Consider the following 50,433-nt stretch of genomic DNA (forward strand, 5'->3'; position numbering starts at 1 on the left):
ATCAGCGATATGGAATTGAGGCTGAATATGACACCAAGAAAGATTTTAAATGGGCTGACGCCAATGGAAGCCTATACCGGTCGCATGTTGCACTTATTGCGTTAATCCAGCTATACTTCTAGTTTTTTCTCTTAAAAGTTCTTATCCATCGATAGATCGTATGTATGTTAGGTATCGTTTTGAAGTTCTTGAAGAAGGTGAGTTATGGAAAACCTATGAAAGATTATTAAATGAAGGAAAATTAGCAGAGGATGAAAAAGGGAAAACAATTAAAGGGCCAAATTGGAAAGAACCTGAGTTTTCCAGAGTAAAAAAATATAGTTCTTTGATAGAAGACTATCAAAAAAATAATATTTAAAATGAATTATCAAAAGCTATTTGTTTTAATGTGTAAATACCAAAGCATTGGAGTAACCAATGAATAATAAATATCATTGCCCATGTTGTAATCATATGACCCTTGATTCACTTGGCGAATATCTTATTTGTGATATTTGTGGCTGGGAAGATGACCCTATTCAAGCTGATGATATCTATTTCCAAGGAGGAGCTAACTATATGAGCTTAAACGAAGCTAGAAAAATATTCTTGGAAGGTAAAAAATAATATATCTTTTATTGAACGCGTTAAAAATAAGGCAAAGTATTAAACATACGCCCCTATCATAAATAGAGGCGTAATCAACAACAAACCAATATCACTCACCCAACAACGATAGCGCGAATTTCACCGCTTCGATCAATCTATCTGCATCTTGTTGGTTGTTATAAGGCATAAACGAAGCTCGCAAGCAGCCGCTGATCCCAAGAGTATCCAGCAATGGCTGTGCGCAATGTTGCCCTGAACGCAGAGAGATATTTTGTTCTGCAATCAGCGTTGCTAAGTCACTGTGATGTATTCCGGCGAAATTGAAAGCCAGTAAACTGGAACCACCTACACGGTAGCTTATAAAACCCGGTAGCAGGCTGAGTTGCTGCTCGGCGTAATCCGTCAGGGAAATTGCATGGGATTCAGCGAGCTGGATATCAATGGCTTTCAGCCATTCCAGAGTTGCGGCAAAGCCGACCACGCCAGCAACGTTAGGTGTACCTGCTTCAAAACGATAGGGTACGGCTTCCGGTGTGAAACCGTCAAATGAGACTTGAGTCAGCATTTTGCCGCCGCCATGCCATGGAGACATTGCATTCAGCAATTCAGTTTTACCATACAACACACCCAACCCATTCGGGCCATACAGTTTATGGGCTGAGAAGGCATAAAAATCGATATCCAGTTGCTGAACATCAACAGGTGCGTGAACGATGCCCTGAGCACCATCAACCAGCACTTTGCAGTGATATTGATGGGCGAGGGCTGTGACCTGTGCTAAATCTACGGCAGCGCCAGTCACGTTCGACATTTGGCTGATGGCGACTAATCGGCTTTTCTCATTCAGCAATTCTGCCAGTCTCTCTATTTCAGGTTGGCGTTGTTTGCCAATCGGCCATTTTATGACTTTGGCGCCTGTCTGTCCTGCCAGAATCAGCCACGGCAGCAGGTTAGAGTGGTGTTCCTGTTCGCTGACAATGATTTCATCACCCACGTTCAGGCGGGAGCGAAAGTAACTCTGTGCTACCAGATTAATGGACTCAGTAGTGCCTTTCGTCCAGATGATATCCATGGGTAATGGCGCATTGATCAATTCCGCCACCAGTGACCTCGCTTGCTCATAACGTGCGGTCATGGCTTGTGCTGTCGCGTGTTGGCTGCGATGTACCGTCGCACTGTGGTTCTGGTAATAGTGTTCGGTCGCCTCAATCATACATCCCGGCTTTAATGCGGTGGCGGCACTATCCAGAAATGTGGTCGATGGTTGTGTGATCGACGGTTGCAGGGCAGGAAATTGTTGGCGGAATTGTTCTGAGTCAAAGGCTTTCATAAACGGTGTAATTTAATCATTGTGTGATAAAGAATAAGTTTTTCTTTAACCAGGAGAAGGGGAATTCTACAGGAAAGTTGAGAAAAAAAGCACCGCAATTGCGGTGCATTAAAAAAATCACTATGGACAGACAGGGTAAATGTACAGGAAGTGAAAAAAAACAGTAGCTTACGCTACAAAGTCTGGAGTTCCAGACAACTTGCAAACACAACATCACAACCACAAAGCCAAAAGTATCAATGTATTAATACAAAGAGACTTTTCGTTCCGGCTTAGGAAGTGCGCACACTATAGGGATTTGCTGGTATATCATCAATGGACAAATTATAATGATTCGGATTATAAAAACTAATACCTGAACGAAAAGAGTTACCGGTATCGTTACCACCACATAAGAAACCAACATGTCTAAACGTTTGCCTCCACTCAATGCCTTACGAGTTTTTGATGCCGCCGCCCGTCATTTAAGTTTTACTAAGGCGGCAGAAGAATTATTTGTGACTCAGGCCGCAGTTAGTCATCAAATGAAAAGCCTGGAAGATTTTCTGGGATTAAAACTTTTTCGTCGTCGTAATCGTTCACTGTTGTTAACTGAAGATGGGCAGAGTTATTATCTTGATATCAAAGAAATTTTCACTGCTATTAATGATGCAACCCGCAAGCTTCAGGCACGTAGCGCTAAAGGGGCGTTAACAGTGAGTTTGTCCCCCAGTTTTGCTATTCAATGGCTGGTGCCACGGCTTTCTGGCTTTAATCAGAGCTTTCCGGGGATTGATGTCAGGATTCAGGCGATAGACCGGGAAGAAGATAAATTGACTGATGATGTTGATGTCGCCATTTTTTATGGCAGGGGCAATTGGCCGGGGTTGCGAACTGATCGCCTTTATCCTGAATATTTACTGCCTGTCTGTTCTCCGGCTTTGTTGGCGGGTGACCGACCCTTGAAAACCCCCTCAGATCTTGCCAGGCATACCTTATTGCACGATTCATCCCGGAGGGATTGGCAAGCTTATATTCGTCAGCTTGATATGCAGCAACAAATCAATGTCCAGCAGGGACCGATATTCAGTCATAGTGCGATGGTGATTCAGGCGGCTGTGCATGGTCAGGGGGTTGCCCTTGCCAATAATGTTATGGCACAAAATGAAATTGATGCGGGGCGTTTGGTCTGTCCATTCAATGATGTTTTGGTCAGTAAGAACGCATTTTATTTGGTTTGTCACGATAATCAGGCAGAATTGGGCAAGATTGCCGCTTTTCGGAAATGGATATTGACGCAAGCTGCGTCTGAACAAGAAAGGTTGGGGTATATCACGCAATATACCCAATAGATGCCAGTCTGAAACAGGAGCTGTGTGATGAGCAGTAGGGTCATGCTTATTTTTGTCGGGATCAGTGGTTTTTTCTACGTGGCATTGGGAGCGATGGGGGCACATATGTTGGCGCCTGTCCTGACTTCACGTCAGATGGAATGGATTCATACCGGCCTGCAATATCAAGGGCTGCATACACTCGCCATGATGGCGCTGGCTGCTTTTTTGATGCGTCAGCCAGTACCCCAATTCGGGTGGAGTGGTATTTTTTTCGCAGTGGGAGTTGTGCTGTTTAGTGGCAGTCTTTATTGTCTGGCCTTTTTACCGCTAAAATTTCTGGTGTATTTGACACCAATCGGTGGGCTGAGTTTTCTCATTGGTTGGTTATGTGTATTAATTGGCGCTCTGCGTCTAAGGAAATCGGCGCTCAGCCATGAATAAAGTTGCTTTATATTGCCGCCCGGGTTTTGAAAAAGAGTGTGCGGCAGAAATTACCGATAAGGCGGGTAAAAAAGAAATTTACGGTTTCGCCCGTGTGAAAGAAAACAGCGGATATGTGCTGTTTGAGTGTTATCAGCCTGATGATGCCGATCGTCTGATTCGTGAAATTCCGTTTAAGGAATTGATTTTTGCCCGCCAAATGTTGGTTGTGGGTGAGTTGTTGAAAGATCTGCCGCAGGAAGATCGCATTACACCGATTATGGGTATGTTGATGGGTGTGATTGAGCGAGCCGGTGATCTGCGTGTAGAAGTCCCGGATACCAATGAAAGCAAAGAGTTGATGAAATTCTGCCGTAAGTTTACGGTTCCATTACGTAATGCGATGCGTCAGGAAAAGCTCTTGCTGGCGAAGGAGAACAGCAACCGTCCCGTGATCCATGTTTTTTTCATTGCCTCGGGTTGCTGCTATGTGGGGTATTCCTACAGTAACAATAATTCCCGTTTCTATATGGGGATACCTCGTCTGAAATTCCCATCTGATGCACCAAGCCGTTCCACGTTGAAACTGGAAGAAGCCTTTCATGTTTTTGTTCCTTATGACGAGTGGGAAGAACGCCTAAGCAGCGGTCTTCATGCTGTGGATCTCGGTGCCTGTCCGGGAGGATGGACTTACCAGCTTGTAAAACGCAGCATGCTGGTTCATGCGGTAGATAATGGCACGATGGCTGAAAGCTTAATGGAAACCGGTCAGGTGAAACATCACCGTGTGGATGGTTTTAGATTTGAGCCGTCAGTAAAAAATATTTACTGGCTGGTTTGTGACATGGTTGAAAAACCTGCCAAAGTTGCACACTTGATGACAGATTGGCTGGTAAAAAGCTGGTGTCGTGAGGCTATCTTCAATCTCAAATTGCCGATGAAAAAGCGTTATGAGGAAGTGGATCACATATTACAGAAAATTGAGTCGCAACTGAAAGAGAATGGCGTCAATGCTCAAATTCAGGCGAAACATCTGTATCACGATCGTGAAGAGATTACAGTACATGTTCGCCGCGTCTGGTCTGTTTATGCAACTGAACGGGATTATTGAGGGTGATGGATATGGAATAAATTTCAGGTTGCGGTGAAAATACCGCAATTTGAAAAAAGAAAGGGTAAATAGATAATTCTTTCTTAGGGCTAATTTCCAGTAGATAAAAACAGTATTATTTTATAGTGAATAATACTGTTTTTTTGTTATCAAAAAAATTTAATTGAAAAATGAATAATTAAATACATAAACTAAATTTGTTTAATATGTATTCTAAAAAGATATATTAATTATTTTTACACGGACAGGAACTAACGCTATTTTACTCTGGAGTTTTATTTCTAAGAGGATCTTAGAAAGAATTTAAAACTCTTACTCCCGTTATTGAAAATATTTCGGGTTTTAGAATATTAATCTTGTTCTTACAGGAGATGTACATGACCTCAAAGAAAAAATATACCTATTCGGGGTTATCTGATTCTAATTCTGTTCAGGATGTAAAAGCACTTCTCACAGCCTACGTTCCGAATTACGATTCTTCTATTCGTGTTGATCATAATCCATTGGGCGATAACGCGCCTGATGAGCTTGTGAGGGGCCAGTATCACTGGTCCAATAAATATGTTAATTCCTCTGGAACATTGGAATTATCATATCATTTCCTAACAAAGAAACCGGCTGTCATGCCGCTGTTTAAAGTTTCTGGCTTCAGTGCGTTTAATGAAGATCAGAAAGATGCAGCGAGACTTTCTTTACAGTCTTGGTCTGATGTTGCCAATATTAAATTTACCGAAGTAAGTAATGTTAATAAAGCAAATATCACGTTTGGTTTCTTTGATTATAGTGCAGCGAAAGATTACGCATTCGCAAATCTGCCACAGGGACAAAGAACCGCTTATTCATGGTATAACTCTAAGAGCCATACTTTTGTAGACAATGACATTGATGTGAATGGCTATGCCCGTCAGACTTTCACTCATGAAATTGGACATACTTTAGGATTGGATCACCCTGCTGAGTATGATGCTTCTGATAAAGTGCGTCCAAGCTATATCACTAAAGCAGAATATTTCGAAGATTCTCGTGCCTATACGGTCATGAGTTATTTCAGTGAGAAATATACGGGTCAGGATTTCAAAGGTGAATATTCCTCAGCACCTTTGCTGAATGATATCTCTGCGATTCAGGATTTGTATGGCGCTAATATGGAAACTCGTACAGACGATACCATATACGGCTTCAATTCCAATACCGGCCGTGATTTCATGACCGCTACTGATGCGAGCAGTAAACTGGTGTTCAGCGTTTGGGATGCGGGCGGTGAAGATACATTTGATTTCTCCGGCTTTACCCAAAATCAGCGTATTAACCTGAATGAAGGGGCTTTCTCTGATGTTGGAGGCTTGAAAGGCAACGTTTCTATCGCTCGTGGTGTTGTTATTGAGAATGCGATTGGCGGTAGCGGTGACGACATTCTGGTCGGTAACAGCGCAGATAACATCCTTAAAGGTGGTGCAGGCGACGACATCATTTATGGCGGGCTTGGCGGTGACCATCTGTGGGGTGGCGAAGGCAAGGATACCTTTGTTTATCTGGATGGCAAAGAATCATTGAAAGATAACCCGGATTGGATTCATGATTTTACTTCTGGTGAAGATAAGATCGATCTGTCTTTCTTCAACTTCGGTAGTCGTGGCGATATCAAATTTGTGGATTCATTCTCAGGTAAGGCGGGTGAAGTGAAATTCACTTATGACCAAGTGAATGAAGTCACAGATTTAGAGGTCAGTCTTGGTGGTGATCTGGCGGGCAACGATTTTCTGGTGAAAGTTGTTGGTCAGCCGCTGACTGAGGCAGATTTCATCGTTTGATGATGTTATCGCGATAACTGAATGCTGCCGTATGCTTCTTGGTGTACGGCAGTATTAAGGAGTCCGCCGTGTTATATAGTCATCTGAAGATAATATCGGTTTTCTTTCGTCCCCTGTTTCATCAGTATAAATTTTGTGGGACTCCGTTTTATAGGTTGAAGGCGTGTTTGCGGAGCGCTTTTTTATCAGTAATTTTCTCTCTTTTTTTTGCAGGAGGATGTATGGCGAGTAGTTTGAGGCTTCCACCCGCTGATGAGTTGAAAGGGCTATGGCAACTCTCTGATGGGCATCAGGTATGTCGTATTGAATTGACCGATACCCGTTTACCTGAAGGGGCAATTTGGGCGCTAAAAAGTGACACCTGTGCGACAGAGCTGTTTGGTCAGCCTGTTGAGGGATGGCGTCCGGCTCCCGATGGAATCACATTGACGGATGATGACGGCAATAGTCTGGCCTTTTTTGGTCATGAGTCTGAAGAACAATGGGTCGCCTACCTTGTTGATGGCAGGGAATTGGTCATGACATTTAGTGGCACAGCGAATGCAGTGACAAAATAAAAAATCACGCATGATTTGATAATTAATTCGTTTTGCTTCAGTTAATGATAAAGGGATTGCAGTGAAATTACGCTTTCCGAAGGATGAAATCACGGATGTTATCCGTGCACGCAGCAAAGTATTCTGGACTATTGGCTTATTTACAGCGTTTATCAATCTGTTGATGCTGGTTCCCTCGATTTATATGCTTCAGGTATATGATCGGGTACTGCCATCCGGTAATGAAATGACCCTGTTGATGCTGACGCTTATCACACTGGGTATGTTTGCCATTATGGGCGGGCTGGAATATATCCGCAGTCAGGTGGTAATCCGCATTGGCAACCAGTTTGATATGAGCCTGAACCAGCGGGTTTACACCGCTTCGTATGAGTCCAATCTAAAAAGCGGATCAACAGATGCGGGGCAAATGCTCAATGATTTGGCGACCATTCGCCAGTTTCTGACGGGGAATGCACTGTTTGCTTTTTTTGATGCTCCTTGGTTCCCCGTCTACCTTTGTGTCATTTTCCTGTTCAGCCCGTATCTGGGATTGTTGGCACTGGCTGGGGCCATCATTCTTATCACGCTGGCAGTATTGAACCAGTGGCTATCCCAGGCACCGTTAGCCGAAGCAAGCAACCTCTCTTTACGATCAGCCCATCTTGCCAGCACCAACCTGCGCAATGCAGAAGTGATCGAAGCGCTCGGAATGTTGCCGGTATTGCGTCACCGCTGGTTTGGCTTGCATAAGCGCTTTCTCCATTTCCAGTGCATTGCCAGTGAACGGGCGGCATTCATTGCTGGGTTGACTAAAACAGTACGCATCGCCTTGCAATCTTTGATTCTGGGTTTGGGCGGCTGGCTGGCGATTGAAGGGAATATCACGCCGGGAATGATGATTGCAGGTTCCATTTTGATGGGACGGGCGTTGTCCCCGATTGAGCAGTTGATACAGGCATGGAAGAGCTGGAGCGCGGCTCGTTTGTCATGGCAGCGATTGGACAAGCTCCTGAAAGCTCAGCCAGAGCGCAAAAGTGGCATGTCATTGCCCGTTCCCAAGGGCGTATTGCTGTTGGAGAAAGTCTCTGCAATACCCCCCGGTAAAACACGTGCGGCTCAGGCATCACAAAGCCAGACATCACAAAACAAGCAATATGTTTTGCAGGATATCAACCTTGCCTTAAACCCCGGTGATGTTCTGGGTGTGATTGGCCCCAGTGCGTCAGGGAAATCCACGTTAGCCCGTTTGCTGGTGGGGATCTGGCCGGCACAGGAAGGCGTTGTACGGCTTGATAGTGCCGATATTTACCAGTGGAACAAAGATGAGTTGGGGGCGTCCATTGGTTATTTGCCGCAGGACATTGAACTGTTTGGTGGCACGATTGCTGAGAATATCGCGCGTTTTAATGATGTTGATCCTGAAAAAGTGATCGAGGCGGCACAAAAAGCTGGCGTCCATGAATTGGTGCTCAATCTTGAACAGGGTTATGACACGGTCATTGGTGCCGGAGGGACGGGGCTGTCTGGTGGGCAAAAACAGCGGATTGGACTGGCTCGCGCTTTGTATGGTAATCCGTCGCTGGTGGTATTGGATGAACCTAATTCGAATCTGGATGATACCGGAGAAAAAGCGCTGAGTAATGCCATTGTTCAATTACGGGAACAAGGTAAAACGGTGGTGGTGATTACCCATCGCCCTTCATTGCTCTCGCAAACAACCAAGGTTTTGCTGTTAGTGCAGGGTAAAATGAAAATGTTTGGCCCTTCCCAGCAAGTTATGGCGGCGCTCTCTCCGTCACAGCCACAACCACAACCAAAAGCGGTCGAACGTGCCTCGTAACATGATTCAGCCATATTTAAATTCTTGGGATATTGCTATCTGGGAGTAAAGATGTCCTATCAGACCAATGCAAAGGATGCCCAAAATGAGGCGTCAGAATTATTGCCGCTGGATGCGAATCGTTACCTGCGAATAGGCTGGTTGGTTATTGGCATTGGCATTCTGGGCTTTTTAATCTGGGCAGCGTTTGCGCCACTCGATAAAGGGGTGGCTTCTTCAGGGACTGTTGTCGTGGATGGAAACCGAAAAACGGTACAGTCCCCTGTGAACGGTATTATCAGGCAAATTCAGGTGAAAGAGGGTGAGCAAGTCAGGGCCGGGCAGGTTTTGGTTCAGCTCAGCCAAGTGCAGGTTAATGCGCAGATTGATTCTCTGAAACAGCAACTTTATACCACATTGGCAACGGAAGCCCGGCTGTTGGCCGAGCAACAAGGACAGGATGCCATTGTCTTTCCGTCCACATTATTGAATCAGCAATCGGAGCCGCGCGTTCAGGATATTCTGGTGTTGCAGAAACAGCTCTTTCTGTCACGCCGTGAGATGTTGCGAAGTGATCTGGCAGGCATGCAACAGACTGAGGAAGGGCTGAATTTCCAAATCAAAGGATTACGAGAAGCCTTAATAAGCAAGCGACAACAACAGGCTTCGATTAAGGAGCAAGTGACTAACCTGCAACCTTTAACAGAGGAAGGCTATTTTCCCCGTAACCAGTATCTGGAATTACTGCGTAACCAAAGTGAGTTAAGTGGCAGTATGGCCGAGATGGCGGGACGAACTGGTCAGCTTGAAAAGCAGCGGCAGGAAACGCAACAGCGAATTATTCAGCGTCAGGCTGATTACCAACGTGAAGTACGCAGCCAATTGTCGGATGTGCAGGTATTAGCTAATGAATTAGGCAATAAGCTGGAAACGGCCCAATTTGATCGGTCTCACACGTCAATTACGGCTCCGGTTGATGGCTCCGTGGTGGGGTTGAACGTATTTACCCAAGGCGGTGTGGTTGCTTCCGGTGAGAAATTGATGGAGCTCCTCCCTGCCCAGAGTACCTTGGAAGTGGAAGCGCGTTTGATGGTGCATCTGATTGATAAGGTGACTGTCGGTCAGGATGTTGATTTGATGTTTACTGCGTTCAACCAAAACCGGACGCCGAAAGTGACGGCTAAGGTGGCAGTGGTTTCTGCTGACCGGTTAGTGGATGGAGTAACAAGGGAACCTTATTACCAGATGCGATTGAAAGTGACCCCTGAGGGGATGGAAAAATTGGCAGGACTGAATATCAAGCCGGGGATGCCGGTTGAGGTGTTCGTCAAAACGGGATCGCGCTCTCTGCTGAGCTATCTGTTCAAGCCATTGGTGGATAGAGCGTCTACATCGCTGATTGAGGAGTAATGGAGATGTTGAGGTATTGCGGTTTTGCCAATAAACGTACTTTGCTATCGCCTCTGTTTTTAAGGGTAATGTTTTTAACGGTATTGTTGGTGATGTTAGTTTCCGGTTCCGCGAGAGCCCTTTCTTTGACGGAGGCTTATGCTCTGGCATTGCAGCATGATCCAACATTTCAGGCCGCCATCAAAGAGCAGGAAGCGGGGCAGGAAGAGAAAAATCTTGGGCTGGCAGAATTGCTACCCAAGGTGTTGATTAGCTATCAGAATTCACCGCAAAACTGGCAAAAAATGGAATCTCACTCAGTGGATATGCGTGGTCGGAAGGTTAGCGAAAGCCGTGACCGGAAGTATAACAGCTACAGTGGTGCAGTTATTTTGACCCAGCCGCTGATTGATTTTGAAGCGTGGGCGCGTTATCGAACCCGTCAGGCTTATACCTTGATGAGTGATGCCCGCTTTCGGGCGGATAGCCAGCAATTGGCGGTCAGGGTAGTGAACAGCTATGTGGCTGTAGCCTATGCGCAGGATCGGCTGGATCAAGTCGCCCGGCAGAGGGCTGCCTATGAAGAGCAGCTGGAGCGTAATCAGAAATTGTTTTCCTCCGGCGAGGGTACTCGCACCGATGTGGCAGAAACTCAAACACGTTACAGTCAGGTACTGGCTGATGAATTGATGGTGCAGGATGAGCTGGATGCCGCAATCCGTGACTTGCAGTTATTAGTTGGTGTACCGTTGCCAGCCGGTTTACCGGTTAATCGCCTGTCCAACGCACCACAGTTCAACGCCATCAAACGGGATATCGGGGGTTATGCTGACTGGGAACAGCAGGCATTAAGCCAGAACCCTCAATTGGCGGCTGCCCGGCAGAAAGTTGATGTGGCGTATCATGACATTAATCGCAATCGTGCGGGATACCTGCCAAAACTTGAGCTGTATGCTTCTCATAGCGAAAATAAATCCAGCAGCGATAACAGTATTGACCAAAAATACCGGACAGATTCTATTGGATTGCGTGTTTCCATGAATCTCTATAATGGCGGCGGAACGGCGGCGGCAGTACGTCAATCGGCAGCAAATTATGGCAAGACTAAATATGAGATGGATGCACAGGCAGGTGAAACTCTGAATGCAGTGCGCCGCAATTATAATGCTTATGTTAATGGTGAGAAACGGATACGGGCCTATGAAACAGCGGTAGAAGCGGCTGAATTACAGGTGAAGGCGACGCAAAAAAGTGTTGCTTTGGGGCAGCGAGTGAATGTTGATGTGCTCAATGCTGAGCAACAACTCTATACTGTGCGTCGTGAACTGTCTCAGGCCAAATATGACTATATGAAAGCGTGGATTGGGTTGCTGAATGAGTCGGGGCAATTGAATGGTGAACATATTAAGTTAATTGCTGATTATTTTGGTTGAGTTAATTTAATGAGTGATACCCTGTTTTTATGATGAATCTGCAAAATTCACCTGAAAACAGGTATCACACATCTTTTTCGTTACTTCCCGCCTGTATTGGGTACGTTGGGCAAAACTGACGGTGTTTTTACAAAAGCATATTCAACAAGATTAACGGGTTATTTATCGGATAATCTCAATTGCTGCAAATTTCCCTCTAGCGATAAATCAGTTTTTAATGAAGCGACTTCACGGCTGATATAAGCCATTTCTTTATGAGCTTCTAATTTTTTTCGCCATTTATCTGGCTGGGTTTCCAGAGTCTGGAACAAATTATCCAGCGAATCGGCTTGTTGTAGCAGGGTGGCGGCAGTCTTCGGGCCAATACCCTGAACGCCGGGGATTTTACTGCTGCTGATACCTGCCAGCCCCCAATAATCGGGCAGTTGGTCAGGAGAAACGCCGAATTCTTGCTGAACGAAAGGCAAGTCCAGCCAGCGTTTTTGGAAGTAATCACGGATTTGGATATGGGGAGAAAGAAGCTGGCAATACCCCTTATCTGTTGAAACAATCGTGACACGGTGCCCGGTATTGGCAACTTTAGTCGCCAATGTTGCGGCCAAATCATCCGCTTCATGCCCTTCTGCATGCCAGCAAGCTACGCCAAGTTCATTGAATGCCTGCTTAATCAGCGGCATCTCCTGTTGTAAGTTTTCTGGCATAGCAGAACGCCCTGCTTTGTAGTCAGGGAAAAGTTGATGGCGCCAGCTATGCTTGCGATCATCTTCATCAAATACGGCAACTGCATGAGTCGGGGATGAATGGGTGATTAATTGCTTTAACGCATGTTCGCAGGCAGGAACGCAAGGGCTTCCCTGTACCGCATGGATGCGTCGAATCAGATTTAGGGCGTCTATAATTAAAAGATGTATCATGGTCGTTATATTCCATCCTTGGATTTTATTCCTTGGCACCAGCCTCATTAGATCGTGAAGAGAAAAGGTATCCGTGATTTATTTGATTATCTCATAACATGGCTCATAAGCAGTACCTCCCGGAAGTTTCATGCGATCTTGCTCCACAAAATCTTCTAGCAAGTTATCCATACAGTGCATAATGTCAGCATCACCGTGGATCTTGAATGCCCCATATTTCTCTATGGCATGAATACCGGCTTCTTTTACATTACCTGCCACAATGCCAGAAAATGCGCATCGCAATGCGGAAGCAAGTTTCTCAGGTGCTTGATTTGGATGTAAATTCAGGTTAGCCATGTTGTCATGGACTGGATTGAATGGAGATTGTAAATCAGGGCTGATTTTCAATGACCAGTTGAAGCTGTAAGCATCTCCGGTAGAACGGCGATTCTCTTTGACGCTTGGCATCGCTCTTTTCATTATACGTGCGACTTCTGACGGCGCATCTATAATAATACGGTAGTAGTGACGAGCCTGTTTTCCCAAAGTATTAACGATAAACTCATCTAACGCATGGAAGTAATCGGCACTCTCTTTAGGACCCGTTAAAACCAGTGGCAGAACCTGATCTTTATTTTCAGGATTCATCAGGATAGCCAGCAAATACAGCAGTTCTTCTGCCGTACCCACGCCACCGGGGAAGATAATGATACCGTGGGCAATACGGACAAAGGCTTCCAGACGTTTTTCGATGTCAGGCATGATAATCAGTTCATTCACCAACGGGTTGGGGGGTTCCGCCGCGATAATTGAAGGTTCTGTAATACCGACGAATCGACTGTTTTTATAATTCTGCTGGGCATGCCCTACCGCAGCTCCTTTCATTGGGGCTTCCATTGCTCCCGGGCCACAACCTGTACAGATATTCAGTTCGCGTAATCCCAGCTCATTCCCTACCTTGCGCCCATATAAATACTCTTTTTCATTGATGGAATGACCGCCCCAACAAACAATCATATTAGGGTCTTCTGAGATATGCAGGGCTTTAGCGTTGCGCAGGATGGAGAAAATGGTGCTGGTAATATGCGTACCATTTTCCATATTCAAATTGTGTGCTTTTTGTTCATTGGTGATTTGCGCGTGAACGAACAAAATATCCCTTAACACCGCGAACAGATTTGCTTGCAGGGAACGGATGATTTTACCATCAACAAAAGCGTCTTCTGGTGGATTGACTAACTCCAGCTTTACGCCGCGTTCCCGGCGCAGTACGTTGATATCAAAATCTTCATATTTTGACAGCAATTCTTTACTGTTATCGGTTTGACTTCCGGAATTGAGAACCGCCAGTGAACAGTTACGAAAAAGGCGGTATAAATCACTGCTTGCGGTATGCTTAAGCATATCTACTTCAAGCTGAGAGAGTAAATCCATAGATCCCAATGGATTGACATGTGTAATCAAGAATGACTCCTTTTACCCCTTGGGGTGTTCCTCAATAATGATTTATACCCGTCGTCTTTCAAGTTGCTGCTTTATTGCGTTCACTCCTTCCCGCAATATAAAGATATAACATGGTATTACAGCAACCTGAAATCTATTGGGTATAACTGATTTCATCCAGCGGTCTGGTTATCTATTGCTAATCAAATTAATTTAATTATTGGCGGGCTAACCTTCCTATTGCTGGAATAAATTCTTCGTTACTGCGCCATGGATTGATATCCAATCCTCCCCGACGGGTATAGCGTGCATAAACAGTGAGTTTTTCAGGCGCGCATAATGTCATTAAATCATTGAAAATACGCTCGACACATTGTTCATGAAATTCATTGTGATGGCGGAAAGAAACTAAGTAGCGCAATAACTTTTCCTGATCGATCCTGGCACCTTTATAGCGGATCATGACAGATCCCCAGTCTGGCTGATTAGTGATCAGACAGTTTGATTTTAGCAAATGGCTTACTAAAGTTTCTTCAACGACAGGGCCAGTTGCTGCATTGTTAAGATAATCGCGACTGAACTGATAGTCATCAATTTCAATATCCTGATTATCGATGCATTTTCCTGCAAATTCGGCAATTGGCTGCTGATTAAACTCATGAAGGGAATGTAAAACAACTTCGATATCGCCATTGGCACAAGCAGATAAATCCTGTTGCAGAGTTTTTTGTACGGTTTCCCAATCAGCAAAGCGGGTTTGGTTAAAACTGTTCAGATAAAGCTTAAAGCTTTTTGATTCGATAAGGTTTTCACTAGCGGCATTCAGGCTGACATGACCAATAGCAACTTGAGGTACACCCCGGGCGTTGAGCCAGGAAAGTTCGTACATCGTCCAGATATCAGCACCATGAAAAGGAATACTTTCAGGGAATAGTCCAAGCGGTTCACGGTTCATACTGCGGGGAACCGCTTGCAGTAAAGTAGGATCGTAGTTGTCGCGGTAGGGAGTGGGTTTACCTAACGTGAGTTGAGCGAGTGCCTGATTATCCTGATATAAAGACATTAAGATTCCTTAAAATTGATAAATCATTATGTTTGAGGTAACTCGTAGTTTATCAAGGAATCCTGAATGGTCGTATTTTTATTGTGCATTATTCTCCGTGCTCATCAAGCCACTTTAGAGCTGCTTCTGCAAGACGAAGCCTTTTTTCTTCGATGGATATGCTGTATTTCCGTTCTATCGGCTTATTTGTACGGATATTCATTTCGTTGCGGAGAGTCGAATGGCGATTATATCGCTCTAGCAGGGTTTCCCCTATCGTCCCATCCTTTTTCTTATAGTTATTGACCCGGCTTTCTTGCTCATCCTGATGACGATCCAGATAAGCTTCAAGGGGACGCAGTGAATGTGCATGCTTGAAGAAACCAATGGGTAATAAATTGATGGCTTGATCGAAAAATACCGTCCGATATTTTTTGCAATCTTCGTCAGGCACCTTGTTTTTGGTTATCTTGGAATCAGAAGGAGTAAAGATTGTATTTTCACTATTAATGAATTGTATCTGATCATCAAAGATTTTTTGATGGAGCTCAGTAAAGTGAGTAGAGTATTTATGCATTTTTTTCAGAAAGTGTAAGCAAAAAAGTAAGCAGTCTCCAGGGCTATTTTGTATTTGGCTGTAAATATAGAGAACTTTTAGCTTATTTTTATGTGTGCTTTTATTGATGTAATAATTGATTTTGAATGGGATAAATTTGTTTTTTCCGTTGCTTGCATCTACAAATATAAGAGATGTGTTTTCTTTGCTATCTTTAAAGATATTTAATGCAGCAAAGTGAACGCCGGTCATTCCTGTATCTGTTTTGATAATATATCGTTTATGTATGCCAGTAGGTGGGTTCAATTCATTTTCAAATAAACTCATCTCATCAATAATGTCTTCATGGGCATTTATCGCGTACTTTCTATTAAAGTATTTTAATATATATATGGCATTTTTTTGATCCAGATAAATATTATTAAACTGAAAGTTGCTTTGTTTTTGATAGTTAATTTCATTTATATATTTAGTTAAATCATCTTTATACATTTTATTTCCCCATATTTTTATGGTCATGCCCAATGAATTTAAAGATGCGGCATGATGATAAGGAAGTTAAATCCCAAAAAGCATAACTCATGATGTGGTTGTCATGTCATTGTGAAGAATCGTGTAACTAACGAAATTATAATTTGAAAGTCAATGGATATAGTAGATATAAAAATATATCTACTATTTGCTAAGATGACTTTATTCAGAAAGTAATTTATCTAATAATGGTGATCTAAATATGTGATGTGGATCGTATTTCTGCAATGCAGAAATTGCTGAGTCCCAATTGTTATCGGCAGGCAATCCATCGGTGAATGAAGCGGGAATTATTTTGGTTAAAACTTCTTTATCTTCCCACGCAACGTTGGTGCCATAAGCCCAACCTTTACTCCATTCAACACGGGCTGAGGCATAAGAACCATCAAATTCTTTGAATAGCCATTGTTCAAATTGTCGGCAAAACTCAATGGCGTAAGGCGTGTTTGGAAAGGTCAATATGTCGAGCCAGACTGCAACATCCCATTCAGGTTGATCTAAGCGGGGGCGGATAGCAGATAAACTGGGAACGACCGCCTTTTCATGCAGGACGTCGGCAGGATCATCTAATCCCGTGACTCTGATTTCAATAGGGCCGTTGATGGGGTATCGCCCCTGATTTTCAAATTCACGCATTAACTTTTGCCATTCGGTATGAAATTTATTCAAAACGCGCTGGATATCAGCACGGCGCGTTAATACCGCATAACCATTTGCTGTAACACGCAGTGTTGTTGGTTTCACATATAGCAATAGGTTTTTACTCCAACCCCAGATATCTTTCTCGTGGCCTTGTAAAGCGGTATTTGTCAGTTGATATTGCATCTCACTGACCAGAGGCGTTATTGCAGGGAAGCCAGAAAGGATGTTATCCATGATATTCGATATAGCTGGTGAAATATTATCGGAAAATGGATAGTTATAGGGTGTTTTAACCTCAATACTAGAAGCTGGCTTGGTTGGCTCCACACTCCAGACTTTTAGCCATGGGAGGTTTGTGAAAGGAAATAAAATAATTTCAGCCCGGCCGCTTTTATTTAGAAAATGACTAAAAGTTCGATTGCTTTCTGAAGATTCGGGATCGGCAAATAATTCAGTCACTGGGATATTAGTGAAGCTCTGGCACCGTAAGCGTTGATTTTTACCAGCCTGAAACTGGACTTCTAAAATCAGGGAACAACCTAAGTGGGTTAATAGTGGTGCGCAATTTGGATCACTTCGCTCAAAACGCTTGATGGTATATTGCTGGGTTGCTGCATCCCACACAACAGCAGACAGGGACAATATTGTGTTACTCAGAGAGCCGTATGTGTGCCCGGGAAGTGGCGTTTCGTCCAGTGCTTTAATGGCAGTTCCATGCCCGCCTATTGCGAGAACGCCCCCTAATGTTAAATCACCGGGAGCAGGCGTTGCGGTGAAACCAAGATTTTGATCCTCCATTTGGGTCATTAGCGCTTCCATCAATATACCTGTTTGTGCGGTTACGATAGAAAATTGGGGACGGTGTTCGATATTGACGTGAGTAAAATGCTCAGAGAGATCCATCAACATAATACGATTTTTGAAGCTTTGCCCTGATTCCAGAGTCAATGGTGACCAATTATGAGATTGCCCGACAATTCTTAGCTTATAATTTTCCTTCCATGCCCAATTGGCGACTGAAATAACCTCTTCAGCAGAACGTGGTATACAGCATGGTACATTGTAAGCCTGAATTTCTCCTGACCAATTTTTAAAGTTTAAATTTTTCCAGATAATATTGTTAGGAAAATTAGGTAAGTGATATTCTATTTCGGTAATAATTTCATCTTGTAAATAATTTTCATTTTGTCGATTTAGATTTGATGTGGTCATTATTTGTTGCCTTAATTTTTATCTGATGAGGTTTGGTTTTTTAATATGAATTTAAAGCTAAATCCGTTTATGGCGGATTATTTACCATGCCATGTGTTCACTGTATGTATGATATTTACTTGGTTGGGTATAGGGTAATATATAGTCACCATTAAATACGGGTTTTATAGGCTAGATACGAGAGTAATCTAATTTTTGGCATTTATTGTCATAGATGACAGGTATTCAGATAAAGGAAGTCATGCCAACACTTTTTCATAAAAATGGTAACATCACTCTTTGGTTGTTATTTTGCTAAAAAACGTATAGGAATAAGCAGGATAACATTATAAACCTGAAAATGATGGATGACATAATCATATGACCTTTAATGTGACAGAAGCTAATGTGACAGAAGCACTCTCTGACTTCACCCGACGCTATGTTGAATTGTGGCAAGAGAAAACAGGTTTTCCGCCAGCCAGCAGCGATCTGTATGGCATACCTTCACCTTGTATTGAACGTACCGGAGATGGTGTAGTGCATTGGCTTCCCCAGCCGTTTTCTGTCCGGGAAAAACTCCAGAAGGTAGAAACAGCGCTGGATATCTGTTTGCAAAGTGCTATCCATGATTACTATGTGACGCAGCTTGCGGGTGATATGACGGCCAGTTTTGAAGGGCAAAATTTCAGTTTGATTCAGGTATGGAGTGAAGATGATTTTATTCGGCTACAGGAAAATCTGATTGGTCATCTTGTCACACAGAAGCGATTAAAGCTCTCACCAACCGTATTTATTGGCACTACTGATTCCGATATGGGGCTGATTTCTGTATGTAATCTGACTGGTCAGGTGATTCTGGAACAGTTTGGCAGTAACGAGAGGACAATGTTATCGGCAAATCTGGCAAGTTTCCTCTCGGTTATCAATCCTGTTGTGTGCAGTTAGTTGAAGATATTGGTGTGATCTTTTGTAAGAGATATCTCACATGGTGCGTGAGATATTTCTTTTAATCATAATGTGAATATTAGTGTGTGAAATTATTTCTATTTTATATCAATATCATACAGAATGTGACCGCAGTATCCTTTTTACCATATCACTGACTGTTCCTGTTCAGTCGCTTGTTCCAACCTCCCAAATCATAGATTCTTTTACTGTTCCGTAAGGAATCACAGCAAAACAATAACCAGGGAATAAATCCATCGGGAAGATGGTTCAGGGAAGGAAAGGTAAGGGCAGGAGCGCCAAATGCCATTATCGCCAGATACTATCAGTATAATAATTGAGCAGTACAACGATTGAGTAAAGGATGACAGACAAGGATGTATTTTTGTCAGGGAATGAGCAGGAAGCGATTTATTTAGCAGGATTGCTATGACAGATAAATTAAGAGGAGAGATTTTATCTCTCCTCTTTTTTTATCATCCTTAAACCACCTCTTTAAGAGGTAGTAATTGTTTCATTTTATCTTATCGCAAGTTTTCCGCTGAAATCGTATCAATGATACTCTTACGTTCCAATGACGTGGTGACAGCTTTTGTCATCTGAGCCACAGCTAAGCATCAGACGAAAAATCATGAGTATCGAGAAACAAATTCTAAATAAATTACAGTCAATTGAAGTCACCATGAAAGCGGTAGGCTTATGGCAAGATTATCCTCCTAAACCAGAATCTTTTGAAAGCACCGAGCCTTTTTCCATTGATACGATGTCAGCGAAAGAGTGGCTACAATGGGTATTAATTCCAAGAATGCGCGCTTTAATAGAACAAAAAGCCAACTTGCCGACGGCATTTTCTGTCGCTCCGTATTTTGAGGAAGTTTATAAAGAAGAAACAGAACGTTATTTACCTTTGCTTGAACACTTACGGGCATTGGACAGCCTGTTTACGCAGGACACTTGATATGCTGGATATTATTTATCAGGATGAACATATTGTTGCGGTTAATAAGCCCGCGGGTTGGTTAGTCCATCGCAGTTGGTTGGCGCGCCATGAAACTGTTTTTGTGATGCAGACGCTGCGTGATCAAATAGGGCAGCATGTTTTTCCTGTCCACCGTTTGGACAGGCCGACATCTGGCGTCTTATTAATGGCGCTTTCAAGTGAAGTAGCCAGAACACTTGCACAACAATTTGAATTCCACGAGATACAAAAAACGTATCATGCTGTTGTGCGAGGTTATGTTGAAGGTGATGATATTATCGACTACGCCTTAATGGAACAGTTGGATAAAATTGCGGATAAATTTGCTAATACAGACCGGGAAGCGCAGTCAGCAATTACACATTACCGTTCATTGGCAAAAGTTGAGTGTCCGGTTGAAATAGGACGTTACCCGACATCACGTTTCAGCCTGTTGGAGCTGATGCCCAAAACAGGTCGTAAGCATCAATTGCGGCGTCATATGGCACATATCCGGCATCCCATCATCGGGGATAGCACGCACGGCGATTTGCGGCAAAATCGAGGAGTTGCTAAACATTATCAGATTGGCAGATTAATGCTGCATGCCAGCCACCTTCGGCTCAAGCATCCCGTGACAGGAGAAGAGCTTCTTTTAACCGCCCGCTGGGATCAGTCGTGGCAGCATTCGCTTGAACAATTTGGCTGGCAGGGTATTGTGCCTGATTTGGCATGTTTAACTACTCATGAATGAACGTAGTATCAAACCGATTAAAGAGATCAATATTTATGGCAAAGATTGGTATTTTCGTTGGTACAGTTTATGGCAATGCATTGGCAGTTGCGGAAGAAGCACAGCAGATCCTCAGACAGCAAGGGCATGAGGTTGAGATCTTTGAAGATGCAACCTTAGAGCAATGGCGAGAGTATCTGCAACAAATTGTTTTAGTTGTCACTTCGACGACGGGGCAAGGCGATCTGCCTGATAATATCCAGCCGCTTTATGTAGAGTTGAATGATAAGTTGGGCTATCAGCCCGATTTGCGTTATGGCGTAATTGCGCTGGGTGACAGTAGTTACGACACTTTCTGCGGAGGTGGTCGTACCTTTGATAAATTGTTACAGGAGCAGGGAGCCAAACGAATCGGGGATATACTGCTGATTGATGCTATTGAGGTAGTTGAACCTGAAGTCTTCGCCCTGAACTGGATTGAGGAGTGGGGAACTTTGCTGTAGGAAAGTACTTTGTCACACCGCTTATACCTTTACCCTGTTTAAAATATCAGGAACTTGAAATACCAAGAGCTTGAAACACAGGAGGATAAGCGGTGTTGTGACATTGCTGACGTGATTACTTACGGGTCAGCTTTTCCAAATCTGCTTCGATTTCTGCAATCTTATTGGCAACAACATGCTCAAGATGACGTAAGTCGTCGAGGATTTTGTGTTTCAAATCCACTTCAATCTGGTCATGTCTGCAAATTTGGTCCAGCTCTTCGATCACATAACGCAGGTTGGTGTTGATCTCTTTGACTTCTTTGTAACCTTGGCCGGAATTCTCGTCAGAGATGGTTTTCAACTGGCGTGGGTACTTAAATTTAACGCTCTTGGCGAAGAACTCGCCTTTGTCCTTGCGGAAATAAATCTTCAGAATGTCGTTGTTAGCTTCCTGACGGAGGCTATAGCGATCAATATCTTCAGGATGCGTGATCCCCAAACTTTTCAAATTATCGTACATAGCGCGTCACCTAGTCACCTAAATGAAATGGAAAAGGCAAAAAAATAGTGGATTTATTATCCATTTCGTCATTGTTAAAAGTCAATCGGTTAATGGCGATTGAGGGTCGCTACATAAAAATTGAGAAAAAATGGCGGCGGGACGGATAGCTTTGAGTATCGCGGAACTGCGTAAGCTTCTGTCAAAACTGATGAGAAAGGCAGGAGAGACCGTAGAACAAATTTTATATTGGTCAGATTGGCGGCGACGACATCAGTATCGGTACAACAATGCCATTATCGCCGCCGAGAGGAATATCTGATCATGGAACAGTTACGACTGTAGTACTAGGCTAAGATTTTTTTTAGTACTGATGAGTAGAATCCGGGATTTTAGTTGAGTAGACCCCATTACCCAATAAGTGCTTTGGCTTTCGCCCTAATATCTTCCAGCTCTAAAGTATTCACAGTACCTTTTTTTGTCACTTTTCTGGCTCGCCAGTCAACGCAAGTGACTTGATCAGCTAAGGCGACACTATCGCGGTTTCCCGATAATTCGACTTCAAAAGGGTAGTCTTTTACCTTTGTAGTGCAAGGAACACAGAGAAGTAACCCTACTTTATTGTTATAGGCAAATGGACTCAACACAACGGCGGGGCGATGACCACCTTGTTCATGTCCAGATACTGGATCAAAGTCAATCCAAATAATGTCGCCAGAATCGGGTACAAAACGAGACACCATCAGATTAATTCCTTACCTACAGGTGAGCCAAAATCCGCTTTTTCATGAACGTTTTCTGATGTAATGCCAGCTAATAGCGCATCGAGAGAATACGATTTCGCTTTGACTGGAATAATGATAATGCGGCCATCTTCGACAGCAATATCAACTGTATCATCCACATTGAGTGAAGCCGCTTGCATGATAGCGACCGGAAGACGTACAGAAGGGCTGTTCCCCCATTTTTTTACGACGACTTTTGCCATGTTTATATTCTCAAGGTATCAACAATGAAGATACTTTATCAGGTGTTATTTTTCGTGTCAACTTTGTTGATACTGTGGTGTGCTGAATAGGTGCCATGATGCACTATTGATAGTGTATTAAAATGAATCAATTTGAAAGCCTGCTCAAAAGGTAAAAAAGCTGCCTGAGATTGAATATTTTCCGACTTTTTTCAGACAGTAGCAGCAAACCACCCGTTATAAGGAGGCTTGCTGCTATTTTTAATATTTAATCAATATTTCTCAGCAATTCATTAATACCCACTTTGCCACGCGTTTTGGCATCAACCTTTTTCACGATAACGGCGCAGTACAGGCTGTAACTGCCGTCTTTCGAAGGCAAATTACCGGAGACTACAACAGAACCTGCTGGTACGCGGCCATAATGAATTTCGCCGGTTTCGCGATCATAGATCTTAGTGCTCTGGCCGATGTAGACACCCATTGAGATCACAGAGCCTTCTTCCACGATAACGCCTTCTACGATTTCAGAGCGGGCACCGATAAAGCAGTTATCTTCAATGATGGTCGGATTGGCTTGTAATGGTTCCAGCACACCACCAATACCAACACCGCCAGATAAATGAACATTTTTACCGATTTGGGCACAAGAACCGACAGTTGCCCAAGTGTCTACCATCGTGCCTTCATCCACATAAGCACCAAGGTTGACGTAAGATGGCATTAACACAGTATTACGGGCGATATACGCACCCTGACGGACAGCCGCAGGAGGTACGACGCGGAATCCTTCTTTTTCGAAACGAGACTGATCATAATCAGCAAATTTCATGGGTACTTTGTCGAAATAGCGGCTTTCAGCACCTTCCATGACTTGATTGTCATTAATGCGGAAGGAAAGCAACACGGCTTTTTTCAGCCATTGGTGAGTTACCCACTGCCCATCGATCTTTTCAGCGACGCGCAGTTTGCCGTTATCGAGCATCTGGATGACTTGATTAATAGCATCACGAGTCGTTCCATCAACGGTGACGGGTGTGATGTTTACGCGATTTTCAAACGCACTTTCGATAGTAGCTTGTAATTGCTGCATAATTATGCGGTTCCTAATTTCTGTTAAGAGAATTTTGCTATAGTTTATCCCGTGTGTTGAGGGCTTCTGTCAACCTTTCTGATAATTCATCCCTGATTTTTTTATGTAAGGCATTTTGATCTTTATCTGCCAGTACAAAAAAATCTTCAACGCGTTCGCCAATAGTGGTAATGCGCGCACCATGTAAGGAAACTCCCAATTCAGCGAAAATATTGCCTACCCGTGCCAATAATCCGGGCTGATCTAACGCAATTAATTCCATATAGGAGCGACGAATATTTTTTGTTGGCAAAAAGCTCACTTTGGTTGGCACATTGAAATGACGTAATTTAGAAGGCAGATTACGCGCCTTTGGTACTTTAGGATGAGGATCATTCACGACTTTCAGTAAGGCTCGACGGATAGGTTCGTGGCGATCAAGAGCCAATGGATGACCGCTAGGTTCCAAAACGACAAATGTATCCATCGCCATCCCATCACGATTAGTGAAGATTTGGGCATCATGAACACTTAAATTGCGTCGGTCCAATTCCCCGACAACAGCAGCGAAAAGAGAAGGCCTGTCTTGACACCAAATAAAAATTTCAGTGCCGCCATGAGAAAAAGCGGTGCTGATCAAAACCATTGGTTCTGCAGAGAAAGGGTGGATGAGATGGCTGGCATGCCAGGCTAATTGATCGGGACTATGACGTAAAAAATAATCGGCATGGCAGCGGCCCCAAATATAATGTAATCGTTCTTCGTCAATATTTTCTTGCCGCAGCAGAGCTAATGCCTGTAATCGGTTGTTACGGACACGTTCCCGTAAATCAGGGATATTCTGAATGCCTTGGCGCAATTGGGCTTCAGTGGCGAAATAGAGTTCACGTATCAGGCTTTGCTTCCAACTATTCCAAAGTTTGGCATTAGTCGCGCAGATATCAGCAACGGTCAGGCAGACCAAATGATTTAAGCGATTTTGATTTTTGACCACACTGGCAAATTGCTGGATAACCTCAGGATCTTGAATATCCCGCCGTTGAGCAGTGACTGACATCAGCAAATGATCGCGAACCAGCCATTCTACTAATTCTGCTTCGCGGTTTGTCAGGCCATGCTGTTGTGCGAATAAATAAGCATCTTTGGCTCCAAGTTCAGAATGGTCGCCATTGCGCCCTTTGGCAATATCGTGGAAAAAAGCCGCTAGCCGCAATAGTTCTGGCTGAAGAAGGCGTGGGTAAAGCTCGACACATAGGGGGTGGATCACACGGTTATTTTCATCAGCAAAGCTTTCCAGTTTTTGCAGTACCCGAATGGTATGTTCGTCAACCGTATACGCATGAAAAAGGTCAAATTGCATCTGGCCGACAATGTTGCTCCAATGCGGCATGTAAGCGCCTAATACGCTATGGTGGTGCATCGGGAGCAGAGCACTTCCGACTGCACGGGGATGGCGTAGAATATCCATGAAAATCTTTCGTGCTTCGGGTAAATCACATAAGGGAGTTGTCAGGTTTCTACGGGCATAGCGAAGCTGGCGCAGTGTTGTGGAATAGATGCCTTTGATTTCACGATGTTCAGCCATGTGATAAAACATTTTCAAAATTGATGTGGGATCACGGCTAAACAGTGTTTCATCGATTAAATCGATAAGGTTTCCTCGTAACTGAAACTCAGCATTCAAGGGACGCGGTTTTTCATTGGGTTGCAATGTCAGAATGGCCTCATCAAACAGTTGCAGCAGCATGTTATTCAGTTCACTGACACGACGGGTCATGCGATAGAAATCTTTCATCATCCGTTCGACAGGCTGATTGCGTTCACCTTCATAGCCAAGCAATTGGGCGACGCTGACCTGACGTTCAAACAAGAGTCGATTATCATAGCGGGTAACGACCAAATGAAGCGCAAAACGGATACGCCAGAGAAAATTTTGGCATTCGTTCAATTCGTTGCGCTCTTCCTGAGTCAGAAAGCCAAAACCAACCATTTCATCTAGCGATTTTGCGCCAAAATGGCGGTGTGCAACCCAAAGTAACGTGTGAATATCGCGTAATCCACCCGGACTACTTTTGATATCGGGTTCCAGATTGTAACTGGTGCTGTGATAACGCTGATGACGTTCTTGTTGCTCAGAGAGCTTAGCCGAGAAAAATCGGGCTGATGGCCAGAAATCATCACTGAAAATATATTTCTGCAAGCGTAGAAATAGAGGTAAGTCTCCATTAATTAAACGGGCTTCAATGAGGTTTGTGGCAATAGTCAGATCGGAAAGCCCTTGTTGTTTACACTCTTCGAGCGTTCTGACACTGTGACCCACTGCCAGACGGATATCCCAGAGTAGAGTAATAAATTTCCCGATACGAGCGGATTGTTCTTCACTCAATGGAGATTCACTGAGAATCAGTAGATCAATATCGGAAAGAGGGTGCAACTCGCGGCGACCGTAACCACCTACTGCAATCAGAGAAAGGGAGGCTATCTGGTCAAACCCCTGTTCCTGCCATAATTGTTTTAAAAGTTGATCAATATAGTCACTGCGAGCATAAATCAGTGCGTTCGGCGAAATGCCCGCCTTAAATGCCTGTTCAAGCCATAGCTGAAATTCATCAATATGTTGTTTCAGGGCAGAAAGTTGAAGATCGCTGTGGGAAAACTCCACTGGAGACAGGGGCGGAATGGGCGCTTGTGCTAAGGAAATATCGGCTGGCATATGCGGAAACCTATGGTGAGGAAGCTCATGAGGAAACAAACCATAATGACCAGATTACTGAGAAACGCGTGAGATGAACAGGGATTATTGCCAGAGAATGAAGTCCCTGCCGAGTGAGCAGGAGCTTCATTAATTAGGGTGATAATTGTCTTATATCAAATAGGCGTTTATGCGTTCACCAGTACCGCGGAGATATGGGACTCTTCTTCTTTACGCCATGTCATGATTTCACAGCCGTTGTCGGTAACGACAATCGTATGCTCATACTGTGCAGACCAGCCACGATCTTTAGTCTTCACTGTCCAGCCATCTTTCATGGTGCGGATACGGAAATCACCTGCATTTACCATCGGTTCAATGGTGAATGCCATGCCTTTTTGCAGGACGACGCCACCATCATCGGCATCATAATGCAGAACGTGAGGCTCTTCGTGGAAGACCCTACCGATACCGTGGCCGCAGTATTCGCGGACAACAGAGTAATCATGACTTTCCACAAACTGCTGAATTGCTTTACCGATGCTACGCAGGCGAATACCCGGCTTAACCATTTTCAGGGCAAGATACAGGCTTTCCTGTGTCACGCGGCACAGACGTTCACCTTGAATGGTGGGTTTACCAACGATGAACATTTTGGAAGTATCACCGTGGAACTCTTCTTTGATCACAGTCACATCAATATTGACGATATCGCCTTCTTTCAGCACCTTGTCATCACTCGGAATGCCATGACAAATCACGTCATTGACGGAGATGCACACGGATTTAGGGAAACCGTGATAGCCCAGACAAGCTGAGATAGCTTGTTGCTTCTCGGTGATGTGTTCGTGACAAATACGATCAAGTTCACCTGTGGTAACACCTGCCTTGATATAAGGCTCAATCATTTCCAGAACTTCGGCTGCCAGACGTCCGGCAACACGCATCTTCTGAATGTCTTCTTCTGTTTTGATAGAGATAGCCATGAAATGGGTCCATTTAAGTCGGAAAATCGCCGACCACTTGATATTAACTAAGGAAAAATATTGTCAGTAATGGTATCAGCCCACCGAATGTCTGCCAATAACTGTTGGCTGACAGACTACCAGAAAGCGATAACAAATGTTGGAGTATGGTGGCGATTTGTGGTATAAAGCGCGCCGGTATTCTGTGTAATTGTTTCTGGCGTGATGCAATTCGCAGGGATACTAAATAAACTCATTATGTGTAAATAACACACACAGATCGGCACATACACCGGGGTGCTCTAATGTGGTTAATTCATTGATATGAATGACCCGCAGTCAAAGAGTCGGTGTCATGGGATCTGTGGAGGCATAACCCCAATTCACTTTATAGAGGTCTAAAATGGCAACTGTTTCCATGCGCGATATGCTGCAAGCGGGCGTTCACTTCGGTCACCAGACTCGTTACTGGAACCCAAAAATGAAACCTTTCATCTTTGGTGCTCGTAACAAAGTTCATATCATCAACCTGGAAAAAACTGTTCCAATGTTCAACGGTGCACTGGCAGAGTTGAACAAAATCGCTTCCCGTAAAGGTAAAATTCTGTTTGTTGGCACCAAACGTGCTGCTAGCGAAGCAATCAAAGAATCAGCACTGAGCTGTGACCAATACTTCGTTAACCACCGTTGGTTAGGTGGTATGCTGACTAACTGGAAAACTGTTCGTCAGTCAATCAAGCGTTTGAAAGATCTGGAAGTTCAGTCTCAGGACGGTACTTTTGACAAGCTGACCAAGAAAGAAGCGCTGATGCGTACTCGTGAGCTTGGCAAACTGGAAAACAGCCTGGGCGGTATCAAAGACATGGGCGGCCTGCCTGATGCTCTGTTCGTTATCGATGCTGAACATGAACACATCGCTATCAAAGAAGCAAACAACCTGGGTATTCCAGTATTCGCTATCGTTGATACCAACTCTGATCCAGATGGCGTTGATTTCATCATTCCTGGTAACGACGACGCAATCCGTGCAGTAAAACTGTACCTGACCGCTGTGGCTACCGCTGTTCGTGAAGGTCGTTCTCAAGATCTGGCTGTTCAGGCTGAAGAAGGTCTTGTAGACGCTGAATAATAAGGCATGCTCAATTCTTGAGCCCTTATTGACCAGGTATTGAAATATATTGGTTAGGGGGCCTGTTATGGCCCCCTTTACATATCTGATATAGAACTATCCCCGCGGAATATTATCTTCCCGCGAGACACATCGAGGAATAAAACAAATGGCTGACATTACCGCTGCTCTGGTAAAAGAACTGCGTGAGCGTACTGGCGCAGGAATGATGGAATGTAAAAAAGCACTGGTTGAAGCGAATGGTGATATCGAGCTGGCTATCGATAACATGCGTAAATCAGGTCAGGCAAAAGCGGCTAAGAAAGCAGGCCGTGTTGCTGCTGAAGGTGTTATCCTGGTTGAAGTTGCTGCTGATGCTAAATTCGCAGGTATCGTTGAACTGAACTGTGAAACTGACTTCGTTGCTAAAGACGCAGGCTTCCTGGCATTTGGTAAAGAAGTTATTGCTTCCGTTATGGCTGACAAAAACGCTGACATCGAAGCTCTGAAAGCGAAGTTCGAAGAACAGCGTGCTAATCTGGTAGCGAAAATCGGTGAAAACATCAACATCCGTCGTGTTGAAATTCTGGAAGGCGAATCTGTAGGTTCTTACCTGCACGGTGCTCGCATTGGTGTTCTGGTTGCTGCTGAAGGCGCAAGCGAAGAACTGATCAAGCATGTTGCAATGCACGTTGCTGCAAGCAAACCAGAATATGTGAACCCAACTGACGTTCCTGCTGACGTTGTTGAGCGTGAGCATCAGATCCAGATGGAAATCGCAATGCAGTCTGGTAAGCCTCGCGAAATCGCAGAGAAAATGGTTTCTGGCCGTATGAACAAATTCACCGGCGAAATCTCTCTGACTGGTCAGAACTTCGTGATGGACCCAAGCAAATCTGTTGGCGATCTGCTGAAAGAAAACAATGCTAAAGTGATCAACTTCATCCGCTTCGAAGTTGGTGAAGGTATTGAGAAAGTTGAAGCTGATTTCGCAGCAGAAGTTGCTGCAATGAGCAAACAGTCTTAATTTTCTTAAACGGAGCCGCCGATTGGCGGTTCTGTTTTATCTCGACATGAGTTTTTTACATCTGGGCTGAATAGAGCATGGATGTGTAGTAATTGAATAAACCGTAATAAATCCTCAATAATCCTTATCTGCTTAGGACTGAACACCATGGCAACCAATGCAAAACCCGTATATCAGAGAATCCTGCTTAAGCTCAGTGGAGAAGCCCTGCAAGGCGAAGAAGGTTTTGGTATCGACGCTAGAGTCTTAGACCGCATGGCTCAGGAAATCAAAGAACTGGTTGAGCTGGGTATTCAAGTCGGCGTCGTTATTGGAGGAGGTAACCTGTTTCGTGGTGCCGGCTTGGCACAGGCAGGTATGAACCGTGTAGTAGGCGATCACATGGGCATGTTGGCGACCGTGATGAACGGTTTGGCGATGCGTGATGCGTTGCACCGCGCCTATGTGAACGCTCGTTTGATGTCTGCCATTCCATTGAATGGTGTGTGTGACAACTATAGCTGGGCTGAGGCGATCAGCTTACTGCGTCACGGTCGTGTTGTTATTTTCGCTGCGGGAACGGGCAACCCGTTCTTTACAACTGATTCCGCCGCATGTCTGCGTGGCATTGAAATTGAAGCGGATGTTGTGTTAAAAGCAACCAAAGTTGATGGCGTTTATTCCGCTGATCCTGAGAAAAATCCTGAAGCAGAACTCTACCACGAGCTGGCATATCAGGAAGTATTGGAGCGTGAATTGAAAGTGATGGATCTGGCGGCCTTTACGTTGGCTCGTGACCATAACCTGCCAATTCGTGTCTTTAATATGAACAGACCAGGCGCACTCCGTCGTGTTGTGATGGGGGAAAATGAAGGTACGCTGATTTCTAACAACTGATTTTTATCATTCATGCTCAGAGACACCGATGAAGTTTGACGGTATGATCAGCGACCTGATGCGCCAAATTTAATGACACAGGGCCACTTATTCATTAGCGTATTTGATTCGATATTTGCTCATTACGCATTTGGCCTAAAAAATAACATCTCCCAAGGGTTTGTAACGTGATTAATGAAATCAAAAAAGACGCACAAGACCGCATGGAAAAAAGCGTCGAAGCACTGAAAAACCAAATCAGCAAGGTTCGTACTGGCCGTGCGTCTCCTAGCCTGTTGGATGGCATCAGTGTTGAATATTATGGCTCTGCGACTCCACTGCGTCAGATTGCAAACGTCGTTGCAGAAGATGTACGTACTTTAGCAATCACCGTATTTGACCGTTCTATGACGGCGGCTGTTGAAAAAGCGATTATGGCTTCTGACCTGGGTCTGAATCCATCTTCTGCCGGAACCATTATCCGTGTTCCACTGCCACCACTGACAGAAGAACGTCGTAAGGATCTCATTAAGGTTGTTCGTGGCGAAGCGGAGCAGGGTCGTGTATCTATCCGTAATATTCGTCGTGATGCTAATGATAAGGTCAAGGCATTGCTGAAAGATAAAGAAATCAGTGAAGATGAAGAGCGTCGTTCACAAGATGATATTCAGAAACTGACTGATAGCTTCATTAAGAAGATTGATGAAGCCCTGGCAAATAAAGAAACCGAATTGATGGATTTCTAATTGCCATTCCATGAATACAACTCATGAAAACAACGCCGCAACTTTTGCGGCGTTGTTCTTATTCTTGATATTACACCTCGTATCACATTTCTTTCTCAAGCGATGGACATAGCGATCTGTACCGCTCAAACTATTGCAATTTTATATCAGTAGCATATTCAGAGTTTAAAAATGAAACGGTTAACTATTCTTGGCTCAACGGGTTCGATTGGGAAAAGTACGCTTTCTGTTGTCAGAAATAACCCAACAAAATTCAAGGTAGTCGCCCTTGTTGCCGGGAAAAATATTGAAGTTATGGCACAGCAGTGTCTGGAATTTAACCCACAATATGCAGCGATGGAAGATGAGCAATCCGCAAAGGCCCTGCGCCGGTTATTGCAGGAGCAGGGAAGTCAAACCGAAGTGTTGTTCGGTAAAGATGCTATTTGTGATTTAGCTGCACTGGAAGAAGTCGATCAAGTCATGTCTGCCATTGTTGGGGTGGCTGGGTTATTACCGACATTGGCGGCTATCCGTAAGGGAAAACAGGTTCTGTTAGCGAATAAAGAATCCCTGATTACCAGTGGGCGTCTGTTTATGGATGCCGTTGTTCAGCATAAAGCGCAACTGTTGCCTATCGATAGTGAACATAATGCTATCTTTCAGAGTTTGCCGGAAGCGGTTCAACATAACCTCGGTAATGTAAATTTGAAGGATTACGGCATTTCCAGCATTATTCTGACGGGTTCCGGCGGGCCGTTCCGTAAAACGCCGTTAGAAACATTACCTCATGTTACGCCGGATGAAGCGTGTGCTCACCCTATTTGGTCAATGGGACGTAAAATTTCTGTTGATTCTGCTACCATGATGAACAAAGGGCTGGAATATATCGAGGCGCGTTACCTGTTCAATGCGTCTGCCGATGAAATGGAAATATTGTTGCATCCCCAGTCAGTCATCCATTCCATGGTTCGCTACCAAGATGGCAGCATCATTGCACAACTGGGAACGCAGGACATGTGTACTCCAATAGCTTATGCAATGGCTTATCCTGATCGTATCTCATCTGGCGCAAAACCATTGGATTTTACCGAGCTGAGTATGCTGACCTTCGAAGCCCTCGATTATCAACGCTACCCTTGCCTAAAATTGGCCATTGAAGCTTGTCATCAAGGACAGGCGGCAACCACAGCCCTGAATGCAGCTAATGAAGAAACCGTTGATGTTTTTTTGAAAGATGGAATTCATTTCACAGATATCGCGACAATTAATCGTTTGGTCGTGGAAAAACTAAATTTATCTGAACCTCAAAGTATTGAAGAGGTCTTAGACATCGACAATACAGCACGGATCTTGGCGAGAGAAACCATCAGAATTTTTGCCAAATAGCGAATTTTGTTAATAAGTATGTGTTTGTTTGCGTTTTGGCAAATGATATAGTTCGCGGGTAAATTATAGTTGTTATAATAGCCAATTCAGTGAATTGGTATCCGCGTTTCAATCGTGTATACCAAGGACAAAGGCTTTCATTCAGGCCGTGCCAGAAATAGCCGTGGTAGCCGTGATAATCATTGACACGTAACACGGCTTTTTCATGTTTGGAATTATTGAATTCATCGAAAAGCCAGCCTAGTTATTTAAGGATTATTTTGAGTGATATCTCCCAGTGATAGTGACTCATTGCCAACGGTTCCCAGACATGTCGCCATTATTATGGATGGCAATGGTCGTTGGGCAAAAAAGCGTGGCAAATTAAGAGTGTTTGGTCATCGCGCAGGAATTAAAGCTGTGCGGAGTGCCGTGAGTTTTTCAGTTAAACATAGCATTGAATCATTGACTCTGTATGCTTTCAGCAGTGAGAACTGGAATCGTCCACAGCAGGAAGTCAGTTCGTTGATGGAGCTGTTTGTTTTTGCCCTTGATAATGAAGTAAAGAGTCTGCATAAGCACAATGTGAAATTGTCTGTTATTGGTGATATTAGTCGCTTTAGTTCGCGGTTGCAGGAGCGTATCGGCCGTTCAGTTGAATTAACGGCGGACAATACCGGATTGCAGCTTAATATTGCCGCTAACTATGGCGGACGTTGGGATTTGGTTCAGGGTATTAAGCAACTAGCTGAAAAAATTAAGTCAAATGAGTTAACGCCTGAGGAAATCAGCGAGGCCACAGTAGGTAACTTCATCAACTTAAGTCAGCAGCCTGAAGTTGATCTGGTCATTCGAACCGGAGGCGAACATCGTATCAGTAATTTCCTGTTATGGCAGATAGCTTATGCAGAATTGTATTTTACCGATATACTTTGGCCTGATTTTGATGAAACTTCTTTTGAAGGTGCAATTAATGCCTTTGCCAAACGAGAACGCCGATTTGGCGGAACACCAGACGATGCCGAAGTGGGATCATAGGAGGAGAACTTGCTGAAGTACCGTCTTTTAACTACGTTGATATTGATTCCACTTGTTGTAGCAGCACTGTTTTTCCTTCCCCCATCAGGATTTGGATTGGTTGTCATTGCTGTTTCAGCGCTTGCCGCATGGGAATGGGGGCAATTTGCTGGTCTCTTCACTCAAGCTAAACGTATAACGCTGGCTGTATTGTGTGCCGTAGGATTATTGGCGTTACAATACTCTTTGTCAGATTTTTCTCATCTTACTGAAAAACCACAAGTTGTATATCTGTTGTGGGCTGGCATGCTTTGGTGGGTCGCCGCAATTTTATTGGTGATCACTTACCCTGCTTCTGCCTCCATCTGGAAATCATCGGTTGTTTTACGCCTGCTGTTTGGGGTTCTGACTATCGTGCCATTTTATTGTGGAATGATGGTACTGCGCACCCAGGGTTATGAAAACAATACCTATGATGGAGCGTGGTGGCTGCTGTATGTCATGTTGCTGGTATGGGCTGCCGATTCAGGCGCTTATATTTTCGGCCGCACTATGGGTAAGCACAAAATGGCACCCAGAGTATCACCGGGTAAGACCCTTGAAGGGCTTGTTGGTGGCTTATTAACTGCTGCACTGATTTCATGGCTGTTCGGTAAATTTGCTCCCGTACCTGCAATGCCAGAACATTTTCTATTGATTTCTACGGTAGTCGTCATTGCCTCGGTCTTTGGTGATCTGACCGAAAGCATGTTCAAGCGGGAATCAGGGATCAAAGACAGTAGTCAATTGATTCCGGGACATGGCGGAGTCATGGATAGGGTAGATAGCTTAACAGCAGCCATCCCTGTATTTGCGGGTTTGGTCATGTTAATTTCTTCTGGATTTACTCTCTGAGGGTACATAATGGATATTCTCTGGAATCTGGCTGCATTTATTGTTGCGTTGGGTGTTCTCATCACAGTGCATGAGTTTGGTCATTTTTGGGTTGCCAGACGATGTGGTATTTACGTTGAACGCTTTTCCATCGGGTTTGGTAAAGTGCTTTGGCGTCGTACAGATAAACAGGGGACAGAATACGTTATTGCCCTCATCCCGCTTGGCGGATATGTCAAGATGCTCGACGAACGGGTGGGGGATGTTTCGCCCGAACGTCGTCATATGGCATTCAACAATAAAACCATCAGTCAGCGCGCGGCGGTGATCAGCGCCGGGCCAATTGCAAACTTCATTCTGGCGGTTATCGCTTATTGGTTGGTTTTTGTGATTGGCGTGCCATCTGTACGCCCTGTGGTGTTGGATGTTAAGACGGATTCTATTGCCGCACAGGCAAATATTTTGCCCGGAATGGAACTAAAAGCTGTTGATGGTATCGAAACCTCTGATTGGAATTCGGTACGTCTTGCTATGGTAAGTAAAGTGGGTGAGACATCTGTATCCATGGATGTTACTCCAGTGGATGCCACTGACAGTATTCAAAAGACACTGGATTTGCGAGGATGGGCATTCGACCCATCTAAGCAGGACGTTTTGCTGTCTTTGGGCATTATGCCTGTTGTTCCGCGAATCAGTTCGCAAGTGGAGAAGGTTTATCCTGCTTCACCTGCTGAAAAAGCCGGTTTACAGCCGGGAGACAGAATCGTTAAAGTCAATGGCAAGGATGTAGATGTCTGGCACACTTTTTCATCATTTGTCAGGAAGAATCCAAATATTCCTCTAAAATTGGACGTTGCGAGGGCAGGAGGCATGGTTTCCCTGTCTCTGACTCCTGAGGTCAAAAAATTATCTGATGGCCGTGAGGAAGGATTTGCGGGTACTGAACTTAAGGTCATCCCATTGGCAGATGAATACAAAGTGATTCAACAGTACGGGCCTTTTTCTGCCATATATGAGGCAGGGGACAAAACTTGGCAATTAATGAAGCTGACCGTCAATATGCTGGGCAAATTAATTGTGGGTGATGTGAAACTTAATAACTTAAGTGGCCCGATTTCCATTGCCAAAGGAGCCGGAGTATCGGCTGATTCTGGCTTGGTGTATTATTTGATGTTTTTGGCGCTGATTAGCGTCAACCTTGGGATCATTAACCTGTTCCCATTACCTGTACTAGATGGTGGACACTTGCTTTTCCTTGCAATCGAAAAGATCAAGGGAGGGCCGGTCTCCGAGCGTGTACAAGACTTCAGTTATCGCATTGGTGCTGTATTGCTGGTGTTATTAATGGGGCTTGCACTTTTCAATGATTTCTCCCGCTTTTAAGGCGGGAGACCGGTTAGGAAAACGCATAACAACGATGGCGATGAAAAAGTTGCTCATAGCGTCGCTGCTGTTCGGCAGCGCCACTGCATACGGTTCAGACGGATTCGTAGTTCAGGACATTCATTTTGAGGGTCTTCAACGTGTCACCGTTGGTGCAGCATTACTGAACATGCCAGTTCGAGTCGGTGATACGGTTAGCGATGAAGATATCAGTCGCACTATTCACGCACTGTTCTCAACTGGAAACTTTGAAGATGTTCGTGTCTTACGTGATGGCAATTCACTTGTTGTTCAGGTAAAAGAACGACCGACTATCGCCAGTATCACTTTTTCCGGTAATAAATCGGTGAAAGATGACATGCTTAAGCAGAATCTTGAAGCGTCGCGTGTTCGTGTTGGTGAAGCCCTTGACCGCACTATGCTGTCCAATATTGAAAAAGGGCTGGAAGATTTTTACTACAGTGTTGGTAAATACAACGCGACAGTGAAAGCTGTTGTCACGCCGCTGCCCCGTAACCGTGTTGACTTGAAACTTGTTTTTTCTGAAGGTGTTTCTGCCAAAATTCAACAAATTAATATTGTTGGTAATAAAGCCTTTTCGACCAGAGAGCTGCTGAATAATTTCCAGCTCAGGGACGATGTTCCTTGGTGGAACATGACGGCTGATCAGAAATATCAGAAACAAAAACTGTCTGGTGACCTTGAAATCCTGCGCAGTTTTTATCTTGACCGCGGCTATGCCCGTTTCAACATTGATTCAACCCAAGTCAATCTGACACCAGATAAGAAAGACATTTATATTACCGTCAATATCACCGAAGGTGATCAATACAAAATATCAAATGTTGATTTAAACGGTAGTTTGGCTGGTTATCAGTCACAGATACAGGAATTAACTAACATTGAGCCGGGATCATTGTATAACGGTGCAGAAGTGACCAAGATGGAAACAGCCATCAAAAATCTGCTTGGTCGCTATGGTTATGCTTATCCCCGCGTAATGACTCAACCTGAAATCAATGATGCTGATAAGACCGTTAAGCTGCATGTCAATGTCGATGCAGGCAACCGTTTCTATGTGCGTAAGATTCGCTTTACAGGTAATGATATTAGTAAAGACTCAGTACTGCGCCGTGAAATGCGTCAGATGGAAGGGGCATGGTTAGGTAGTGATCAGGTTGAGCAGGGCAAAGAGCGCTTAAATCGACTCGGCTATTTTGAATCTGTTGATGTGGATACTGAACGTGTATCGGGTAGCCCAGATCAGGTTGATCTCGTTTATAAAGTCAAAGAACGCAATACCGGTTCCATGAACTTTGGTGTTGGTTTCGGTACAGAAAGCGGCGTGAGTTACCAAATCGGTCTCCAACAGGATAACTGGTTGGGAACGGGGAACTCCATAGGTATCAGCGCCAGTAAAAATGACTATTCAACGTCGGCTGATTTATCTATGACCGATCCTTACTTCACCGTCAATGGGGTCAGTTTGGGTGGTCGCGTATTTTATAATGATTTCCGTGCCGATGATGCTGAGCTTTCGAACTATACCAACAAAGCATATGGTACAGAGGGTGTGCTCGGCTTCCCATTGAATGAAAATAACTCTCTGGCGTTGAGACTGGGTTATATACATAACTCCCTGTCCAACATGCGTCCACAAGTCGCGATGTGGCGTTATCTGGATAAAATGGGTAAAAAACGGGGATTTGATGACAAGGCAAAATTCGATACCAATGATTTCTCTCTGACACTGGGATGGAGTTATAACAGCCTTGACCGCGGTTTCTTCCCGACTTCGGGTATCAGATCATCTCTGGATACCAAAGTGACGATTCCGGGTTCTGACAACCAGTTCTATAAAATCACTTGGAACGCGACAGGTTATTATCCTCTTGATGATGATCATTCATGGGTGATGATGGGACGTACACGTCTGGGGTATGGTGGTGGTTTTGGTGGCAAAGAAATGCCATTCTATGAAAACTTCTATGCCGGTGGCCCTAGTAGTGTTCGTGGTTTCCGCTCAAATAATATCGGCCCGAAAGCTATTTATTTAAATAATCAGGGTAAGCTAGATAAAAATAACCCATCCCGTGATGCCGTGGGGGGGAACGCGGTGGCGGTTGCGAGTTTCGAGCTGGTTACACCAACGCCGTTCCTGGATGCTAAATATGCCAATTCTGTCCGAACCTCGTTTTTTGTGGATGCGGGAACGGTTTGGGATACAAACTGGACTAAGACTTACGCCGGGATGCCTGACTACAGCAAGCCAAACAATATCCGTGTTTCAACCGGTATTGCTCTGCAATGGATGTCACCGTTAGGGCCACTGAGCTTCTCTTATGCGAAGCCAATTAAGGATTACAAAGGTGATAGATCTGAGCAGTTCCAGTTTAACATTGGCGGATCTTGGTAATAATTAATCTTTTTTGGTAAAAAATCGCTCTATTATTATATAGGGCGATATTTAGAGTGTTCCAGATTTCGATTGGCATATAAAATAGCCTGATAGGGTAAGCTCTAAATTTTCCAATCTGTAAAAATAGCGTGGGTCAAAGGAGTTTATAGTGAAAAAAGTATTATGTGCAGTAGGCCTGGGTATGGCGTTGGCGTTCTCTGCGGGTGTTCAGGCGGCAGATAAAATCGCTTTAGTGAATGTTGCTGAAGTTTTTCAACAGTTGCCAGCCCGTGAAGCTGTGGCAAAACAGTTGGACAATGAGTTTAAAGGTCGTGCAACTGAATTGCAGCGCATGGAATCGGATTTGCAGACCAAGCTCCAGAAATTGCAGCGTGATGGCTCAACGATGAAAGCCAGTGAACGTGAAAAATTAGAAAAAGAAGTTGTGACGAAACGCGACGAGTTTGCCCAGAAAGCGCAATCTTTGGAAAACGATAGCCGTCGTCGCCAGTTGGAAGAGCGCAACAAAATCCTGACACGTATTCAGGATGCGGTTAAAGTTGTTGCAGGTAAAGAAGGTTACGATCTTGTTCTTGATGCGAATGCCGCTGTGTATTCTGCGTCGGGTAAAGATATCACCGCAGAAGTACTGAAACAGGTTAAATAAGTAGATGGTTTCAATTCGATTGGCTGACCTCGCTCAGCAGTTGAATGGGCAATTGCATGGTGATGGCGATATCGTCATCACCGGTATTGCACCGATGTATTCAGCAAATAGCGAACAAATTACATTTTTATCCGATAGCCGTTATACTGACAAACTTGTTGAGTGTCAGGCTGCGGCTGTTGTGCTACGTGAAGCCGACCTTCCTCACTGCAAGGTTGCCGCATTGGTTGTCAAGGACCCTTATCTTGCCTATGCTCGTATGGCACAGATTATGGATACAACACCACAGCCTGCGCAGGATATCCATCCATCCGCGGTCATTTCTCCCGATGCGGTTTTGGGCAAAAATGTGGCGGTTGGCGCAAATGCTGTTATCGAATCTGGTGTTGAACTTGGTGATAATGTCATCATCGGGGCAGGTTGCTTTATTGGTAAGAATACACGAATTGGTGCGGGCACTCGTCTTTGGGCCAATGTATCGGTATACCATAACGTTGAAATGGGTGAATCCTGTTTGATCCAATCAGGAACTGTTATAGGTTCCGATGGTTTTGGTTATGCCAATGAACGCGGAAATTGGATTAAAATCCCACAGTTAGGCACTGTAATCATTGGGAACAAAGTTGAAATCGGCGCGTGTACGACTATTGACCGTGGTGCGTTGGACAACACAGTCATTGGTAATGGTGTTATCATAGACAACCAATGCCAGATCGCTCATAACGTGACAATCGGAGACAACACCGCAGTGGCTGGTGGTGTCACTATGGCGGGTAGCCTGAAAATGGGTCGTTACTGCATGATCGGTGGTGCAAGTGTTATTAATGGACACATGAATATCTGTGATAAAGTAACCGTGACGGGTATGAGCATGGTGATACGCTCCATTACAGAGCCTGGTGTTTATTCGTCGGGTATCCCACTACAACCGAACAAAACCTGGCGTAAGACTGCCGCTTTAGTCATGAATATCAATGAAATGAATAAGCGCTTGAAGTCAGTGGAACGCCGATTGGAAGGTGAAAACGAGTAATCATACTACATTTGATTAAACGTTTTTAATCAGCATTTTTGGTTGTGCTTTTAATTTTTGCGGCCTGCCTGATAACTCTAAATTTAGAGTTAACGCAGGCCGTGTCGTTAATACAATGATTCTTATATAGACAGGAAGAGTATTTAGATGAGTAATAATCATACTCTGCAAATTGAAGAAATTTTAGATTTACTGCCTCATCGCTATCCATTTTTGTTGGTAGATCGTGTTTTGGATTTTGAAGCAGGTAAATTTTTACGCGCAGTCAAGAATGTATCGTTCAATGAGCCATTCTTTCAGGGGCATTTCCCGGGTAAACCTATTTTCCCGGGTGTTTTGATCCTTGAAGCAATGGCTCAAGCCACCGGAATTCTGGCATTCAAAAGTGTAGGATCACTTCAGTCAGGTGAATTGTATTACTTTGCAGCTATTGATGGTGCCCGATTCAAGCGTCCAGTGCTGCCGGGTGATCAATTGGTGATGGATGTTGAGTTTATTAAAGAACGTCGCGGTGTTGCGCGTTTCAGGGGCGTAGCGAAAGTCGATGGGGAATTGGCTTGCGAAGCGGAAATGATGTGTGCTCGCCGCCGCCGTGAGGATTAATCCATGATTGATCAGGCCGCTGTTATTCACCCTTCTTCAATCATTGAAGAAGGTGCTGTTATTGGTGCCAATGTTCGCATTGGCCCATTTTGTTATATCGGTTCTCAGGTTGAGATTGGTGAAGGGACTGAGCTGAAATCTCATGTTGTGGTTAATGGGATAACTAAGATTGGTCGCGATAACCAGATCTATCAGTTCGCTTCCATTGGTGAAGTCAATCAGGATCTCAAATATCAAGGTGAACCGACTCGCGTTGAAATTGGCGATCGCAACCGCATTCGTGAAAGTGTCTCTATTCATCGAGGTACTGTTCAGGGCGGTGGAGTAACCAAAGTCGGCAGTGATAATTTGCTTATGATCAACGCCCATATTGCCCATGATTGTATCGTTGGTGATCGTTGTATCATTGCAAATAATGGCACATTAGGCGGTCATGTCATTCTGGGTGATTACGTCATTATTGGCGGAATGACGGCAGTGCATCAGTTCTGTCAGATTGGTTCCCATGTCATGGTTGGTGGTTGTTCTGGCGTTGCTCAGGATGTTCCTCCGTACGTTATTGCACAAGGAAACCATGCAACGCCTTTCGGGTTGAATATCGAAGGCTTGAAACGTCGCGGGTTTGATAAAGAATCGCTGCATGCTATCCGTAACGCTTATAAGATGCTTTACCGCAGCGGAAAAACGTTGGAAGAAGCCAGACACGAAATTGGCCTTCAAGCGGAAAATAACCCACACGTGAAAGTATTCAGTGATTTTCTGGAAAATTCCGCAAAATCCAGCCGTGGCATTATTCGTTAAGTAGATGAAGGACACTCCTTTGACTACCTTTTCTTCTGTTGACAATCAGCGCCCGCTGACAATTGGTTTGGTCGCCGGAGAAACATCCGGTGATATTCTTGGGGCCGGGCTGATTCGTGCATTGAAAGCAAAAATTCCTAATGCCCGCTTTGTGGGTGTTGCTGGCCCTCTTATGCAGGCGGAAGGTTGTGAAGCTTGGTATGAGATGGAAGAGCTAGCCGTAATGGGGATTGTTGAAGTTCTGGGGCGTTTGCCCCGCTTGCTGAAAATCCGTAAAGACTTAACGGCGCGTTTTACTGCCTTAAGGCCGGATGTATTTATTGGCATTGATGCCCCTGATTTTAATATCACCTTAGAAGGGCGGCTTAAGCAGCAGGGACTCAAAACAATCCATTACGTCAGTCCGTCAGTATGGGCATGGCGACACAAACGGGTGTTTAAAATCGGTCGGTCAACGGATTTGGTACTGGCATTTTTACCATTCGAAAAAGCGTTCTATGATCGGTTTAACGTTCCATGCCGGTTCATTGGTCACACGATGGCAGATGCAATGCCTCTGCAAACAGATAAAGCCGCTGCCAGGGAATTTTTGGGCGTTCCATTGAATACCCATTGTCTGGCGGTGCTGCCCGGTAGCCGTAATGCTGAAGTAGAGATGCTCAGTGCTGATTTCTTAAAAACCGTACAATTGTTACGGAAAGAGCTGCCTGATCTACACGTATTGGTTCCTTTGGTGAATGCCAAACGGCGTGAACAGTTTCAGCGCATTAAAGACGAAATTGCACCGGATTTGCCAATCCATTTATTGGATGGAAAAGCACGTGAAGCCATGATTGCCAGTGATGCCACTCTACTGGCATCAGGAACGGCAGCACTGGAGTGTATGTTAGCCAAATGCCCCATGGTGGTGGGCTATAGAATGAAACCTTTTACATTCTGGCTGGCAAAACGCTTGGTGAAAACGCCATATGTTTCCCTGCCTAACTTATTGGCAGGTAAAGAATTAGTCAAAGAGTTATTGCAGGATGAATGTGAGCCACAAGCGTTATCGCAGGCGCTGTTGCCTCTTCTGCAAGGTGGCACTGACGTGGAAGCACTGAAACAAACGTTCCTGCATTTACATGAAAGCATTCGTTGCGATGCTGATGAACAGGCTGCTCAAGCTGTTCTGGAATTAGCGAGAAGATAATGGATTTTGTTTATCCTCAGGCGAATTTAATTGCCGGTGTTGATGAAGTCGGGCGTGGCCCGCTGGTAGGGGCTGTTGTCACTGCGGCAGTTATTCTGGATCCGGCTAAGCCCATTACAGGCTTAACGGATTCGAAAAAACTCACAGAAAAACGCCGTGAAGCGCTGTATTTGGAAATTAAAGAAAAAGCATTGTGTTGGAGCCTTGGGCGTGCAGAACCGGAAGAAATCGATCAGCTCAACATTCTCCATGCCACAATGCTTGCCATGCAGCGGGCAGTCGCGGGTTTGGCAATTACGCCTGATTATGTCCTGATTGATGGTAATCGTTGCCCGGCATTAGCAATGCCAGCTCAAGCGGTGGTTAAAGGGGATAGCTTGGTTGCTGAAATCAGTGCGGCCTCAATCCTTGCTAAAGTGACGCGTGACAGAGAAATGGCAGAACTGGATAAACAGCTTCCTGGTTACGGTTTTGCGAAACATAAGGGTTATCCTACGGCCCTGCATCTGGAAAAACTGGCGTTACTGGGTGCGACGGAACATCATCGTAAAAGTTTTGCGCCAGTTAAACGGGCGCTGGGTCTTGAATAAGAATCTGGGATAAGTATCTGGGCAGATTATGACAGAACCACGTTTTGTACACTTACGTGTTCACAGCGACTATTCAATGATCGATGGCTTGGCTAAAACGGGGTCATTGGTAAAAAAAGTTGCCAAATTGGGTATGCCGGCTCTTGCAATTACGGATTTTACCAATTTATGTGGATTGGTGAAATTCTATGGCAGCGCTCACGATGCGGGTATCAAGCCGATTATCGGGGCTGACTTTTATGTGGAAAGTGAGCTGTTAGGGGATGAATATTCCCATTTGACGATCCTCGCTAGCAATAATGAAGGTTACCAAAACCTGACCTTGCTGATCTCTGAAGCTTACCAAAAAGGCTATGGTGCCATTGGCCCGACTATCAAACGGGAATGGCTGGCGGCGCGGAAAGCCGGATTGATCCTGTTGTCGGGTGGGCGCATGGGAGATGTGGGTAAATTCCTGCTGCGTGGCAACCGGACGATGGTTGATTTGTGCCTCGATTTTTATCAGGAACATTTCCCGGACAGCTATTATCTTGAATTAATCCGCACCGGACGTCAGGATGAAGAGAATTATCTTCATGCCGTTGTAGAATTGGCAGCGGAAAAAAATGTGCCAGTTGTGGCGACCAATGACGTCTGTTTTCTGGAAAGTACCGATTTCGATGCACATGAAATTCGGGTTGCTATTCATGATGGCTATACACTGGTTGATCCAAAACGTCCGAAAAATTACAGCCCTCAGCAATATCTGCGCAGTGAACAGGAGATGTGTGAGCTTTTCTCCGACATCCCGGAAGCGCTGCAAAATAGCGTAGAAATTGCTAAACGCTGTAATGTCACGATCCGCCTTGGTGAATACTTTCTTCCGCAATTTCCGACGGGAGACATGAGCACCGAAGATTTCCTGATTAAAAAATCCAAACAAGGTCTGGAAGAACGTCTCGAGTTTCTCTATCCCGATCCAGAAATCAGGGCACAAAAACGCCTGGGATACGATGATCGTCTGGATATTGAGTTGAGAGTTATCAACCAGATGGGATTCCCCGGTTACTTCCTGATCGTCATGGAATTTATCCAGTGGTCGAAAGACAACGGTGTTCCCGTTGGGCCGGGACGTGGTTCCGGTGCGGGTTCGCTTGTCGCCTATGCGTTGAAAATTACCGATCTCGATCCGTTGGAGTTCGACTTGCTGTTCGAACGTTTCCTTAACCCTGAACGTGTTTCCATGCCTGACTTCGATGTCGATTTCTGTATGGAAAAACGCGATCAGGTGATTGACCATGTTGCCGATATGTACGGGCGAGATGCGGTATCGCAGATTATCACCTTCGGTACGATGGCGGCAAAAGCGGTTATCCGTGATGTCGGGCGTGTACTTGGGCATCCATACGGGTTTGTCGATCGCATATCAAAACTGGTGCCGCCTGATCCCGGCATGACGCTGGAAAAAGCTTTCGTGGCGGAACCTCAACTGCCCGAAATTTATGAAGCAGATGAAGAGGTCAAGGCGCTGATCGACATGGCGCGTAAATTGGAAGGTGTCACCCGTAACGCAGGTAAGCATGCGGGTGGTGTGGTTATTGCACCAACCAAGATCACTGATTTTGCGCCGATTTACTGCGATCCCGAAGGGCAAAACCCCGTTACCCAATTTGACAAGAACGACGTGGAATATGCGGGGCTGGTTAAGTTTGACTTCCTTGGCCTGAGAACCCTGACCATCATCAACTGGGCACTTGATATGGTCAATGCACGCCGAGCTAAAAAGGGCTTGGAGCTGATTGATATTGCAGCCATCCCGCTGGATGACCAGAAAAGTTTCGATATGCTGCAACGCTCCGAAACCACGGCCGTGTTCCAGCTTGAATCCCGTGGGATGAAAGATCTGATCAAACGCCTGCGTCCTGACTGTTTTGAGGACATGATCGCATTGGTGGCGCTGTTCCGCCCCGGTCCATTGCAATCCGGCATGGTGGATAACTTTATTGACCGGAAACATGGACGGGAAGAGCTCTCCTACCCTGATGTCGAATGGCAACATGAAACCTTAAAACCTGTATTGGAGCCGACGTATGGCATCATCCTGTATCAGGAACAGGTGATGCAGATTGCCCAGGTATTGGCGGGTTATACCCTTGGCGGTGCAGATATGCTTCGTCGTGCAATGGGTAAGAAAAAGCCAGAGGAGATGGCTAAACAGCGTTCGGTCTTTGAAGAGGGGGCGATAAAACAGGGCGTTGATGGCGAGCTCTCGATGAAAATCTTCGATTTAGTGGAGAAATTCGCGGGTTATGGCTTCAACAAATCTCACTCCGCAGCTTATGCGCTGGTTTCTTATCAGACTTTATGGCTGAAGGCTCATTATCCGGCAGAATTTATGGCAGCCGTGATGACGGCGGATATGGATAACACCGAAAAAGTCGTTGGGCTGGTGGACGAATGCTGGCGCATGGGGCTTAAAGTCTTGCCACCGGATATCAATAGTGGTCTGTATCACTTCCATGTTAATGATGAAGGTGAAATTGTTTATGGCATTGGTGCGATCAAGGGTGTAGGTGAAGGGCCGATTGAGGCTATTATCGAAGCCCGCCAGAAAGGAGGACATTTCAAGGAACTCTTTGACCTGTGCGCGCGTGTTGACATTAAAAAACTAAACCGTCGGGTGATGGAAAAGCTAATAATGTCCGGCGCTTTTGACAGATTGGGGCCGCACCGTGCGGCGTTGATGTCCTCTCTGGAAGATGCACTGAAAGCGGCTGATCAACATGCCAAAGCGGAAGCGATTGGGCAAACGGATATGTTTGGTGTGTTGGCCGAAGAGCCAGAAGAGGTTGAGCGTTCATATGCCAGTACGCCAAAATGGCCGGATCAGGTTGTTCTGGATGGTGAGAGAGAAACCCTTGGGCTGTATTTAACGGGTCACCCGATCACAAGTTATTTAAAAGAGATTGAACGATATACAAATGGGTTGCGTCTAAAAGATGTGAACCCGACGCCTCGTGGTCAGGTAACGACAGTGGTAGGCTTGGTGTTGGCATCCAAAATAGTAACAACCAAGCGGGGTAACCGCATTGGTATCAGCACATTGGATGATCGTTCTGGACGGCTGGAAATCATGTTGTTTTCTGATGCGTTGGAAAGATATCAACATTTATTAGAGCAAGACAAAATTTTGATTGCTACCGGACAAGTCAGCTTTGATGACTTTAGCGGTGGGCTTAAAATGACGGTTCGTGAATTAATGGATATCAGTGAGGCTCGTGAAAAATTTGCACGTGGGCTTGCTATCTCGTTGTCAGACAGGCAAATTGATGAGCAATTATTGAACCGTCTTCGTGGTGTATTGGAGCCACATCGTTCAGGTACGATACCGGTTCATCTTTATTATCAGAGGGTAGATGCCCGTGCCCGTTTACGATTCGGGGCAACATGGCGGGTAACGCCAACGGACACCCTTTTGACAGATCTGCGAACTCTGCTGGGTAACGAGCAGGTAGAATTAGAATTTGACTAAGATAGGAACGTTATGAGTCTGAATTTTCTGGATTTTGAACAGCCGATTGCCGAGCTGGAAGCGAAAATTGATTCGCTCACCGCAGTTAGCCGTCAAGATGAAAAGCTAGATATAAATCTGGATGAAGAAGTCCAGCGTCTGCGGGAAAAAAGCCTAGAGCTGACTCGCAAGATTTTCTCTGATTTGGGGGCATGGCAAATATCTCAATTGTCACGCCATCCTCTGCGTCCCTATACGCTAGATTATATTAAACACATTTTTACCGATTTTGAAGAATTGGCGGGTGATCGTGCCTATGCTGATGATAAGGCAATTGTGGGTGGATTGGCGCGCATTGATGGTCGTCCGGTTATGATAATTGGCCACCAGAAAGGTCGGGAAACGAAAGAAAAAATCCGTCGTAACTTCGGTATGCCATCACCGGAAGGCTATCGCAAGGCGTTGAGATTGATGGAAATGGCAGAGCGTTTTAAATTGCCAATCATTACTTTCATTGATACTCCTGGCGCATATCCTGGTGTGGGGGCAGAAGAGCGTGGTCAATCAGAAGCGATTGCCCGTAACCTGCGTGAAATGTCCCGTCTCTCTGTGCCAGTGATTTGTACAGTTATTGGTGAAGGTGGCTCTGGTGGTGCATTAGCACTCAGTGTAGGCGATAAAGTGAACATGCTGCAATACAGCACCTTCTCGACCATTTCTCCTGAAGGCTGTGCTTCCATTTTGTGGAAAAGTGCCGAAAAAGCGCCATTGGCAGCAGAAGCGATGGGAAATACAGCACCACGCCTGAAAGAGTTGAAATTAATTGATACTGTTATCCCAGAACCACTGGGTGGTGCGCATCGTAATTATGAAGAGATTGCTGAGGCATTGAAAACGCAATTGTTGGCTGACCTCTCCGAATTGAGCGAACTGAACAGCGAAGAGCTAGTTAACCGCCGTTATGAGCGTTTAATGCAATACGGTTACTGTTAAGCTTAGAAAATAGGGTTTTGAAAGCGGTTTTATTGATAACTATTTTTGGATAGTTACTGCTTTATTTTCAATATTACTAATAGCAGGTGGAAAGTACTGAGGAGTGATCATTCTTCAGTATTTCCACCTGTTTTGCTGTTTATGGCGGGCGAAACCATCACGTTCTTTGCCATCTGGTATTATCATTTCTAGTTATATTGGGATGGATTCAGGGCCTCAGTCGTTGGCTTTAAAATAATAAGTTGAGTTTTTCTATGGCTAAATATAAATATATTATTTATGCATTCTCTTGTGTATTTATCTGGAGTTTTATTCCTTCTATAGCGCGTTTGGGTCAGAAAGAGATGGATCATTTCCAATATTTATTCTGGTCAAATGTCCTGTCTGTTTTAGCGGTATTTGTGGTTGCTCTCATCATGGGAAGAAACTGGAAGAAACTGTTATACATTCCTTTTCCGGTTATGCTTAAGGTATTGATATTAGGCGCATTAGACTGTTTCTTCTATCTGTTGCTTTATTATGGTTATTCCATCGAGAATGGTGTGGCTGTGTTGGTTATTCAATATAGCTGGCCATTAATGATAATCGGCTTATCGTTTTTTCTGTTCAAAGAAAGGCTGTCCATCAGGCAGATGATTGGCATTGTGATGGGATTTATGGCTGTCGTGATTACTTTTACGAAAGGCAATATAACCGAGATTGCCGTAGAACATCCTCAGGCCTTGTTTCTGGTATTTAGCGGCTCATTTTGTTTTGCGCTGATGTCTGTATTATCGAGACAATTTGCTATTGATCCCTATATCAGCACACTTTGGGTATTCATTTTTTCTACATTAGTTTCCGCAGTATTTATGCTCGCTTTCAGCAGCATCAACTTACCTGTTGGTGATGCACTGATGCCAACATTGCTCAATGGCATCATACTGAATGGGATTTCCTATATTATTTGGTTCAAGGCCATGAGCAGCCCGGATTCTCATAAAATAGCTTCAATCTTATTCTTATCACCTGTCTTATCGATGATGTGGATTATTCTGTTTTTCGGTGATGCTTTTGTTCCTGCTTATGTGATGGGATTAGCGCTGGTTATCATCTCTGGACTTCTTTGTATCCGGGCCAAAGGCAACGATCCTGAAGGGAAGAATCCAGTGGATGATTTGATTGAAGACTGATCTGGCAGATATAAAGAAGGCTTGAGTCCGTAATGACAAATACTCATGAATCTCTGCTGACGGTGTTGGCAGAACAAATTGAACCGCATAAAAAGATTTTGGTTGGGTTTAGCGGTGGGTTGGATTCCACCGTATTGTTACATTTGCTGGTTCGTCTGCGTGCTCAATATCAGCAACAGAATTATCAGCAACAGAATTGTGAGCCAATGATCTTAAGGGCAATCCATATCCATCATGGTTTAAATTCAAAGGCAGATTTGTGGGTCGAACATTGTCGTCAGATTTGTGTTGACTGGCAGGTTGATTTTCGAACTGAAAAAGTGAGTTTGGATATCCGGCGGAATGGTGTTGAAGCTGCGGCCAGAGATGCCCGTTACCAATCTTTTCAACGCGAACTACAGCAGGGTGAAATCCTGGCAACAGCACAACATCTTGATGATCAGGCAGAAACATTTTTGTTGGCACTGAAGCGGGGAAGTGGCCCTGCTGGGTTATCTTCCATGCCTGCCAGAATGCCCTTTGCGGGAACGACATTGATTCGCCCATTGCTAAATGTAAGTCGTGCAGAATTGGAAGAGTACGCACAGACCCAAAAATTACAATGGGTTGAGGATGACAGTAACCAAGATGATCGTTACGACCGTAATTTCCTGCGCCTGAATATCATGCCGTTATTCAATCAGCGTTGGCCGCATTTCCCCCAAGCGGTTTCCCGCAGCGCCAGTTTGTGTGGCGAGCAAGAACAATTGCTGGATGAATTGTTACAAGAATCTTTGGATTCACTGATTACCGCAGAAGGTTCGATATCCATTCCACCTTTAGAAAACAGTTCGGAAGCAAAACGAAATGCGTTGTTGCGGCGATGGCTCAGCCAGTGTGGGGTAAAAATGCCGGCCCGAGAGCAGCTTCAACGAATTTGGTCAGAAGTGGCACTCGCCAGACAAGATGCAGAACCGCGTTTTAGATTGGGGCAATATGATATTCGTCGTTATCGGCAGCAACTTTGGCTACTTCCGCAATATCAGGATCTGGCGGGAACTATTCTTGCCTGGGATTTACAGAAGTCTTTGACGTTACCAGATGGGTTGGGAACGCTGCTCTGTTCTAAAGAACATGGCATGACAGTGAGAAAACCAACCAGTCATGAGCAAGCGGCAATTCGTTTTGGGGTTCAGGGTAATATTAGTATTGTCGGGCGACAACATTCCCGTCACAGTAAAAAACTGTGGCAAGAATTAGGGGTTGCCCCTTGGCTCAGAGAGAGAACGCCGTTGCTTTATTACAATGAAAAACTGATTGCCGCGCTGGGGGTTTTCATCACGAAAGAAGGGCAGAATTTGCCTGATGATGAAGGAATTTCGGTTCAGTGGGATAAGATTACGGAGCCTGTATTGCATCTTGTATAAATACCATTTCTCAGATGTGACTGTTCAAGCAGTCACTAAATTCGATAATGTTCCACTCACTTTAAACCTCATAATGATAAGTGATTACGATCACGAATTGTGTTAATTAATCTTTATTTTATTTTAAATAAAATGTTAATGTTATCCGCGCTATTTATTAGTTATATTAATTAATGTTTCTATTAATAAGGAAAAAAAAAGTGGATTATAAAAACGTCTTTCAACTGACAGAGCAAGAAAAAAATACACTGCTTGGATTCGCATGATAAGTGCAATTTCTGAAAAAGGCGGTCAGTTGCTATAGTAGGCATCTTTCTCGCCAAAGGAAAATGCACTATGACCTATAAACAACTGACCGAATC

Annotated in this window: 45 protein-coding genes; 33 read left to right on the forward strand and 12 right to left on the reverse strand. The window is 44.6% G+C overall.

Going from position 1 to position 50,433, the window contains the following annotated elements; genetic code table 11:
- Positions 1-160: 160 nt before the first annotated feature.
- Both AAC854_RS06650 and AAC854_RS06655 read left to right on the forward strand, forming a co-directional pair.
- The gene (locus AAC854_RS06650; RefSeq protein ID WP_422824056.1) at positions 161-358 is read left to right on the forward strand and encodes a hypothetical protein; all 198 of its coding nucleotides are present in this window, start codon (positions 161-163) and stop codon (positions 356-358) included.
- A 59-nt stretch (positions 359-417) separates the two neighbouring features.
- Entirely contained in the window at positions 418-606 is a 189-nt protein-coding gene (locus AAC854_RS06655; protein ID WP_340616411.1) for a CPCC family cysteine-rich protein, read from the forward strand.
- A 91-nt stretch (positions 607-697) separates the two neighbouring features.
- Here AAC854_RS06655 and csdA read toward each other — a convergent pair whose 3' ends face one another.
- Entirely contained in the window at positions 698-1,918 is a 1,221-nt protein-coding gene (csdA, locus tag AAC854_RS06660; protein ID WP_340616412.1) for a cysteine desulfurase CsdA, read from the reverse strand.
- Between the two features lie 404 nt (positions 1,919-2,322).
- Between csdA and AAC854_RS06665 the strand changes: the two genes are divergently transcribed.
- The 8 genes from AAC854_RS06665 to AAC854_RS06700 all read left to right on the forward strand — a co-directional run bounded on the left by AAC854_RS06665 (position 2,323) and on the right by AAC854_RS06700 (position 11,753).
- The gene (locus tag AAC854_RS06665; protein ID WP_340616413.1) at positions 2,323-3,249 is read left to right on the forward strand and encodes a transcriptional regulator GcvA; all 927 of its coding nucleotides are present in this window, start codon (positions 2,323-2,325) and stop codon (positions 3,247-3,249) included.
- A 27-nt stretch (positions 3,250-3,276) separates the two neighbouring features.
- Positions 3,277-3,672, forward strand: coding sequence for a DUF423 domain-containing protein (locus AAC854_RS06670; RefSeq protein WP_340616414.1), 396 nt, complete (start codon positions 3,277-3,279; stop codon positions 3,670-3,672).
- Complete coding sequence (rlmM, locus tag AAC854_RS06675) at positions 3,665-4,762, forward strand: 23S rRNA (cytidine(2498)-2'-O)-methyltransferase RlmM (RefSeq protein ID WP_340616415.1); 1,098 nt, start codon at positions 3,665-3,667, stop codon at positions 4,760-4,762. The genes AAC854_RS06670 and rlmM overlap by 8 nt, the downstream gene beginning before the upstream one ends.
- Before the next feature lie 377 nt (positions 4,763-5,139).
- The gene (locus tag AAC854_RS06680) at positions 5,140-6,573 is read left to right on the forward strand and encodes a serralysin family metalloprotease (protein WP_340616416.1); all 1,434 of its coding nucleotides are present in this window, start codon (positions 5,140-5,142) and stop codon (positions 6,571-6,573) included.
- A gap of 221 nt (positions 6,574-6,794) precedes the next feature.
- Positions 6,795-7,130 carry a protease inhibitor Inh/omp19 family protein gene (locus AAC854_RS06685; protein ID WP_340616417.1) on the forward strand — a complete coding sequence of 112 codons (336 nt, stop codon included), beginning with the start codon at positions 6,795-6,797 and terminating at the stop codon, positions 7,128-7,130.
- Between the two features lie 61 nt (positions 7,131-7,191).
- On the forward strand, positions 7,192-8,952 hold the full coding sequence (locus tag AAC854_RS06690) for a type I secretion system permease/ATPase (RefSeq protein ID WP_340616418.1): 1,761 nt from the start codon (positions 7,192-7,194) through the stop codon (positions 8,950-8,952).
- A 51-nt stretch (positions 8,953-9,003) separates the two neighbouring features.
- The gene (locus AAC854_RS06695) at positions 9,004-10,341 is read left to right on the forward strand and encodes an HlyD family type I secretion periplasmic adaptor subunit (RefSeq protein WP_340616419.1); all 1,338 of its coding nucleotides are present in this window, start codon (positions 9,004-9,006) and stop codon (positions 10,339-10,341) included.
- A gap of 5 nt (positions 10,342-10,346) precedes the next feature.
- Positions 10,347-11,753: a TolC family outer membrane protein gene (locus tag AAC854_RS06700; protein WP_340616420.1), complete on the forward strand. Its 1,407-nt coding sequence runs from the start codon at positions 10,347-10,349 to the stop codon at positions 11,751-11,753.
- A 158-nt stretch (positions 11,754-11,911) separates the two neighbouring features.
- Here AAC854_RS06700 and xni read toward each other — a convergent pair whose 3' ends face one another.
- The 5 genes from xni to AAC854_RS06725 form a co-directional block, all read right to left on the reverse strand.
- Entirely contained in the window at positions 11,912-12,667 is a 756-nt protein-coding gene (gene xni, locus AAC854_RS06705; RefSeq protein ID WP_340616421.1) for a flap endonuclease Xni, read from the reverse strand.
- 78 nt (positions 12,668-12,745) lie between these two features.
- Entirely contained in the window at positions 12,746-14,113 is a 1,368-nt protein-coding gene (gene ppnN, locus AAC854_RS06710) for a nucleotide 5'-monophosphate nucleosidase PpnN (protein ID WP_340616422.1), read from the reverse strand.
- A 196-nt stretch (positions 14,114-14,309) separates the two neighbouring features.
- Positions 14,310-15,155 carry an NADPH-dependent 7-cyano-7-deazaguanine reductase QueF gene (gene queF / locus AAC854_RS06715; protein ID WP_340616423.1) on the reverse strand — a complete coding sequence of 282 codons (846 nt, stop codon included), beginning with the start codon at positions 15,153-15,155 and terminating at the stop codon, positions 14,310-14,312.
- Positions 15,156-15,243: 88 nt separating this feature from the next.
- Positions 15,244-16,182: a YopJ family acetyltransferase gene (locus AAC854_RS06720; protein WP_340616424.1), complete on the reverse strand. Its 939-nt coding sequence runs from the start codon at positions 16,180-16,182 to the stop codon at positions 15,244-15,246.
- A 201-nt stretch (positions 16,183-16,383) separates the two neighbouring features.
- The gene (locus tag AAC854_RS06725; RefSeq protein ID WP_340616425.1) at positions 16,384-18,075 is read right to left on the reverse strand and encodes a cholesterol oxidase substrate-binding domain-containing protein; all 1,692 of its coding nucleotides are present in this window, start codon (positions 18,073-18,075) and stop codon (positions 16,384-16,386) included.
- Between the two features lie 360 nt (positions 18,076-18,435).
- Here AAC854_RS06725 and syd point away from each other — a divergent pair, with 360 nt between their 5' ends.
- From syd to AAC854_RS06745, 4 genes are all read left to right on the forward strand, one after another.
- Positions 18,436-19,002, forward strand: coding sequence for a SecY-interacting protein (gene syd, locus AAC854_RS06730; RefSeq protein WP_340616426.1), 567 nt, complete (start codon positions 18,436-18,438; stop codon positions 19,000-19,002).
- A gap of 631 nt (positions 19,003-19,633) precedes the next feature.
- The gene (locus AAC854_RS06735; protein ID WP_340616427.1) at positions 19,634-19,960 is read left to right on the forward strand and encodes a YqcC family protein; all 327 of its coding nucleotides are present in this window, start codon (positions 19,634-19,636) and stop codon (positions 19,958-19,960) included.
- A 1-nt stretch (position 19,961) separates the two neighbouring features.
- Positions 19,962-20,714, forward strand: a complete 753-nt coding sequence (gene truC, locus AAC854_RS06740) for a tRNA pseudouridine(65) synthase TruC (RefSeq protein ID WP_340616428.1) — start codon at positions 19,962-19,964, stop codon at positions 20,712-20,714.
- A 35-nt stretch (positions 20,715-20,749) separates the two neighbouring features.
- A complete protein-coding gene (locus AAC854_RS06745; protein WP_047963266.1) occupies positions 20,750-21,196 on the forward strand; it encodes a flavodoxin in 447 nt (148 codons plus the stop codon).
- A gap of 115 nt (positions 21,197-21,311) precedes the next feature.
- Here the strand turns inward: AAC854_RS06745 and AAC854_RS06750 are convergent, their stop codons facing one another.
- The 6 genes from AAC854_RS06750 to map form a co-directional block, all read right to left on the reverse strand.
- The gene (locus AAC854_RS06750) at positions 21,312-21,698 is read right to left on the reverse strand and encodes a DUF3461 family protein (RefSeq protein WP_340616429.1); all 387 of its coding nucleotides are present in this window, start codon (positions 21,696-21,698) and stop codon (positions 21,312-21,314) included.
- Between the two features lie 389 nt (positions 21,699-22,087).
- Positions 22,088-22,420, reverse strand: a complete 333-nt coding sequence (gene mazF / locus AAC854_RS06755) for an endoribonuclease MazF (RefSeq protein WP_340616430.1) — start codon at positions 22,418-22,420, stop codon at positions 22,088-22,090.
- The gene (locus AAC854_RS06760; protein ID WP_340616431.1) at positions 22,420-22,665 is read right to left on the reverse strand and encodes an AbrB/MazE/SpoVT family DNA-binding domain-containing protein; all 246 of its coding nucleotides are present in this window, start codon (positions 22,663-22,665) and stop codon (positions 22,420-22,422) included. The genes mazF and AAC854_RS06760 overlap by 1 nt, the downstream gene beginning before the upstream one ends.
- A gap of 247 nt (positions 22,666-22,912) precedes the next feature.
- The gene (dapD, locus tag AAC854_RS06765; protein ID WP_273546868.1) at positions 22,913-23,737 is read right to left on the reverse strand and encodes a 2,3,4,5-tetrahydropyridine-2,6-dicarboxylate N-succinyltransferase; all 825 of its coding nucleotides are present in this window, start codon (positions 23,735-23,737) and stop codon (positions 22,913-22,915) included.
- A 37-nt stretch (positions 23,738-23,774) separates the two neighbouring features.
- Complete coding sequence (gene glnD, locus AAC854_RS06770; protein ID WP_340616432.1) at positions 23,775-26,429, reverse strand: bifunctional uridylyltransferase/uridylyl-removing protein GlnD; 2,655 nt, start codon at positions 26,427-26,429, stop codon at positions 23,775-23,777.
- 167 nt (positions 26,430-26,596) lie between these two features.
- Positions 26,597-27,394 (reverse strand): type I methionyl aminopeptidase, encoded by a 798-nt coding sequence (map, locus tag AAC854_RS06775; protein WP_273546870.1) that lies wholly within the window; start codon positions 27,392-27,394, stop codon positions 26,597-26,599.
- A gap of 382 nt (positions 27,395-27,776) precedes the next feature.
- Between map and rpsB the strand changes: the two genes are divergently transcribed.
- The 19 genes from rpsB to tilS all read left to right on the forward strand — a co-directional run bounded on the left by rpsB (position 27,777) and on the right by tilS (position 50,071).
- A complete protein-coding gene (rpsB, locus tag AAC854_RS06780; RefSeq protein WP_047963260.1) occupies positions 27,777-28,502 on the forward strand; it encodes a 30S ribosomal protein S2 in 726 nt (241 codons plus the stop codon).
- A gap of 148 nt (positions 28,503-28,650) precedes the next feature.
- Positions 28,651-29,508 carry a translation elongation factor Ts gene (tsf, locus tag AAC854_RS06785; protein ID WP_340616433.1) on the forward strand — a complete coding sequence of 286 codons (858 nt, stop codon included), beginning with the start codon at positions 28,651-28,653 and terminating at the stop codon, positions 29,506-29,508.
- 147 nt (positions 29,509-29,655) lie between these two features.
- Entirely contained in the window at positions 29,656-30,384 is a 729-nt protein-coding gene (gene pyrH / locus AAC854_RS06790; protein ID WP_047963258.1) for a UMP kinase, read from the forward strand.
- 167 nt (positions 30,385-30,551) lie between these two features.
- Entirely contained in the window at positions 30,552-31,109 is a 558-nt protein-coding gene (gene frr, locus AAC854_RS06795; protein ID WP_047963257.1) for a ribosome recycling factor, read from the forward strand.
- 171 nt (positions 31,110-31,280) lie between these two features.
- On the forward strand, positions 31,281-32,477 hold the full coding sequence (gene ispC, locus AAC854_RS06800; protein ID WP_273546871.1) for a 1-deoxy-D-xylulose-5-phosphate reductoisomerase: 1,197 nt from the start codon (positions 31,281-31,283) through the stop codon (positions 32,475-32,477).
- Positions 32,478-32,744: 267 nt separating this feature from the next.
- Positions 32,745-33,494 carry a (2E,6E)-farnesyl-diphosphate-specific ditrans,polycis-undecaprenyl-diphosphate synthase gene (gene ispU / locus AAC854_RS06805; protein WP_273546892.1) on the forward strand — a complete coding sequence of 250 codons (750 nt, stop codon included), beginning with the start codon at positions 32,745-32,747 and terminating at the stop codon, positions 33,492-33,494.
- A 9-nt stretch (positions 33,495-33,503) separates the two neighbouring features.
- Complete coding sequence (gene cdsA / locus AAC854_RS06810) at positions 33,504-34,367, forward strand: phosphatidate cytidylyltransferase (protein WP_047963254.1); 864 nt, start codon at positions 33,504-33,506, stop codon at positions 34,365-34,367.
- A gap of 6 nt (positions 34,368-34,373) precedes the next feature.
- On the forward strand, positions 34,374-35,729 hold the full coding sequence (gene rseP, locus AAC854_RS06815) for a sigma E protease regulator RseP (protein ID WP_340616443.1): 1,356 nt from the start codon (positions 34,374-34,376) through the stop codon (positions 35,727-35,729).
- A 34-nt stretch (positions 35,730-35,763) separates the two neighbouring features.
- Positions 35,764-38,145, forward strand: a complete 2,382-nt coding sequence (gene bamA / locus AAC854_RS06820) for an outer membrane protein assembly factor BamA (RefSeq protein ID WP_340616444.1) — start codon at positions 35,764-35,766, stop codon at positions 38,143-38,145.
- Positions 38,146-38,296: 151 nt separating this feature from the next.
- Positions 38,297-38,794 (forward strand): molecular chaperone Skp, encoded by a 498-nt coding sequence (gene skp, locus AAC854_RS06825; RefSeq protein ID WP_340616434.1) that lies wholly within the window; start codon positions 38,297-38,299, stop codon positions 38,792-38,794.
- 4 nt (positions 38,795-38,798) lie between these two features.
- Complete coding sequence (lpxD, locus tag AAC854_RS06830) at positions 38,799-39,827, forward strand: UDP-3-O-(3-hydroxymyristoyl)glucosamine N-acyltransferase (protein WP_340616435.1); 1,029 nt, start codon at positions 38,799-38,801, stop codon at positions 39,825-39,827.
- Between the two features lie 147 nt (positions 39,828-39,974).
- On the forward strand, positions 39,975-40,430 hold the full coding sequence (gene fabZ, locus AAC854_RS06835) for a 3-hydroxyacyl-ACP dehydratase FabZ (RefSeq protein WP_047963250.1): 456 nt from the start codon (positions 39,975-39,977) through the stop codon (positions 40,428-40,430).
- Positions 40,431-40,433: 3 nt separating this feature from the next.
- Positions 40,434-41,231, forward strand: coding sequence for an acyl-ACP--UDP-N-acetylglucosamine O-acyltransferase (gene lpxA / locus AAC854_RS06840; RefSeq protein ID WP_340616436.1), 798 nt, complete (start codon positions 40,434-40,436; stop codon positions 41,229-41,231).
- Between the two features lie 4 nt (positions 41,232-41,235).
- Entirely contained in the window at positions 41,236-42,420 is a 1,185-nt protein-coding gene (gene lpxB, locus AAC854_RS06845; RefSeq protein WP_340616437.1) for a lipid-A-disaccharide synthase, read from the forward strand.
- On the forward strand, positions 42,420-43,010 hold the full coding sequence (gene rnhB / locus AAC854_RS06850) for a ribonuclease HII (protein WP_340616438.1): 591 nt from the start codon (positions 42,420-42,422) through the stop codon (positions 43,008-43,010). The genes lpxB and rnhB overlap by 1 nt, the downstream gene beginning before the upstream one ends.
- A gap of 28 nt (positions 43,011-43,038) precedes the next feature.
- Entirely contained in the window at positions 43,039-46,521 is a 3,483-nt protein-coding gene (dnaE, locus tag AAC854_RS06855; protein ID WP_340616439.1) for a DNA polymerase III subunit alpha, read from the forward strand.
- A gap of 12 nt (positions 46,522-46,533) precedes the next feature.
- Positions 46,534-47,493, forward strand: a complete 960-nt coding sequence (gene accA, locus AAC854_RS06860; protein WP_273546878.1) for an acetyl-CoA carboxylase carboxyl transferase subunit alpha — start codon at positions 46,534-46,536, stop codon at positions 47,491-47,493.
- Positions 47,494-47,747: 254 nt separating this feature from the next.
- Complete coding sequence (locus AAC854_RS06865; protein ID WP_340616440.1) at positions 47,748-48,665, forward strand: DMT family transporter; 918 nt, start codon at positions 47,748-47,750, stop codon at positions 48,663-48,665.
- Positions 48,666-48,697: 32 nt separating this feature from the next.
- The gene (gene tilS / locus AAC854_RS06870; protein ID WP_340616441.1) at positions 48,698-50,071 is read left to right on the forward strand and encodes a tRNA lysidine(34) synthetase TilS; all 1,374 of its coding nucleotides are present in this window, start codon (positions 48,698-48,700) and stop codon (positions 50,069-50,071) included.
- The last annotated feature ends 362 nt before the right edge of the window (positions 50,072-50,433 follow it).

The sequence above is a fragment of the Xenorhabdus entomophaga genome, from assembly GCF_037996725.1.
GTDB classification, from domain to species: domain Bacteria; phylum Pseudomonadota; class Gammaproteobacteria; order Enterobacterales; family Enterobacteriaceae; genus Xenorhabdus; species Xenorhabdus khoisanae.

Excerpts from the sequence above, each read along its gene's own strand:
- AAC854_RS06650 (WP_422824056.1), top strand. The coding sequence starts at position 161 with ATGTATGTTAGGTATCGTTTTGAAGTTCTTGAAGAAGGTGAGTTATGG.
- AAC854_RS06655 (WP_340616411.1), top strand. The coding sequence starts at position 418 with ATGAATAATAAATATCATTGCCCATGTTGTAATCATATGACCCTTGAT.
- csdA (WP_340616412.1), bottom strand. The coding sequence starts at position 1,918 with ATGAAAGCCTTTGACTCAGAACAATTCCGCCAACAATTTCCTGCCCTG.
- AAC854_RS06665 (WP_340616413.1), top strand. The coding sequence starts at position 2,323 with ATGTCTAAACGTTTGCCTCCACTCAATGCCTTACGAGTTTTTGATGCC.
- AAC854_RS06670 (WP_340616414.1), top strand. The coding sequence starts at position 3,277 with ATGAGCAGTAGGGTCATGCTTATTTTTGTCGGGATCAGTGGTTTTTTC.
- rlmM (WP_340616415.1), top strand. The coding sequence starts at position 3,665 with ATGAATAAAGTTGCTTTATATTGCCGCCCGGGTTTTGAAAAAGAGTGT.
- AAC854_RS06680 (WP_340616416.1), top strand. The coding sequence starts at position 5,140 with ATGACCTCAAAGAAAAAATATACCTATTCGGGGTTATCTGATTCTAAT.
- AAC854_RS06685 (WP_340616417.1), top strand. The coding sequence starts at position 6,795 with ATGGCGAGTAGTTTGAGGCTTCCACCCGCTGATGAGTTGAAAGGGCTA.
- AAC854_RS06695 (WP_340616419.1), top strand. The coding sequence starts at position 9,004 with ATGTCCTATCAGACCAATGCAAAGGATGCCCAAAATGAGGCGTCAGAA.
- AAC854_RS06700 (WP_340616420.1), top strand. The coding sequence starts at position 10,347 with ATGTTGAGGTATTGCGGTTTTGCCAATAAACGTACTTTGCTATCGCCT.
- xni (WP_340616421.1), bottom strand. The coding sequence starts at position 12,667 with ATGATACATCTTTTAATTATAGACGCCCTAAATCTGATTCGACGCATC.
- queF (WP_340616423.1), bottom strand. The coding sequence starts at position 15,155 with ATGTCTTTATATCAGGATAATCAGGCACTCGCTCAACTCACGTTAGGT.
- AAC854_RS06720 (WP_340616424.1), bottom strand. The coding sequence starts at position 16,182 with ATGTATAAAGATGATTTAACTAAATATATAAATGAAATTAACTATCAA.
- AAC854_RS06725 (WP_340616425.1), bottom strand. The coding sequence starts at position 18,075 with ATGACCACATCAAATCTAAATCGACAAAATGAAAATTATTTACAAGAT.
- syd (WP_340616426.1), top strand. The coding sequence starts at position 18,436 with ATGACCTTTAATGTGACAGAAGCTAATGTGACAGAAGCACTCTCTGAC.
- AAC854_RS06735 (WP_340616427.1), top strand. The coding sequence starts at position 19,634 with ATGAGTATCGAGAAACAAATTCTAAATAAATTACAGTCAATTGAAGTC.
- truC (WP_340616428.1), top strand. The coding sequence starts at position 19,962 with ATGCTGGATATTATTTATCAGGATGAACATATTGTTGCGGTTAATAAG.
- AAC854_RS06745 (WP_047963266.1), top strand. The coding sequence starts at position 20,750 with ATGGCAAAGATTGGTATTTTCGTTGGTACAGTTTATGGCAATGCATTG.
- AAC854_RS06750 (WP_340616429.1), bottom strand. The coding sequence starts at position 21,698 with ATGTACGATAATTTGAAAAGTTTGGGGATCACGCATCCTGAAGATATT.
- mazF (WP_340616430.1), bottom strand. The coding sequence starts at position 22,420 with ATGGTGTCTCGTTTTGTACCCGATTCTGGCGACATTATTTGGATTGAC.
- AAC854_RS06760 (WP_340616431.1), bottom strand. The coding sequence starts at position 22,665 with ATGGCAAAAGTCGTCGTAAAAAAATGGGGGAACAGCCCTTCTGTACGT.
- dapD (WP_273546868.1), bottom strand. The coding sequence starts at position 23,737 with ATGCAGCAATTACAAGCTACTATCGAAAGTGCGTTTGAAAATCGCGTA.
- glnD (WP_340616432.1), bottom strand. The coding sequence starts at position 26,429 with ATGCCAGCCGATATTTCCTTAGCACAAGCGCCCATTCCGCCCCTGTCT.
- map (WP_273546870.1), bottom strand. The coding sequence starts at position 27,394 with ATGGCTATCTCTATCAAAACAGAAGAAGACATTCAGAAGATGCGTGTT.
- rpsB (WP_047963260.1), top strand. The coding sequence starts at position 27,777 with ATGGCAACTGTTTCCATGCGCGATATGCTGCAAGCGGGCGTTCACTTC.
- tsf (WP_340616433.1), top strand. The coding sequence starts at position 28,651 with ATGGCTGACATTACCGCTGCTCTGGTAAAAGAACTGCGTGAGCGTACT.
- pyrH (WP_047963258.1), top strand. The coding sequence starts at position 29,656 with ATGGCAACCAATGCAAAACCCGTATATCAGAGAATCCTGCTTAAGCTC.
- ispC (WP_273546871.1), top strand. The coding sequence starts at position 31,281 with ATGAAACGGTTAACTATTCTTGGCTCAACGGGTTCGATTGGGAAAAGT.
- bamA (WP_340616444.1), top strand. The coding sequence starts at position 35,764 with ATGGCGATGAAAAAGTTGCTCATAGCGTCGCTGCTGTTCGGCAGCGCC.
- lpxD (WP_340616435.1), top strand. The coding sequence starts at position 38,799 with ATGGTTTCAATTCGATTGGCTGACCTCGCTCAGCAGTTGAATGGGCAA.
- fabZ (WP_047963250.1), top strand. The coding sequence starts at position 39,975 with ATGAGTAATAATCATACTCTGCAAATTGAAGAAATTTTAGATTTACTG.
- lpxA (WP_340616436.1), top strand. The coding sequence starts at position 40,434 with ATGATTGATCAGGCCGCTGTTATTCACCCTTCTTCAATCATTGAAGAA.
- lpxB (WP_340616437.1), top strand. The coding sequence starts at position 41,236 with ATGAAGGACACTCCTTTGACTACCTTTTCTTCTGTTGACAATCAGCGC.
- rnhB (WP_340616438.1), top strand. The coding sequence starts at position 42,420 with ATGGATTTTGTTTATCCTCAGGCGAATTTAATTGCCGGTGTTGATGAA.
- dnaE (WP_340616439.1), top strand. The coding sequence starts at position 43,039 with ATGACAGAACCACGTTTTGTACACTTACGTGTTCACAGCGACTATTCA.
- accA (WP_273546878.1), top strand. The coding sequence starts at position 46,534 with ATGAGTCTGAATTTTCTGGATTTTGAACAGCCGATTGCCGAGCTGGAA.
- AAC854_RS06865 (WP_340616440.1), top strand. The coding sequence starts at position 47,748 with ATGGCTAAATATAAATATATTATTTATGCATTCTCTTGTGTATTTATC.
- tilS (WP_340616441.1), top strand. The coding sequence starts at position 48,698 with ATGACAAATACTCATGAATCTCTGCTGACGGTGTTGGCAGAACAAATT.